This window comes from Sphingomonas arabinosi (genome assembly GCF_036663715.1).
In the GTDB taxonomy this organism is placed as follows: Bacteria; Pseudomonadota; Alphaproteobacteria; order Sphingomonadales; family Sphingomonadaceae; genus Sphingomonas.
Window position 1 is genome coordinate 1 of the sequence record NZ_JAXOJN010000008.1, and the last position, 57496, is coordinate 57496.

Here is a 57496-nt window from a genome sequence, read left to right on the forward strand (position 1 = left end):
TGTCCCTTCATCTTAACCTACAATGTCAAAGAGCCGACAAAAATACCGACACTCGCATAACCCCTCCCTAGGAAGAAGCTTGCAGCATCCAGTTTTTTGCGACCGCGGTAGAGGCCAGTGAGGCACTCCGCTGCGGTTCGACGTATCTAGGGGAGCGCTCTCGAGACGTCAATGGCTGAATTTGTCTAATTAGTGAAATTTCAAAGCGGCCGATGCCTCTGGCACGTTCAAGCGTCCAATACCTCTCTCCCCTTCCGTCTTACGGGTGCTTGTAACCATCCACCTCCGCTTCGGGACGACGTTCGATCTCCAGGTCCAACGACCGTGGTGATCGAACCTCGCGCCTGAACTACAGTTCACGCTGAATCGGATAGACGGCATACACCGCCTCACGACCGGGCAGGCGATCGGCGAGCCAGTCCAGCCGCGCGTCGCCGTCAGCCGCAAAGCTGGGCTCGGCTGCCACCTTAGCCTGGAATTGCGCATTCACCTTTGCGTCAGTTGCCAGCAGAGCGTCCGCCAAAGGTGCCATGACGAAATCCTCGGCCCCGGGCGGTGCAGACAGCATTTCCGGAAAGAAACCCCAGGCGAGGAACGAGTCCGGCGACTCGGGCTCGAACAATGCTGCCGCGAGAAGGCCCAAGGGCTGGTCCGAAGGCACACGGATCGTTCCGGCAGGTAGCGTCTGGGAGACCGCCTCATGCAGGAAGGACGCCTTGAGCGGCAACCGGCCGTCCTGGGCGCGCTGAACGGTCGCTTCGCGCAACCGGATCCGGTCTAGCACCAGCGTACGCGGCGTTTCGATCGTCTCGAACCGGATGCCGTGCAGCCGTAGCCGATCGAGTATCTCGACCTGTTCCTTCGGTACCCACCACGCCTTGGGCAGCGTCACCGTCTCGACCGGCTCCTGCCCGATGATCGGCATGCGCACCGTCACCCGCTGGCCCGTCCATCTCTGTTCCATTCGGCCGGTCGCCGGCGAACGATAGGTGTCGAACGCGACGCCCCTGAACTGCTCGATCCAGCCGATCGGTCGAGCCGCCGGTTTCCAGCGCGCCAGCATCATGGTGGGGCGGCTGGCGCGGTCGGTCGCCTTGGCCTCGGCGATCCGGTCCCGCTCCTGCGCCGCCAACCCCAGCGCCGCCTCCAGCAGGACATAAGTGCCGAGCACCCGTTGGCGATAGGGTTTCAGCATATGGTTCTCAACCAACACCGTTGGTACGCCGATGAAGTCGCCATAGCCGGTGGAATAGCGCGGCCCTTCCGGTGCTTGCCGGATACCCTTGGCAGGATCGCGCGTGTCGATCGGACTGGGATAGAGCGTTGGGATGTGCCCTGCCCGGGTCAGCGCACGGGTCACGTGCGGGCCGAAACGGTTCGTCAGCCAGTCGGCGGTTGCGCGGTGATAGGCGTAGCGTCCCCAGCCCGCATAGGTGAAGGTGACGTCATACTGCATGTCGAAACCGTCGCTGACATGACAGTCGACATAGAGGACCGGGTCGAGCCGGCGCAGCAGCGCGATCATCGCCCGCGTTTCGGGAGCGTCGGCCTTTGCATAGTCGCGGTTCAGATTGATGCCCCGCGCGTTGGCGACATAGCCCTTCTCCAACGGTCCGCGCAGCGCCGGGAAGTTCCAGCGGCTCATCCGCTCATGTCCGTCGATGTTGTAGATCGGTACGAACATGAGATCGATATGGTCGAGCAGCGTATCCTTGCCCCGCAACGCGATGTCGCGGAGTAGCATCAGGCCAGCATCCTTGCCGTCGATCTCACCGGCATGGATACCCGCCTGGATTAAGACCACGGGCTTTTTCGTGCCGCCCTTGCTGGCGCGAACCAGCAACAGGTCGCGGCCTTGCGCGGTCTGCCCGAACGTCTCGATCGTGATCAGCGGGGAAGCGGCATCCAGACGCTCGAGCCAGGCGCGTGTCTCGTCATAGCGCGGCGTGGTCACGAAATCGGCGCGTTCCGCGGGTGTGATCCACGAATCGTCCTTCGCCGCGATCAGCCGTTCGCTCGCCCCGGTCCAAGGCAATGCGGGCGGCAATACCGACTGAGGCAGTCCCGACTGGGCCGCTGCCAGGGACGAGGCGAGCACCATACCCAGGAATGGCATAATAAGGGTGATACGCATGACGGGCCTCGATTAGAAATGGGCGCGGAGGCCGACCGTGGCGGTGCGCGGCGTACCGGGCTGTACCCAGACCGGCGAATAGCTGTTCGCATACCAGTGTTTGTCGAACAGGTTGGTAACGGACCCGAACAGTTCGACGTCCTTCATGACGTCGATCTGGCCGAACGCGCGGACCAGCGTATGCGACGGCAGCGTGAAACCGGTGCCCGTCTCGCCGTTCCGTTTCCCCAGATACTGAACGCCCGCACCCAGCAGCGCCTTGAGTGCGCCGAGCGTGAAATGCTTCGTCGCCTGAATATTGAAATTATGGTCGGGAATGTTGATCAGCGGATCGCCCGGTTCGATCTGGAAAGAGAAATTTGGGTCCAATACGCGTGAGCGCGCCTCGGCATCGGTGTATGCGTAGCTCAGCAGCAGGTCGATTCCACCCGGCAGACTACCGTTAACGTCGAGTTCGACGCCGCGGCTGCGTGCCTTGCCGATCGCGATCGAGAAACCGGGGTTCAGCGTATCGGTAGCGAGTACGTTGGACTTTTGGAGCTGATACACGGCCAGCGTACCGGTCAGCCGACCGCCCAGCGCCGTCATCTTGACCCCGGCCTCGACCGACTTGCTGGTCTCGGGTTCGAACACGTTGCCGTTTGCATCGGCACCGATGTTGGCACGAAAGCCTTCGCCGTACGCAGCGTAGAGCGAAAGCGGCTTGCTCAGTTCATAGACTATGCCGGCCTGCGGGCTGAAGCGGCTGCGCTTGCGCCGTCCCAATACGCCCGTCAGGCGGTTGTCCACGCGCAGCAGGAAATCGTCGTAACGTCCGCCGACGCGGACCTGGAGCCGGTCGGTCAGGCTGATCTGGTCCTGCACATAGGCGCCAACGGTCCGCTGCACGTCGAGCCGGTCGGTGAGTGGCGCCGTGGCTGGAACCGGATACCGACCATAAACCGGGTTCCGGATATCCAGCACATAGCCCGCTTGTTCGGTCGTGGTGGGCGTCACCACCGGACCGCGATATCGCGTAAACATCTGGTCGGTATCGAAATGGTCGAAGTCCGCACCGCCCAGGACGCGGTGGCGCAGCGCACCCGTCGCGAACTCGCCTGAAATCTCGGCGCGAAGAACGCTGTGTTCCGAGGTGTAGCGCCGCGTTCTGCGCTGGCGCGACAACGATCGTCCATCGACGTAGAGCTTCTGGCGCGAGCGCACTGTTTCCGCATCGGACGAGGCGCCGGTCAGCAACGTGTCACGGTGACTGGCGCCGACGAGCAGGCTCCACCGATCGCTGAAATCATGCTGGAGCCGCAATTGATGTCCCGTGGCTCGGGCGACCGTATCGCCGTCGCTGGGCTCGCCGAGGAAGCGCGAACGCGGGACCGTGTCGAAGTTGCCGTCGAGCACGACGATTCCGCGGTCGAACGGCACCTCCACCCGGGTCCATTCGAAATCATAGGTCAGCCGCGTGGCATCCCCCAGCCCTACCCCGATCGACGGCAGGAAGCCCCATCGTTTCTGCTCTACCGTGTCGCGGAACGTGTCGCCGGACTCGGCATAGCCGATTAACCGCGCCGTCACGGTACCGGTCAGCGCCAGGTTCGCGTCGCCTTCCGCACGAACGGTATCGAAGCTGCGATACTGCAATGACGCCGTGCCGAAGCTACGGCCGAGTTCCGCCTGTTTGGTGACGAGATTGATCGACCCGCCCGGCTCGCCCCGCCCCAGCACCGCGGCGGCCGGCCCCTTGAGCACCTCGACCCGCTCGATCCCCGCCACGTCGCGCTGGCCGCTAAAGCCGCGCCCGGCGTTGAAGCCGTTGACCAGATAACCGCTCGGCAGATTCTCGTCTCCCGTGAACCCGCGCACGGCGAAGCTGTCCCACAGGCCGCCCAGCGTATTCTGCCGAACGACGGAGGCGTTGAGATCCAGCGCGTCGGTGAGCCGCAGGATGGCGTTCTCTTCGATGACCGCTTTGTCGATCGTCGCGATCGATTGAGGAATCTCCCCCAAGGTGAAGTTGCCGCGATAGGGTTGGCGGACTCCCGTGACGGTAATCTCTTCGCGTTCGACCCGCGTTTCGGGAAGCGATTGGGCGGTGGCGGGGCTGGACGGAAGTAGAATGGCAAGCGGGAGGGCGCCGGCCGTCGCGGCGGCGCGGATGGATGGACGCAATGGATATCCCCTTGGCAGTATGACGGCCCCGCTTCGGCGGGTCTCGATCGACGGCCTCTATGCTGTGATGATGTATCATCGTCAATGATATCTTGTTACATTTGTTGCGATGCGGCATGTGGCCCGCATGGCCATAGTCGAGGTACCGATGACAAAGACCGATCCGATCCTGATCGACGCGCTGACGCTCGCTTACGGCGAACACGTCGTACTGAACCGCCTGTCCCTGGCCGTCCCCGCAGGCAGCATCACCGCATTGCTGGGCGGGAACGGCGCGGGCAAGTCGACGACGCTATCCGCACTGCTCGGCTTCACCCGCGCCCAGTCGGGAACCATCAGGGTCTGCGGAATCGATCCCGCCACGAACCCGGACGAGACGCGTCGCCGGGTCGCGTACCTGCCCGAGAACGTCGCGCTCTACGAGCATCTCTCCGCCGTCGAGAACGCCGACTATCTGCTAGCGCTGTCCGGCCAGCGACAGACACCGGACGCGATCACCGAGGCCTTGTCCGCGGCCGGGTTGCAGGAACGCGCCTGGAACCAGCGGCTCGGCGGCTTTTCGAAAGGGATGCGACAGAAGGTGGCGATCGCGGTCGCGCTGCTGCGGGAAGTCCCGGTGCTGCTGCTCGACGAACCGACGTCCGGTCTCGATCCCCGTGCCACCGCGGACTTCAACGCGCTGCTGGTCGCGGTGCGCGCGCGCGGGACCGCGGTCCTGATGGTGACGCACGACCTGCTGTCCGCCGCCGACATCGCCGATCGCATCGCCTTCCTGGAGGCAGGCCGCGTCGCGCATGAAGTTATCGCGAGCGGACCCGAGCGGTTCGACGTGCGAGCACTTCACGCACGGTTCCAGACCGGCGGGGAACAGGTGGCGGCATGACGATCGCAAGCCTGATCGCGCGCGACGAATTGCGGATGATGGTCCGCAACCGCGTCGCGATGATCGCCCTCGTGCTGCTCGCGCTGCTGACGATCGTGGCGGTGGCGAGTTCATGGGCGCACCAGAGCCGCACCGCCGAACTGCGCGACCGACATGCCCATGCGGCCGAGCACGCCTTCGATGCCCAGCCCGACCGCCATCCCCACAGGATGGTGCATTACGGCACCTTCATCTTCCGGCCGCTGGGTCCGCTCGCGGCGTTCGATCCGGGTGTCGACGCGTTCACCGGAAGCAGCATGTTCCTGGAGGGACATCGTCAGAACACCGCCAATTTCGGCGACGTCCGGCAAGGTTCGCTGCTGGTCCGCTTCGGCCAACTGACGCCGGCCTTCGTCTTGCAGGCGGTGGCGCCGCTGCTGCTGATCTTCCTCGGGTACGGCGCGCTCGCCCGCGAAACCGAAAGCGGCACGTTGCGCCTGCTGGTGCTCCAGGGCGCGAGCCGCCGGCAGGTGGTGCGGGGCAAGGTGCTCGCATTGGGCGCGGTAGCGTTGATCGCGGGCGCACCGGCGATGATCGGCCTCCTGTTGATTGCGGGGCAACCGGGTGCACTGGCATGGCCGATGCTGGTAATCGCGCTCGGCTATGCCGCGTATCTCGCCTTATGGGCCGTTCTGATCGTGCTCGTGTCCGCATTGGTCCACCGCCGCCGCGACGCATTGCTGGCGTTGGTGGCGCTGTGGGCGGTCGCGCTGATCGTGTTGCCGCGGGTCGCCCCCGATCTGGCGAGCGCCGCCGTGCCGCTCGAAAACCGGCTGCAGACCGATGTCGCGATCGCGCGCGACCTGCGGAAGATGGGCGACAGCCATAATCCGGACGACCCCCACTTCGCGGCGTTCAAGCAATCGGTGCTCGATCGCTACGGCGTCGCGAAGGTCGAGGACCTGCCGGTGAACTACAAGGGCGTCGTCGCGGTCGAAGGCGAACGCATGACCGCATCGCTGTTCAATCGCTATGCCACCGACAGTTTCGTCGCGCAGGCGAGGCAGAACGGGATCGTAGAGACGATCGGCCTGCTCAGTCCGGCGATCGCACTGCGCTCGCTGTCGATGGCAGCGGCCGGGACCGATCTCGACGGCCACCGCCGGTTCCTCGAACAGGCGGAGGCGTATCGCTATGCGCTGGTGCAGCGACTGAACCGGATGCAGGCAGAGGCCGTCAGCTATGCCGACGATTCCGCCGTCGATGCCGGCGCCGATCGCCGCAAGCGGGTGTCGGGCAGCAACTGGCAGGCCATGCCCGACTTCCGGTTCACGGCCCCCAGCGGCGCAACGCTGGCACTGGCCGCCCTGCCCGGCCTGGCGATCCTGGCCGGCTGGTTGGTGGCCGCCCTCGTCCTGCTTGGGTTTGCCACCCGCCGATTGGGAGCACGCCGATGACCCTCTTCCTGCACGAACTTCGGCTGTTGACCCGCCAGCGCCTGACCGTGATCGCGCTGATACTCCTTGCGCTGCTGACCAGTACGGCACTCGTCGCGGGCATCGTCGAGGTGACGCGTCAGCGTGCCGCCATCGCCGCGATCCCGGCCGCGCAGGCCGAGGACATCGGCGCGATCGCCGACTATGTCGATCATACCAAGGACGCCGGAAGCGCCGCCTATTACAGCTTCCATCCGACATGGGACTCCCCCGCGCCGCTCGCCTTCGCCGCGCTCGGGATGCGCGACGTGTCGCCCTTCATCCTGCGGGTTCGTGCGCTGGGACTGGAGGCGCAGATCTATGACGGCGACACCTTCAATCCCGAGCTCGCGCTGCCCGGGCGGTTCGACTTCGCGTTCGTGCTGGTGTTCCTGGCGCCGCTGTTCGTGATCGCGCTGTTCCACGATCTCGTTTCGGGGGAGCGCGAAGCGGGCCGGCACCGGATGCTGGACGCGCTGCCGAGCGGCGGAAAGGCCTTGTGGCGTCGGCGGACATTGCTTCGCCTGCTGGTGCTGTGGGCGGTACTGGGCGTTCCGTTCACGATCGCAGCGACGATCGAAGGCGTGGCGATCGGTGCGATCGCGGTCGTGGTGGTCCTGACGCTCGGCTATCTGCTGTTCTGGGTCGGGCTCGCCACGCTGATCGGCCGGCTGCGGTGGAGTTCGGTAACGAACGCCGCGACGCTGGTGGCGACGTGGCTGGTGCTCGTGCTGATCGCGCCGACGCTGGCGAACGTCGCGATCAACGCCGCGATCCCCGTCGATCAGGGTGCGGAGATCGCACTGGCGCAGCGGGAGGCGGTGAACCATGCATGGGACATTCCCCGCGAGGATACGATGCGGCGCTTCTATGCGCGTCATCCCGAATGGGCGGATTCGGCTCCGCTGGGTCCTGCGTTCCATTACAAATGGTATCTCGCCTTCCATCAGAACGGCGACGAAAGCGTCCGTGATCGCGTGCACGCCTACCGGTCCGGGCTGGAATCGAGAGACGCGGCGGGCCGTGCGCTGGGCTGGGTCCTGCCCTCGGTCGGGGTGCAGGCGTTGCTGACCCGGCTTGCCCGGACCGACCTCACCGCGCAGTTCGTCTATCAGGACCGTATTCGCGCATTCCATCAGCGGCTGCGCACCTTCTATTACGGCTATCTCTTTCACGATCGTCCGTTCGGGAGGGCCGATTTCGACGCCGCACCCCGCTTTCAACAGGCCCCACGCGGCTGACGACGATCTACCGGCAGTTGTCGGGCAACTGCCGGTCGATAGTGGGCGCGAGTCAGAACGAAACCTGGACGCGCCCTATGATCCTGTCGCCGGCGTTGCGCCGATCGGCAAACCTGTCGACGGTGGCGGTACCGGTACGGGAAATGTCGGTCCCGACATAATCGACGCCGATCGTCAGGCGGTCGCGGCGATGTTCGAGGCCGAGCCGCCAGTTGGTGTAACTGCCGCCCGGACGAAGACGCTCCGCCCGGACGGGGTCGCTGACGCTGCCGGACGAATGGCCGAGTTCGGTGAGTATTGTGAACGGCGTACCGGGAATACCGGCATTGGCGTTCGCATAGACATGCACGTTGCTGCCGCCGATCGCGCGCTGCGACGGGGCACCGATCACGCCGACCGTGGCGTAAAGCGGACCATAGGCGTAACTTGCCGATACGCCGGCCTCGACATAGTTCATGCGTCCTTGCGCGCCCGCGAATGCGTGGCCGGTGGCGTCGGTGCGTATCCGCACCGCACCCAGATCCCAGCCGGTTCCCACCGACAGGTCGACGACCGCATCGGCGCCCCCATGTCGCACGCTGTTCCGAAGCGTCACCGCGCGCGCCGATGCATCGAGCCGGCCGTGCGATACCCGCAGATCGCCTCCCAGCGCGGCACGTCCCTCACTCCAGCTCAGCCCGCGGCGTTCCTCCTCGCGCATCACCTCCAAGGTTACCGACCCGGCATCCTGCGCAAACGCGGGCGTGATCAGGCCGCAGCTCACGGCGCCGAGCACGCCCGCCAATTGAACGCGGCGGATCATCCAGCGCGCTGCGGACTGTGGATCCGGTCGAGCTCGACGCGCAGCATCTGCTCGTCTTCCTGCGCCAGCATCAGCAGATGCTGCTGCATGTCCGCGGCCTTTGCGGCGACTTCCTTCTTGATGGCGCCATGGCTGGCGACGCACCAGCCAGGCCGGGTGCCCGAGACCACGGGTTCGCTGTCGATGCTGCGCACCAGCCTGGTACCCGACGCCGCGACCGCGTGGCGTGCGACCGACATGCTCGCCGCCCAGTCGCAGCGCAGCGACGACGCTCTTCCGCCGGGGGCGACCGCGCCCACCTGTTTGTGCGTGATGACGACGTCGCCGCGATATTTGACGGCGACCGGACCGCTGCGATGATCCACCTCGTTCTGGTGATCCACGGTCATGCCGAGGGCAGCACCGGTGGCGGCAAGCACCAGACCGGCGGTTAGAAAATAGGCCATATTCGTTCTCCTGTTGCCATTCCGATCCATTCTGATCGGTAAAGCTGATCCTTGCGGACGATGATTCTACAACGACGCTGCGGCGCGCCGGTTCAGTTCAATTGCAGCCGTAAGGCGCGGGCGCGCAGTCGATGCTTCACGTCAAGGCGCAGACGATTCAGCCGATACAGGCGCAAGCTATTGGGGATGCGCCGCTTTATCTCGGCGCGAATCTGCTCGTCCAGCCGCGCGTGCAACTGGGTCAGTTTGTAGGAAAATATAAGCAAAGCCGCTCTCCAACCAACGATTGAACGATCGGATCGGTCGCGATGACAGCAGGCAAACAGGCCAGGCCTAAGCATCGAGATAACCCGATGCGGTCCGACATCACGGTCGTCCTGAGACGACCGCCAGAGGGGCCCGGCCCGCTCCCCCAAACTAGGGTTTCGCCGGTCGACGTCAATATGGTTGCGATCAAATTTCGCGTGCGTTGACATTAGGTCGCGGGAGCCCGATGTTATTCGCATGTACGCTCCTGCGACACATAAGCGTTTTCGCGACCACGCCGGCCAACTCGCCGCACGGGATTAGCCCGAGCTCGCGGCCACGGCCGTTCGAGTTCGGGCATTATTCGATCTGACCTTTGGGACGCGTTCTGCGCGCCCATGATCTCGAGTAAGCGGAAACCGCATCGTGGCAAACCATAGCTTAAAATCCGACGCCCCGTCTTCGGACGACTCCGAACAGCAAGGCAAAACCCTACCGCCCCCTCCTTTCCTCAGGGCAAAGCCGAAGCATTTCTTCTCGAACGATTTCGAGCTGGATATAGTCGAGGACTATTCGAAGGCCGATGCCGAGATGGAGAGCAAGACCAGCCCGAAGTGGTTGAGTGTGTTGATGGAACTCAATCTTCTGTTGCTGATATTGGTAGTCGGGGTTCCGGTGCTCTTATATTGCATATGGAGCTCGGGCACCTAACCGGAAGGGCGGCAGTCTCGCCGACGTGATACCGATGGCGAGCTCTGGGGGTGGTTGCGCCCAGCCTGCCTGACGGTCATGGCCTACCGGGACCGCCGTCTTTTTTGCTAACTATTCTCATTAGCCTTGATCTGCCTGTCGCGAGCCGATAGGCGGTTGGGCGTGAACTCGTCCCAAACTTCCGTGTCGCCTGAGACCAACACCAAGCGCAAACGCAAGTGGCGGGGGTGGTGGCTGAAGCAATTGCACAGCTGGCACTGGATTAGTGCGGCGCTGTCGCTGACTGCGATGCTGTTGTTCGCGATCACTGGGATCACGCTCAACCATGCCGCGTCGATCGGTGCGAAACCGGTCGTCGTGGAGAAGAGCGGGACATTGCCGCAGCCGCTGCTCCACATGCTGAGCGCACCGCATAGTGCCGACGCGCCGCTTCCCGTTCCCGTCGCCAAGGCGGTCATGGCCGCGGTCGGGCTCGATCCCGCGGGCAAGCCGGTCGAATGGTCTGATAGCGACGCCTATGTCGCGCTGCCCCGGCCGGGCGGCGACGGTTGGGTGAGCATCGCGCGCGCGACCGGGGCGATCACCGCGGAAACGACCGATCGCGGCTGGATCTCGTATCTGAACGACCTGCACAAGGGGCGCAACGCGGGCGCCGCGTGGTTCTGGTTCATCGACGTCTTCGCGGGCGCGTGCATCCTGTTCACGCTGACCGGGCTGCTGTTGCTGCAGCTTCATGCGCGGCACCGGCCGTCGACCTGGCCGATCGTCGCCGCGGGGCTCGCGCTGCCCGTTCTGCTCGCCATCCTGTTCGTTCATTGAGGGGTTTCGCCATGCGTCCTACCGCGTTCCTGTTGCTCGGCGGGGCGATCACCGCGCCCGCCCTGGTGTCGCCGGCCGTAGCAGCGCCGCCCGGTGCGGTGACGATCACGATCCCGCGGCTCGACGTCGCCGAATATCATCGCCCCTATGTCGCGGTGTGGCTGGAGCCGGTCGGTGGCGGTACGCCGCGGACGCTGGCGGTGTGGTACGACCTGAAGAAGCGCGGCAACGATCCCGGCACCAAGTGGCTGGCCGACCTGCGCGCGTGGTGGCGCAAGGGCGGCCGCAGCCTGACGATGCCGGCCAACGGCGTCAGCGGCGCGACGCGGACGCCGGGCCAGTACACCATCCCCCTGCCCGCCGACCTCAAGCCCGGCCAATATGTCCTCAACGTCGAGGCTGCACGCGAGACCGGCGGGCGCGAACTCGTCTCCATACCGCTTGCCGCCGGGGGCCGTGCCTCGGGCAAGACCGAACTCGGCGCCGTCGCCATTTCCGCTCGCTAAGGATCGCATCATGAAGCCTTTAGTTGCACGCCTGATGGCCGCCGCCGCGCTGTTGTCGATCCCTGCCGCGCTGTCGGCGCACCGCATGTGGATGCTGCCGTCCGCCACCGTGTTCTCGGGCACCGACGGCTGGGTGACGGTCGACGCGGCGGTCTCGAACGACCTGTTCTTCTTCGATCACCAGCCGCTCCGCCTCGACGTCATGAAGGTGTGGCAGCCCGACGGCAGCGAAGGAGCGCTCCAGAACGGCGCGACCGGGCGTTATCGCTCAGTGTTCGACGTGAAGCTCGACAAGCCCGGCACGTGGAAGATCGGCACGCAGATGTCCGCGGTCATGGGCAGCTTCAAGGTCGATGGTGTCGAGAAGCGCCTAGGCGGTCGTCGCGGTCCGCCCCAGCCGAACGCCCCCGCCCCGCTGACGGTCGCCGACATTCCCGCCAACGCAACCGACGTGAAGGTCACCGAGGTGTCGGGCCGCAACGAGATCTTCGTGACAGCAGGGGCACCGACCACGACGGTGTTCAAGACGACCGGCAAGGGCCTAGAGTTCGCACCGATCACCCACCCCGACGAACTGGTCGCGGGCGAGACCGCGAAGTTCCGCTTCCTGGTCGACGGCAAGCCCGCCGCCGGCCTGAAAGTCACGGTGATCCCGGGCGGCAAGCGCTATCGCAACGACGAGGGTGCGCGCGAGCTGACGACGGGTGCGGACGGCGTACTAAGCGTCGATTGGCCGGCCGCGGGGATGTACTGGCTGAACGCCGCGCTGACCGACGCGAAGGCGACCACCCCGCGCGCGACGGAGCGGCGGATGAGCTACGTCACGACGCTCGAAGTGCTGACGCCGTGAGATACGACACTTGAGGATCGCGTTGCCGCCCGCGATCGATGCCGCGGCGTTCGCAGCGCGCGATCCGGCGGCGGCGGTGTTCGATCTTCGGGGCGAAACGATGGGGACAACGTGGCGCGCGAGCTTCGCCGCCCCCGTCGGAACCGATCCGTCGCCCGTCCGCACCGTCATCGTGGGGCGGCTCGCGGGCCTTGTCGCGGAAATGAGCCACTGGGCACCGGACTCGCTGCTCTCGCGCTTCAACCGGTCGGCGAGCGGAACCTGGACCACGCTCCCGCCGGACTTCGCGCATGTCATGGCGCGCGGTCTCGCGATCGCACGGACGACGCGGGGCGCGTTCGATCCGGCGATCGGGAGGTTGGTCGATGCGTGGGGGTTTGGGCCGATCGCCGTGGCCTCACCGCCCGATGCGTCGGATATCCAAGCCGCGCGCGCCAAATCGGGCTGGTCTCGGCTGACGTTCGCCCCCGTCGGCGCGCATCTTCGCCAGCCCGGCGGCGTCGCACTCGACCTGTCGGGGATCGCCAAGGGCCATGCGGTCGACGCGGTCGCGGACCTGTTGCGCGATGCCGGTATCGCCAATGCGCTGGTCGAGATCGGCGGCGAGTTCGTCGGACGCGGGATCAGGCCGGACGGCGACCCCTGGTGGGTCGACCTCGAAAGCCCACCCGGCCTGGCGCTACCGCCGCTCCGCATCGCGCTGCATGGCCTGGCGGTCGCGACGTCGGGCGATTATCGCCGCGGCGCGCATACGCTCGACCCGCGCACCGGTTGGCCGATCGAAACGCAGGTCGTCTCCGCCAGCGTGGTCCAGCAGAGTGCGCTGGACGCCGACGCCTGGGCGACTGCGCTTACCGTGCTGGGGCCGGTAGAGGGCTTGGCGCTGGCTCGGGACCACCGAATCGCTGCACGGATCGTCACGCTGATCGACGGGGACGCGCGCGAATATCTCTCCCCCGCACTCACGGCGATGCTGGTCGACTAGAACGGCGCTACCCGATCGCCACGTCACGCGTTACCCCGAGCTATGGACGACGCGCTTCCCCTGACCCCGGCGATACCCGCCGCGACGCTCGTGATCTTTCGCGATACGGACGGCGGCCCGCCGGAACTGCTGATGGTCGAGCGCGCCAAGGCGATGGCGTTCGCGGGCGGGGCTCTCGTGTTTCCCGGCGGTCGGGTCGATCCGGGCGATCATGCGCTGGCGGCGTTGCTCGGTTCATCCGACGACGAAACAGCGGCGCGCATCGCCGCAATCCGCGAGACGATCGAGGAGGCGGGCCTTCCCATCGGCCTGTCGCCAATGCCTTCGCCCCCCGCATTCGAGCGTCTGCGCGCTGCGCTTCACGCCGGTTCGGCGTTCGGAGAAGCGCTGGCCGCAGCCGATACGCACCTCAACCTCGACGCGTTGGAGTATTTCGCACGCTGGCGTCCGGCGCACGCGCACGCGCGGATTTTCGACACGCGGTTCTATCTCGCGCAACTGCCAGCGGACGCGCCCGCAGCCCGGGTCGATGCTACCGAGAACGTCCGACTGTTCTGGGCGACGGCGGCACAGGTGCTGGCGGAGGCGGATGCGGGCCGCGCGACGATCATCTTTCCGACACGGCGCAACCTCGAGCGGTTGGCAAGGTTCGCCGATTTCGATGCGGCGGTCGCGGACGCGCGCGCGCATCCGGTGCGGACCGTGACGCCGTGGAGTGAAACGCGCGGCGGGATCGAGCATCTCTGCATCCCCGACGATCTCGGCTATCCGGTCACGTCGGAGCCGATGTCAGACGCGGTACGCGGCTGATGCGGGCGGTGCGGCTGACCCTCGGCTGGCTGGTGGGACTGGCGATCGTCGCGACGATCGCGCTGATGCTCTGGTCGATGGCGCGCGGACGACCGCAGGATTTGCCCTGGACGCCGCTCGATCTCGGCCAGCCTATCGGCATGTTCACGGGACGCAAACTCACCGCGCTGACCGAGGATTTCCCGCAATGCCGCGCGCTGCTCGACCGCGCTGGCGTCCGCTACACGGTGTTGCCGCCACGCAAAGGCGAGGGGCAATGCGGCTATGCCGACGGCGTGCGGCTGACCGGTGGCGCGCGGAAGATCACCTTTGCGCCTGCCGGGCTGGGCATCGCCTGCCCCGTCGCAGCGGCACTGTCGATGTGGGAATGGAACGTGGTCCAGCCCGCCGCGGTCAAGCATTTCGGCGCGCGTGTTGCGAGTATCGATCATTTCGGCAGCTATAGTTGCCGGCGGATCTACGGGCGGGACGCAGGAAACTGGAGCGAACACTCCACCGCCGACGCGGTCGATATCGCCGGCTTCCGCCTGACCGACGGTACGCGCATTACGGTGGTTCGTGATTGGAAGGGTGGCGACGCCAAAGCGGCGTTCCTCCGCGAGGTGCGTGACGGCGCGTGCACGGTGTTCGCGACGACCTTGTCTCCCGATTATAATGCGGCACACGCCGATCACCTGCATCTGGATCAGGCGAACCGTGGGTCGATGGGGTGGCGGGCTTGCCGTTGATTGGGGTGTCTGCGTAATCGAGTATCCGCTCGCCACCCTTACGCTACCACCCCGGCGAAGGCCGGGGCCAATTGGTGAGGTTGCGGTAACGACGCGCTACCCCCGTCATAAGCCTTCCCCAGTTGGGCCCCGGCCTTCGCCGGGGTGGTGAGGATAGGCTGTTTCGACTCCCAAAACTTATGCCCGAGGAGTGGACGTTCGCCCCTCCTTGCGGACGAGGGTTAGCTAAAGCCCGGACTCAGCTCGCCAGCGTCGTCCCCGAATCCACCTTCTCCACCCAATACGGGAAGAACGCCGGCTGGCGGTTCGACCAGCCCGACGCGGTCGCCGCAGCTTCGCTGATCGACTGGAGCAGTTTCCGCCGCAGTTCGGGGTGTAGATGCGGGAGTGCCGCCGCCGCGCAGAACGCCGACGGTAGCCACGGGCGGACTTCCGCCCCGAGCAACCGTTCGTACAGGAAGCGCAGAGCCGAGAAACTCGTCAGGCGCCCCTGGCCCAGGTCGAACGCCACCAACGTCATAAGGGGCGCGAGGAACGGCTCGATCGCGCTCAGCCCGCTGTCGTCCGGCACCATCGCGCGCAGATCGGGGAGGTTGTTATAGAGCCGCGCCTGCGCCCGGATGCTCGCCGCCTCGACCACGTCGCGGGACCAGCGCTGCATCGCGTCCTCGCGGTCGAGGCCGACGTCGAGCGACCGGCGGATGTACCGCTGCGTCGAACTCGGAAAAGCCGCGAATTCCTTCATTTCGGCGAGGGTCATCGATCCCTGTGCCGGTTTCATTCTGGAAGCCATGTCGTCACCCCGCTCTCGTCAAGGACCGGCAGACTAGGCGCTCGGATGGTTACAACGACCCGTTGCGCGTCATCTTTCCGTAACACCAAGCGACCATGAAAGCTGTTGCGCTGCAACAAGGCTGCGACGAACCGAACGAAACTAAGCGATTTGATCGTCTTGCGAGGCGTTTGGGCAACAAAAAAGCGCCGGTTGTTGCCGACCGACGCTCATTCGTTAAGCAGAGGCGAGAATTACGCCTGCTTTTCGCGCAGCGCGCGCTCGGCGTCCTCGTCGTAACCGGACGACTTCGCCGGCTCACGATTTGAACCCGGCTGCGTCGCGGAAAGCGGATCGCTGCCGTCCATCGACTCGTCGAGCCCGTTGTCGAGACGCGCGTCCGCGCTGTCGGGGTTCTTCTGCAGGCGCTTGGCGATCGACTTGTCCTGCCCCGCTTCCTGTCGCGGATCGCGACCCGAGCTCTTGCCCTCCGCATCCTTGTCGTCGGGCGCCACCGAAAGGCTATCCAGCGCGCTCTTGTCTATGTCGGTCATTGCGACGTCCCTATTTAATCTTGGCGAAGACCAACGGTCGAAGGGGCGGAGCGTTCCCCTGTTTGACCCTGCCTGGATGGGGGGAAGAGGGTTCGGGAACCATATCGATCGACGTGACGCTCACCATCCGCTCTTTTCCTGCCCCCCTCCCTGGAAGGGAGGGGTTGGGGGTGGGTCGGCCGGCTTTAGCCACGACCGTGCGAGCACGCGGAACCCGACCCACCCCCTGCCCCTCCCTTCCAGGGAGGGGAGCAGGCCTCAATCCAGCGGTGTGACCTTCACCGTTTGCTCCCACAGATACGCCTGCCCAAACACCGTCATGAACGCGATGTCTGTCGCGTCACGCGCGACGCAGACGCGACCGATGTCTCCGCATGTCGCCACCTCGGTCGCGTCGATCAGCGCGACAAACGTCGAAGGGGCGGAGCGTCCCCCTGTCTGCCCCCCTCCCTGGAAGGGAGGGGTCGGGGGTGGGTCGGCCGGTTTTAGCCGCGACCGTGCGAGCATGCGGAACCCGAAGCATCCCCTGCCCCCCCTTCCAGGGAGAAGAGCAGCGCCTCAATCCAACGGCGTGACCTTCACCGTCTGCTCCCAGAGATACGCCTGCCCAAACACCGTCATGAACGCGATATCCGTCGCATCGCGGCCCACACACACCCGCGCGATGTCGCTGCATGTCGCCATCTTCGTCGCGTCGATCAGCCGCCAGTCTCCCGCCAGCCACAGCTCCGCAACCGCATGGAAGTCGGGGGGATCGACGCCGGGAGCATACGCCGACACGCACCGCGCGGGGATGCCGCCTGCGCGCGCCAGCGACACCAGCAGATGCGAATAATCGCGGCACACCCCGGACCTGGAGGCGAACGTATCGAGTGCGGTCGTCTCGCCGCTGCTCGATCCGCAGCGATAGTCGAGCGACTGGTACACCCACTCGGTCAGCGCCGCCGCCAAAGGTCCGCCTTCCAACCCGCCGAACTCGCGCGCAACGAAGCCTTCGAAGCGGTCGGACGGGCAATAGCGGCTCGGCATGAGATACGGCGTCAGCTCCCCGTCGAGCATCCGCGGCGGCGTCGCCGGATAGAGTTCGAGCTGCACCCGCTCGCGCTTTACCGCGACGATCGCCTTATACTCGGCGGTGAAGCGGCCGTGCCCGCGCGACCAGCAGCGCTGGCCGATCCCGTCCTCGCCGCGCACCGCCCGGATCGGACTGTCGGACCACAAAGTGAGGGACTCGGACTCGATCTTCTGGTCGGCCATCGCCGCCGCTTCGATCTGGAGGAGCACGTCGGCGTCCCCCGTGATCCCGTAATCCAGACGCACGTCGATCGAGAGCCGCATTGCGCGTCCCATTCCTGTTCAATGACCAAAAGAAAAGGGCCCGGCGGTGTCCCGCCGAGCCCTGCGTTCGTCACACCCTTAGCGGGAGTTAGTTGCGGCTGCTACCAAACAGACGCAGCACGAACATGAACATGTTGATGAAGTCGAGGTACAGGCTCAGGGCCGACATGATGACGACCTTGCCGACCAGGTCCGTACCGGCGACCTGCGCGTACAGGCTCTTGGTCCGCTGCGTATCGTAGGCGGTGAGGCCAGCGAACAGCAGCACGCCGATGCCGCTGATGACCAGCTGCATCACGCCCGACTGCAGGAACATGTTGATCAGGCTCGCGACCAGCAGGCCGACGACGCCGATGATCAGGAACGTCCCGAACGCCGACAGGTCGCGCTTCGTGGTATAGCCATACAGGCTCAGCGCCGCGAAACCGGCAGCAGTGGCGAAGAACGCGCCGGCGATCGACGTGCCGCTATAGACCAAGAAGATCGTCGACATCGACAGACCCATCAGGACCGCGAAGCCCCAGAAGAGCAACTGCATCGTACCCGTCGACATCTTGTTCTGGCCAAAGCTCATGCCGAACACGATCGCGAGCGGTGAGAACATGATGACGTACTTCAGCGGGCCGCCGTTCATGAACACCTGCGCGGCGGGCGACGTGTTGCCACCCATCGCGAACAGCATCGCGACGATGCCGGTGAGCAGGACTGCCGAGCCCATGTAGTTGTAGACGGACAGCATGTACGACCGGAGGCCAGCGTCATAGGCCTCGGTACGCTGGCCCGTGGCCGTCGTTCCGAACGGCGCGGCACGGGGCCGGGGGTCAGACCAATTAGCCATTGTGAAATCAGCTCCTTTGTCCGGCATAATGCCGGTTACGGTGAATATCGTCTTTTACAGGACGTTTTTCAAGCAGAGTGGTTGCATCGGCGCCGCGGTTCGCGGTTACCTGCCGCGAATCATGATACGCCTTTTCGTCGCCCTTCGCCCGCCGCCGGCCATCCGTCAGAACTTGCTCGACATAATGGAGGGCGTGCCGTCCGCGCGCTGGCAGGACGATGACGACCTCCACGTGACGCTGAGGTTCGTTGGCGAGGTCGAACGGCCCGTCGCCGAGGATATCGCGGTCGCGCTGAGCCAGGTCGTCGCCCCTACACCAAGCGTGTCGCTGAGCGAAGTCGGGAAGTTCGAGAAGCGCGGGCGGACCGATACCCTGTGGGCCGGCGTGACGCCGCACGACGCGCTCGCCGCGCTCCACCGCAAGGTCGACCAGGCGTGCATTCGTGCCGGCCTTCCGCCCGAACATCGCGCGTATCTGCCGCATATCACGGTCGCACGGCTGGCGCGGTCGGCGGGCGTCGGGTTCGCGATCGACGAATGGCTGGCGACGCATGCCGCGCTGTCGAGCGCGCCCTTCCCGCTGCCCCATCTCGTGCTGTACCAGAGCCACCTCGGCCGCGACGGCGCGACCTACGAACCGGTCGCGCGCTGGGCGCTCGATACCGGGGACGGAACCTGAGCGACGGCGGAGGGTTCGCAAAAGAGATCAACAGGGAGAGACACTATGCGGATTGCGACACTGGCACTGCTCGGCGCGGCGACGATCGGGCTGACCGCCTGCGACAAGACTGGAATGGAGACCGGCGCACCCGTCGCAGGCGGCCAGCGTGCGACGGCAATGCTCCAGACCGCGACCGGCACCGAAGTCGGCCGCGCGACGGCGACCGAAGTCGCGGGCGGCCTCCGCTTCACGCTAGACGCGAAGGCGATGCCCCCCGGCACGCATGGCGCGCACATCCACATGGTCGGCCGCTGCGACGCGCCCGACTTCACGACCGCGGGCGGCCACTGGAACCCGACCGGGATGAAGCATGGCAGCATGAACCCGCAGGGGCCGCATGAAGGCGACCTGCCCAATCTGATCATCGGCACGGATGGTCGCGGCACGATCGGCATCACGATCCCCGGCGCGACGATGGCGGGCCTGATGGATGCGGACGGCTCGGCCTTCGTGGTGCATGCGGGTCCGGACGATCTCATGACCGACCCGGCCGGCAACAGCGGCGGGCGGATCGCCTGCGGGGTGTTCCAGGCTGGGTAACACCCCTCCCGTTCGTGCTGAGTAGCGACCAAGTAGCTTCGGAGAAGCGTATCGAGGGCGCGTATCGAAGCACAGGTCCCGCGCACCAACCTGTCCCCTCCCCGTTCGCCCTGAGCGAAGTCGAAGGGTCAGCCCCGCGCGCAGGTGCTTCGACTTCGCTCAGCACGAACGGAAAGCCACGCGCCGCCAAACCGATCGATCCTCCCCCGCAAGGGGGAGGTGGCTGGCCCTTGCCCGACGGAGGGGGAGGAAAGGGAAACCTCTGTTGCGTGTCCTCCCCCTCCGTCACCTGCGGCGCCACCTCCCCCGGGCGGGGTAGGATAGCAAAGCTCAGACCGCCTCCCCAGCCGCCCGCGCACGCGCCTCCCGCGTAGCCTCGGCCCCGGGCGCCAGCCGGTACGCCGCAATCGCGCACGCCAAAGTAATCGGCGTCACCACCAGCAGCGACAGCATGCCGATCGACAGGCTTTCGGTCAGCGTCGACACCCGCCCCGCCATATACGGCCCGAGCGCCAGCCCGATCAGCGTCGTGCCGATGAAGAACGTAGCGGTCGCCGTCCCCCGCATCCGCGGCAAGACCATGTCCTGCGTGGTCGCCGCCGCTGCGCCCAGCGCGCACGACGCGGTCAACTGTGCGAGGAATATGCCGGTGTAGAACGCGGTCGGCGACGACGCGGTGAAGGCGAGGATCAGGAACGGCACCGGCACCACAGCGCCGAAGATCACCACCCACAGCCGCCCTGCCGGATTGCCGCGCCGCAACCGATCCGACACCACCCCGCCTATCGTCAGGCCGAGAAAGCCCGCGGTCGCGCCGAGGCTGCCGATCATGAAACCCGCCGATGCCGGCGTCGCCCCGAGTTCGCGCAACGCATAGGGCGCCGCCCAGAAGCTCGCGGCATAGCTGAGGAATGCGTTCAGCCCATAGGCGACCACCGTGCAGAGGAACGCCGGCGTGCCCACGATCAGCGCGAAGGTCGGCGGATCGCGCCGCTTCAGCGCCGACGCCCACGAAAACACCGCATACACGCCGATCCCGATCGCCACCCATTGCGGCCAAGGCTCACCCGCCGCGACCAGCCCCGACACCGCCGCGACTACGACCGCCAATGCGACGAGATTGTACCCGAGTGCCCGCGCGCCACCCATCGCCGCACCGATCAACGTCAGCGGCGGCACGATCGTCACCAGCTCGGCACCGAACGCGCGGAACGGCGCCGGATGCTTCTCCGGTTCGGGCAGTCCCTCGACCAATCCGCGGATCGGTTCCTTCAGCGTCGCGATCCAGACGGCGAGTAGCAGCCCCGGCAGGCCGACCGCCATGAACGCCGCCTGCCAGCCGACCAGCCCCAGCGGCCCGCCCCCCGGATAGGCGCGATTCCAGCCCTGCACGATCAGCCCGCCGATGAACAACGAACAGCCGCCACCGACATACAGGCCCGCGGAATAGATCGACAGTGCCGTCGCGCGCAGCCGCTTCGGGAAATAATCGGAGATGATCGAATAGGCGGACGGACTCGCGGTCGCCTCGCCGATGCCGACGCCGATCCGCGCGGCGGCGAGATGCCCGCCGGTCTTGGAGAACCCCGACAGCGCGGTCATCACCGACCACAGCGACAACCCGATCGTCATCAGCCTCACCCGGTGCCAATTGTCCGCCAGCCGACCGAGCGGGATACCGAACAACGAATAGAACACGCCGAACGCGGTACCGTACAGGAAGCCCAGATCCTGGTCCTTGAGCCCCAGGTCGCGCTTGATATCCTCCGCAAGGATCGAAATGATCTGCCGGTCGACGAAGTTCAGGACATAGACGAGGAACAGGATCGACAGCACGTACCACGCATAGCGCGACGCACCTTTCTCCGGCTCGCCCATGATGGTTTCGGCGTTCGCCATGATCCCTCCCCCGATGCTTTTCGAGCTATGGGTATCAGAGGGACGAAGAGAGAAACAGCGCTTTCGAGGCGATTGGGTACGCCACAGCAAGCTCAATCCTTCCCCCCTCCCTGGAAGGGAGGGGTTGGGGGTGGGTCGGCTTCCGCGTACTCGCTGGTCAATGGCTCAAGCGGCCTACCCACCCCCAGCCCCTCCCTTTCAGGGAAGGGAGCAGCAGGGGCCAGCCCCCCCATCTTGGAGGGAGCAGTTTGGGTCCGCCCCTTGGAAAGCGGTGCGCTTCTACCTCAGTGCGACCCGATGCGCCCGCGACGTCGGGCACCCTGTTCGAGCCGCTGCAACAGCGTCTCGATCGTCGCCGGCGTGCTCGGTTCGGCAGGAGCACGCGGCGGACGGGGGATCGGTGTCGGTGCACTCACGTCCGGCTCCGGCTCCGGTGCCACGACGCCCCGCTGCTCGACCGGTTCCACCAGCCGAGCCGTCACGAACGTCTCGGGCTCCGCGGTCGGCGAAGCGTCGATGACCGGCGCCAGTATCGTCGCCTGGGCCAGCGGCGTGACTGGGCGCACCGGTTCCATCGGCACCGGCCGGATCGCGTTCGGATCGAACGCGGCGAGCGGCTGGTCGAGATCGGCCGGGATCGTACGCTCGTCGCGCGCGGCGCGCCTGCCGCCGACCCCGACCTCCATCATCGGCGTCCCCAGATCGGCGGCCGACATCGGCTTGCGCGGCGGGGCGTCGGGATGCGCATCGGCGCGGCGGACCACGGGAACGCCGTCCTCGCGCCGCGGACGCTTCGCAAACGGACCACCCGGTCCGAACAGCAGGTACAGCGACGACCAGAGCACCGCGCCGACCAGCACGCCGCTTCCCAGTGCCAGCAAGACACGCGCCGTCATCCCCAGCGGTGGCGCCGCCATCGGAATCAGCACGGCGACACCCGTGGTCCAGACCAATGCTTCCAGGGCCGCCGTGGATATCAGCAGGACGACGACCACCGCGATCAGGCCACCAGCCACCGCGCCGTAGAGCGGCAGTGAGCGCAGCATTTGCTGCCGACTGGAACGGTGAACGAACGCGACCATCAATCTTCCCGTGTCGAGGCCGAGATCAGCCGCTGGTAGACCGGTCCATACCGCAGAATGTTCGACGACCAGCTACGCTCTTCCTGCACGAAAGCACGCCCCCGCGCACGCTGTTCGTCCCAACCCGAGCGGTCCGCGAACATTGCGGCCAACGCGGTCGCGATCGCCGGTGGATCGTCGGGCGGAAACAGCGTGCCGGTATCGCCGTCGCGGATCAGTTCGCGGTGCCCGCCGACGTCCGACGCCGCGACCAGCCGCCCCTGCGCCATCGCCTCCAGCGGCGTGACAAGGTCGGTCAGACGCATGCGTTTGCGCGTATAGGCGAGGATGTCGACCGGCCCGTAATAGCGCTCGACCTCCTGACACGGTAGTGCATCGAGGTTGCCGTCCCCGTCCCGTTGCCGACCGCCGCATCCTCCCAGAACGCGCGGATCTCGTACACCAGCGGCAGCTTCCGTTTGCGCGCCTCGATCAGCGCGGCGAGCGCGGCGATCAACGGCGAATGCGCGTGGAGAATGTCGGGCTTGAAGGCATCGACCGCGGCTTCGATCCGCTTGGCGAACGCCGCGATACCGACGACCTCGCCGACCGGCCCCGGCTTCACGCCCGCTACCGTCCGGTGGAAGGTCAAGCCGTCGACCGATTCGATCGAGGCAGGCGCAACGCCGTGCCGCGGGCCGGTGACCGCCGCGACGGTCCAGCCTAGCCCCTCCTGCGCCTTGAGGATCGCCCGCGTACGGAATGTGTAGCCACTTTGCAGCGGCAGGCCGTGATCGAGGACATGAAGGATACGCATCCTGCACGCCGTCTGCCACAAATCGCTTAACGGCGCGTCAACCGACATTGCCTAGAGACATTCCACCTGGAAGGAGGCCGTACCTATGATAGACAATCTTGCGCTCGGCCTCAGCCACGGGCTGATGATGCTCGCCGCGTTCCTGCTGCTGAAGCGCCCCGACCTCGACCGCGAGCCGAGCCCGCACGATACGCCTCAAAAGGCGCACACGTCCGAAAAGAAAACTCGCCCGCGTGCGTGATCTCGCGTTCATCGCCTTCCTGCTCGCGTTCTTCGGGATGGGTTTCAAGCGGCCGTTCCTGCTGGTGCTCGTTATGTCTACATCGACATCGTCTCGCCGCAGCGGCTGACGTACCTCCTGCTGAACAGCGTGCCGATCTCGCTGATCGCGGTGGCGCTGGCGGTCGGCGGCTGGATTCTCGCCGACGACAAGCGCGATACGCGGGTCGGCGGCCGGCAGGTGCTGATCATCGTGCTGACGCTGTATTGCTGGGGTACGACGATCGCCGCCGATTTCCCCGCCGAGGCCAAGGAGAAATGGGACTGGGTGTGGAAGGCGCTCATCTTCGCCGCGTTCCTGCCGCTAACGCTGCGGCCCCGGTTGCGGATCGAGGCGCTGCTGCTGTTCATGATACTTGCCGCGTCGTCGATCATCGTCGTCGGCGGGATCAAGACGATCGCCAGCGGCGGCGGCTACGGCCAGTTGAACCTGATGGTCGATAATAATTCGGGCCTGTACGAGGGCAACACGATCAGCGCGGTGGCGATCGCGATCATCCCGATCATCATCTGGTTCATGCACCATGGCACGATCTTCCGGCCGGACTGGCGCGTGAAGGCGTATTGCCTCGCGCTGGTGTTCGCGTGCTTGCTGATCCCGGTTGGCACGTCGACGCGGACCGGGCTGCTCTGCATCGGCCTGCTCGCGCTGCTGTCGATCCGCAACGTGAAGCGCAAGGTGGCGTATCTGGCGATGCTTGGCGTGCTGGGAGTGGCGGCGATCCCGTTCCTGCCGTCGACCTTCACCAACCGCATGAACACGATCAAGACCTATGACGCGGACGAGTCCGCCTCGACGCGGCTCGCGGTGTGGAAATGGACGATCGAATACGCGAAGGCTAACCCCCTGGGTGGCGGCTTCAACGCGTATCTGGGGAACCACATCCGTTATGATTTGAAGACCATACCGGGTGTTGCTGCGGCGCCCAAGGTCGAGGTCGACAAGGCCCGCGCCTATCACAGCGCGTATTTCGAGATGCTCGGCGAGCAGGGCTATCCCGGCCTCGCCCTGTGTTGGCGATCAACCTGATCGGCATCGTCCGCATCGAGATTCTCCGCCGCCGCTACAGGGATCCGGAGGGCGAATACGCCTGGGCGGGGCCGCTCGCCGCCGCGCTGCAAAGCGGGCACATCGTCTATCTGCTCGGCGCGGCATTCATCGCGATCGCGTTCCAGCCGTTCATCTACATGCTGATTGGCGCGCAGATCGGCTCGATAGGTATCTGGCGCGCAAGCGGAGCGAGCAGTCGTTCCGGCCGATGCGCCGCAGTGCCGCGCCGTCCTCCGCGTGACGGATCGCGCGCCGGTCCATGAACTCCGCGCGTTGACGGGCGTGCGCGGGATCGCCGCGTGGTTCGTGGTGTTCTACCACATCCGCCTGTCGATCGCAGGATTGCCGACCGGCGTGCGCGACGTCTTCGCAAAGGGTTACCTCGCGGTTGATTTCTTCTTCCTGCTGTCGGGCTTCGTCATCTGGCTGACGTGGAGCGAGCGCATCCGCAGCGGCGGCTTGGCGTCCGTGCCACGCTTCCTGCAAAAGCGCATCGCCCGGATCTGGCCGCTGCACCTTGTAACGCTTGGGGGCGCCGTCGTACTCGCGCTGGTGCTGCGCGCGACCGGACGTAGCGATCCCCAATTCGTGTTTCCCGAACTGCCGCTGCACATCCTGCTGCTCCAGAACTGGGGCTTCACCCGGCATCTGGCATGGAACGACCCAGCCTGGTCGATCAGTGCGGAGCTGGGTGCGTACCTGCTGTTTCCGTTGCTGGTCATAGCGGTAGACTGGCGGCGTTGGCCGAGCGTGGCGTTGCTGGCGACTGCGGGCGCGCTGTTGCTCGGGTTGCATCTGGTGATGAGCGCGCCGACGCTCGGCACCGACATTCCACGGTATGGCCTTCTTCGCTGCCTGGTTGAGTTTACGATCGGCCGCACCGTCTGCGCTCTGTGGCTGCGCTGGCGAGATCTGGATTGGGCGCCAGTATGCGCAGCAATGGCAGCCATGCTGCTTGCGCGGTTTGGGTCGCAGGCGCACCGGAGACGATTGTCGCTCCCGCGGTGTTCGCTGCCATCCTCCTGCTGCTCGCGCTTACTGCCGGCAGGCGCGGCAATCCGTTCGAACTGCAATGGCCGCACTATCTCGGCGAGATCAGCTACGCGGCCTATCTCAGCCATTTCATCTTGTGGAAGGCGTTCAAGCTCGCTTTCGTCAGCTATGCGAGCGCCGTGTCACCGGCCATGATCGCACTGTACCTCGGCTTGGTCCTGCTAGCCTCGATCGCCCTCTATCACCTGATAGAACGCCCCGCTCAACGCTGGCTCAACAGACTCCCCTCCCGCTTCCGGGAGGGGTTGGGGGAGGGGCGGCAATAGATGCCAGCGTCCGCTCCCCCCCCAGCCCCTCCCGCAAGCGGAAGGGGACAGATCAATCGACCGGTTCGTCTGCCAGTTCTTCTTCCAGCGCCTGGATGATCGCCTTGTTGAACGCGGGGATGTCGTCCGGCTTGCGGCTGGTGATCAAATTACCGTCGACCACGACCTCCTCGTCCACCACATCCGCGCCCGCATTCTCCAGGTCCGTCCGGATCGACGGGAAGCTCGTCACGCGGCGCCCATCGATCACGTCGGCCTCGGCCAGCAGCCACGGCGCATGGCAGATCGCGGCGATGATCTTGCCGTCCTCCATGAACTCGGTGATGATCTCGATCGCGCGCTCCTGCTGGCGCATCGTGTCGGGGTTGGCGACGCCGCCGGGCAGGATCAGCGCGTCGTAATCGTCGGTATCGACCTCGTCGAGCGTGAGGTCGGGCGTCGCCGTCTCGGCCTTGTTGATGTCGCCCTTCATGCCCTGGATCGGATCCATCTTGATCGAGGCAAGCTGCACCTTCGCACCCGCCGCCTCCAGCGCCTTCCTCGGTTCGAACAGTTCGACGGTCTCGAAACCGTCGGCAGCGAGCATCAGTACGCGAGCTTGGGAAAGATCGGTCATGTCATGTCTCCAGTGAAATCCCGTGCCCCCTCAACCCCGCGTCGCGCGGGTCGTTCCGGAACGATGCGTGCCCCCGAACATTTCGAGACCGGAAGGACCACCGCATTGCCCACCAAGATCGTGTATTCCGACGATTCCAAGCCCGGCATCACCCGCAAGAAGATGCGGAACGGCTGGGGCTATTGGGATCCGAAGGGTGAGAGGATCACCGACCGAGACGAGATCGACCGGCTGAACGCGATCGGCCTGCCCCCCGCCTACCGCGACGCCTGGTTCTGCCCCAAGCCCAATGGCCATATCCAGGCGGTCGGCTGGGACGAGAAGGGCCGCAAGCAGTATCGCTATCACCTGGGTTTTCGCGAAGCACAGGAAGCCGCCAAATATGAGCGCTGCGCCGATTTCGGCCACGCCCTCCCCAAGATCCGCAAGGCGGTCGAGGCCGACCTCCGTAAACGTTCGCTGACCCGCGAACGCGCGGTCGCGGCGGTTATCCGCCTGCTCGACGGCGGCCACATCCGCATCGGCAACGAAGCCTATGCCGAAGCGAACGAGAGCTTCGGCGCGACCACTCTCCGCAAACGCCACGGCGAGGTGAAAGGCGCGACGCTCAAGCTCCAGTACAAGGGCAAGTCCGGCAAGATGCGGACGCTCAAGATCACCGACCGATCGCTCAGCAGCTTCGTCAAGAAATGCCAGGACCTCGACGAGCAGCATCTGTTCGCGTGGCTCGACGACGCGGGCGTCGCGCATCCGGTCACCTCCACCGACGTGAACTGCTATATCCGAGACGTCACCGGCACCGATTTCACCGCCAAGAACTTCCGCACCTGGGCCGCCAGCGTCGCCGCTTTCGAGGCGCTTGCGTCGGCCGAACGCGACCTCAGCCTCAAGTCGATGTTGGAACCCGTCGTCGCGCGGCTCGGCAACACGCACGCGATCGCGCGCAAAAGCTATGTCCACCCGGCGCTCATCGCGCTGGTGAAGACGGGTCAGTCGACCTTCCGCCAGGCGCTCCGCCTTCCGCGCTCCAAGCGCTATCTCAGCCGTGCGGAATGCGGCCTGATCGCGTTCCTCGAAGCCGGTGCCTGCCCGACCGCGATCATCGCACCCCCTCGCGCCAAAGCGGCCTGACGAGTATTCTCATGACCAACACTACCGCCGCCGCCAAACAACCGATCTTCGACGCGAGCGACGTCGGCGATCACGCCCAGGGCTTCGTCACCGCCAGCATCGCCTGGGTCCAGGCATACTGGCTCCAGATCCTGATCGCGTTCGGGATCGGCGCGGTCATCGTCATCGTCCTCCACACCGCGCGCCGCTTCGGCAGCAAGCTGTGCGAGCGCCCGCGTGCGCTCAACGGCTGGGGAATCGTGGTCGGCAAGGCGATCGCGCGGACCGGCAATTTCTTCATCGTGATGCTCGCGGCCAAGCTGGTCGCGGGCTACTCCGCCGCGCCCGGCGAAGTCGCGACGACGATCAACTTCCTCTTCACCGTCGCCGCCGTGATGCAGGCGGCGGTGTGGGTCCGCGAGATCATCCTCGGCGCGATCGAGCACCGTACACAGTCCGAACATTATTCGGGTGAGGCTTTGCTCTCGGCGATGGGGTTGATCCGGCTGCTCGTCACGTTCGTGGTGTTCGCGGTCGCACTGGTGGTGGTGCTCGACAATCTCGGAGTCAACGTCACCGGCCTGGTGGCGGGTCTCGGCGTCGGCGGCATCGCGATCGGCCTCGCCGCGCAAGGCATCTTCGCCGACCTGTTCGCCGCGCTCGCGATCATCTTCGACCGCCCGTTCCGCCGCGGGGACTCGATCAGCTACGACACCGCCTCGGGCAGCGTCGAGGCGATCGGCCTCAAATCAACGCGCATCCGCGGCATCGACGGCGAGGAGCGCGTAATCTCGAACAAGAACCTCCTCAACAAGGAGATCCTCAACAACACGCAGCGCAACCACCGCCGCGCGAAATTCCTCATCGGCGTCACCTATTCGACGCCCCCCGAAGTCTGCTCGCGCATCCCCGCGATGCTGAAGGAGATCGTCGAAGCCAACGACAAGATCTTCATCCGGGCGGGCTTCACGGGGTTCGGCGCTTCGAGCCTCGACTTCGAGGTCCAGTTCGACAGCAAGGGCCCGGATTATGCGAGCTTCTACGACGGCCGCACGGCGGTGGGGATCGCGATCCTGAAGCGCTTCAACGACGAAAAAATCGAGATCGCCTTCCCGACCCAGGTCAACATGATGGCTGCCCCGGACGGGTCTATGGTGATGCCATATCCGGAAGGGCGACGGTCGGACGCGGAAGCAACGCCCGCCTGATCGTTCCCCTGCGAAAGCAGGGGCCCACGGTCACAAACACAGTCCCTCGGAACCCTGGACTCCCGCGTTCGCGGGAGAACAGCGTGCAAGCCCTTCCATATGTCCATTCCCGTCGTCATCCCCGCGGAGGCGGGGACCCATATACTCAAGGCGTCGCGATTAGCCTCACGGCCAGCCAGTATGGGTTCCCGCCTTCGCGGGAATGACAGGAAAGGAAAGAAGTGCCCGAGTAATGAACCCTAAATCCCGCCCTCATCCAACGACAACAACGTCGCATTCCCCCCAGCAGACGTCGTATCCACCGAAACCGCCCGCTCCGCACAGAACCGGTACAGATACCGCGGCCCACCAGCCTTCGGCCCGGTCCCCGAAAGCCCCTCGCCCCCAAAAGGCTGAGACCCCACGACCGCGCCGATCATCGACCGGTTGATATACAGATTCCCCACCGCAGCCTCGGCCTCGATCACTTCCGCCGCCCGCGCGATGCGGCTGTGCAGCCCCATCGTCAGGCCATAGCCCTTGGCGTTGACCCGGGCGATCGTCTCGCTCAGCTTCCCCGCCTCCCACGTCGCGACATGCAGGATCGGCCCGAACCACTCCTGGTTCAGATCCTCGATCGCGCCGATCCGCACCAATGTCGGCGGCACGAACAGCCCATCCGTCGGCACGTCGAGCGTCTTCAGCCACTGCCCGCGCACGCTCTCACGGTACGCCATCAGCTTGTCGTACGCAGCCTGGTCGATCACCGGCCCGACATCGGTCGCGGGATCGCCCGAACGCCCGATCCGCAGGGTCTCCATCGCGCCCGACAGCATCTCGATCACGCCGTCCGCGATATCCTCCTGCACCAGTAGCAGCCGCAACGCCGAACAACGCTGCCCCGCCGAGCGGAACGACGACGCGATCACGTCCGCCACCACCTGCTCGGGCAGCGCGGTGGAATCGACGATCATCGCGTTGATTCCGCCCGTCTCGGCGATCAGCGGCACGATCGGCCGGCTATCGTCGTCGAGCAGAGCCCGCGCGATCTTGCGCGCCGTCGCGGTCGACCCAGTGAATGCGACCCCCTGGATCCGCACGTCCGCGGTCAGCGCGGCACCGACTTCGGTCCCGCCCGTCACGAGGATCAGCACGTCGGCCGGCACCCCCGCCTCATGCGCCAGCGCAACCGCAAGCGCGGCGATCCGCGGCGTCTGCGGCGCGGGCTTGGCGACCACGCTGTTGCCCGTCACGAGCGCCGCCACCGTCTGGCCGAGGAAGATCGCCAACGGGAAGTTCCACGGCGCGATCGTCGCCCAGACACCGCGGCCCTCGATATGCAGCATGTTGCGCTCGCCTGTCGGCCCCGGCAGCTCGATCGCCTGGAGGTTCGCCCGCGCCTGCTGCGCATAATAGCGACAGAAATCGGCCGCCTCGCGCACTTCGCCGATCGCATCGGCGATCGTCTTGAACGCCTCCTGCACGCAGATCGCCATCAGTTCGTCGCGGTGCTTCTCGAGCAAATCGGCGAGGCGCTCCAGACAGGCCGCCCGATCATCCACCGGCGTCCGAGACCAAGCCGGAAACGCCGCATGTGCGCGACCAATGGCAGCCGCAACCTGATCCCCCTCCCGCAAGCGGGAGGGGCTAGGGGTGGGCACGCGCTCACCACTGGACGCAACGCCTGCGGCTGCCCGCTCATCACCAGCCGTAGCCGATGACGATAGCGCGAGCCCACCCCCGGCCCCTCCCGCAAGCGGGAGGGGGGAATTAACGGCCCGCACCGTCGCCTCCAACGTCCCAACATCACTCAAATCCAACCCGGCAGAATTCCGGTGCCCCCCGGCCCCGAACAGATCCACCGGCAACGGAATGCTAGGATGCCGCTTCCCCCCGACCGCAGCGATCTTCGCTACAGGATCCGCCAGAATCTCAGCCTCGGTCAGCCGCTCGTCCGCCAACTGGTGCACGAAGCTGGAATTAGCCCCATTCTCCAACAACCGCCGAACCAGATACGCGAGCAGATCGCGATGCCCCCCAACCGGCGCGTAAACGCGGCAATGATACCCATTCTCCTGCACCAGCCGCTCGTACAGCCCGTCGCCCATCCCGTGCAGCCGCTGAAACTCGAAATCGCGCGAGTTGCCCGCCCACTCCATGATCGTCGCGACCGTCAGCGCATTGTGGCTCGCGAACGCCGGCCGGATATTCTCCGCCGCCAGCATGTCCCTCGCCACCGCCAGGTACGACACGTCGGTCGCCGCCTTGCGCGTGAACAGCGGATAGTCCGCCAGTCCCTCGACCTGCGTACGCTTGATCTCGCTATCCCAATACGCGCCCTTGACCAGCCGCACGTTCATCACGCGGTCCAGCCCGTTCGCCCATGCGATCACCGGCCGCGCGCGCTTGCCATACGCCTGCACCGCCATGCCGAACCCGTCCCAGCCCTTCAGCGACGGCAGTCCCGCGACCGCGCCGATGATGTCCAGGCTCATCTCCAGCCGCTCGGATTCCTCCGCATCGACGGTCAGTGCGATCCCCTTCGACGCCGCCTGCACCGCCAGCGCCTCGAGCATCTCGGTCAGCGCGGGCACGCATTCGCTCCACCGCGCCACCTCGTAACGCGGGTGCAGCGCCGACAGCTTGACCGAGATCGAATGCCCCGCCGCCGGATCGCGCCCGACCGCATCGACCGCACCGGCATACGCCTGGAAATAACGCTGCGCATCGGCATGCGTCCGCGCCGCCTCGCCCAGCATGTCGAAGCTCGCCGTGAAGCCCTTGTTCTCCGGCCGGCGCATCCGCTTCATCGCCTCGTCGATGGTCCGGCCCATTACGAAGATCTCGCCCATCATCTTCATCGCCGCGCCGACCGCCTGCCGCACGAACGGCTCGCCCGCGCGGCTGATCAGACGCCGCAGCGGCCCGGTCGATCCTTCGCCGACCAGCACGCGGCCGACCACCAGTCCCCAGGTCGCCGAATTGACGAGCTTCGAGTTCGATTTCCCCGCGTGCGCCCGCCAGTCCGCATCGCCCAGCTTGTCGGCGATCAGCAGATCCGCCGTCTCCGGATCGGGCACGCGCAGGAACGCCTCCGCCAGCGACAGCAACGCAACGCCTTCCGACGAATTCAGCCGATATTCTTGGAGGAACTGGTTCACCCAGCCCTTACTCTGCGCCGCCCGCAGGTCCGCGAGTAGTCCCAGTGCATGCCCCATCACCCGCTCACGCGAATCCGAATCGAGCGCGGCGCGGTCCAGCAACGGTTTTAGAACATCGGGTTCGCTCGCGCGGTACAGCTTCGCCATGATATCACGGGCATTGGACGTTACGGCAGTCGACATTTTCCAGCTTCCGGTTGGGTGAGGCTTGCGATCCGCTTGCCTGTACGCCTAGAGACAATTCAGCGCTTAGCGCCAAATGAGCTTTGAGGGGAATGCCGTGGCGACGATCACCACCGCGCAGATGCAGCAGCGCATCGGCACCGAGACGGTTTCCGACTGGGTCGAGGTCACGCAAGCCATGATCGACACGTTCGCCGATGCGACCGGCGACCACCAGTTCATCCACATCGATCCGGTCCGCGCGGCGCAGACCCCGTTCGGCGGCACGATCGCGCACGGCTTCCTGACGCTCTCGCTGATGCCGCTGCTGTCGTCGAAGGTGCCAGACGCGCCGCAGATCGAGGGCGCGCTGATGGGCGTGAACTACGGCGGCGAAAAGGTCCGCTTCCTGAGCCCCGTCCGATCCGGCAGCAAGGTCCGAGGGCGGTTCAAGCTATTGAGTTTCAACGAGAAGAAGCCAGGCCAGTGGCAGCAATCGATGGAGTTCACCGTCGAGATCGAGGGTCAGGACAAGCCCGCCCTGATCGCCGAATGGCTCAGCCAGGTCTTCGTCGCGCCTCCTTCCGCCAAATAACCGATCTTGGCCTAACCCGGCCTAATCTTCTTTCCCCATTCGCCAGCTTTTCGAGAGGTTTATCATGCGCTCAGCCGTCATCGTCTCCACCGCCCGCACCCCCATCGGCCGCGCCTATCGCGGCGGCTTCAACAACACCCCCGCGCCGACTTTGGCGTCGCATTCGATCAAGGCCGCGGTCGAGCGTGCCGGCATCGACGGCACCGAAGTCGACGACGTCGTCTTCGGTTGCGCGCTCCAGCAGGGTCATCAGGCCGGCAACATTGCCCGTACGTCCTTGCTGCGCGCCGGGCTCCCGGTGACCGTCTCGGGCATGTCGGTCGACCGCCAGTGCGCGTCGGGCCTGATGGCCATCGCCACCGCTGCCAAGCAGATCATCACCGACAACATGGACATCACGATCGGCGGCGGCGTCGAGAGCATCAGCCTCGTCCAGACCCCGCAGATGCGCGTCGCCCCCGATCCCCAGCTGATCGCGATGCACAAGGACGTGTACATGCCAATGCTGCAGACCGCCGAAGTCGTCGCCAAGCGCTACGGCATCAGCCGCGACGCGATGGACGCCTACGCGCTCCAATCGCAGCAGCGCACCGCCGCCGCGCAGGCCGCAGGCTATTTCGACGCGGAGATCATCCCCGTCGTCGCCAACATGGCCGTGGTGAACAAGGAGACCAAGGAGGTCACCTACAAGGACGTGACGGTCACCAAGGACGAGGGCAACCGCGCCGACACCACGCTGGAGGGCCTCCAGTCGCTGAAACCCGTGATGGGCCCAGACTTCACGATCACCGCCGGCAACGCCTCGCAGCTCTCTGACGGCTCGTCGTCATCGGTACTGATGGAAGAGAAGATCGCCTCACAGCGCGGTCTCCAGCCGCTCGGCCGCTATGTCGGCATGGCGGTCGGTGGCACCGAGCCCGACGAGATGGGCATCGGCCCGGTCGTGGCGATCCCCAAGCTGCTCAAGCGCTTCGGCCTCAAGATGGACGATATCGGCCTGTGGGAACTGAACGAGGCGTTCGCTGTGCAAGTGCTCTACTGCCGCGACAAGCTCGGCATTCCTGACGAGCTGCTCAACGTCAGCGGCGGCGCTATCTCGATCGGCCACCCCTACGGCATGACCGGCGCCCGCGCGACCGGCCACGCGCTGATCGAAGGCAAGCGTCGTGGGGCTAAATATGTCGTGGTCACGATGTGCGTCGGCGGCGGCATGGGTGCAGCCGGGTTGTTCGAGGTACTGTGATCTTGAATTTCTAGCCGGTGTAGCGCATGTACTGTATCGGCGTTGCATACACCGCCTTTCTTGTTTGAGCCCCGGTCGTGTCAGCGGCTGGGGCTCAATACGTTTGGGACTTGGGTGTCAGCCCAAGCCCCTCCCGCGCACCCAGCCTTTGCGTGACACTTCGATGATCTTCACGACTAATGTCGCGAAGGCGAAGAGCATGCCGAGAATGAGGCACAGATCGGCAAGTTGCATACACCTTACCTTTCTTGTTCGGCAGCAGAACTACTGCCGTCGCTATCATGGCGCCCTCCACACGCTTTCACCAAACGGCATCGCGTAACGGTACGCGCAACCAACCTCCGCCCCGCCCGTTCTCAGTGGCAATCCAAGCCAATAGGAGAATGACGATGGCCGACAAGGATACACCGCAGGAGGTCGCAGCGAAGTTCATCGACAAGTTGAAGGCTAGCCCGTTCGTGATGATCGGACTGCATGACGGCCAGCATTCGGAGCCGATGACCGCGCAGATCGACGACGATCAGCCCAACACGCTGTTCTTCTTCGCCGGTCGCGACAACCGCATCGCCAAGGGCGGCGCGGCGATGGCGCAGTTCGTCGGCAAGGGCCATGACTTCTTCGCCTGCATGGCGGGCGACGTCTCGACGTCGAACGACCGCACGCAGATCGACAAGCTCTGGAACAACCAGGTTGAGGCATGGTTTCCGGGCGGCAAGGAAGACCCGAACCTCACGCTGCTGCGCTTCGACATCGACAGCGCCGAGCTGTGGGAAACCGACATCTCGATCGGTGGCCGTCTCAAGATGCTGTTCGGCGGCACGATCCGTTCGGACGAGTCGAGCAGCCACGCCGTGGTAAACTCGATCGCCTAAGCCAATCATGGGCAGCCCGCACGGGGCTGCCCATTTTATCACCCGTTCGCGGTGATGAACTCTTCGACAACCGGTGCGATCTTGTCGCGCCAACGCGAGCCGTTGAAGATGCCGTAATGACCGGCACCTTCCGCCATCAGATAGCGCTTCTTCTCATCCGGTAACGCGGTCGCAAGCGTCAGCGCCGCCTTCGTCTGCCCCAACCCCGAAATATCATCACGCTCGCCTTCGACCGCGAGCAGACCGATGTCGGTGATCGCCGCCGGATCCACCAGCCGTCCGCGATGCGTCATGATCCCCCGCGGCAACGCATGGCTCTGGAACACGACATCGATGGTCTGGAGATAGAATTCCGCGGTCATGTCGCAGACCGAGCGATATTCCTCGTAGAAATCCTGGCTCTGCGAGGCGCTCTCGCCGTCGCCCTGGACGAGATGCTTATACATCTCCCAATGCGAGACCATGTGGTTGCCCAGATTCATCGACATGAACCCTGCGAGTTGCAGGAAGCCGGGATACACTTTCCGCCCCGCGCCGGGGTAATTGCCCGGCACCGTCGCGATTACGTTCTGCTCGAACCATGCGTGGGGCCGTTCGGTCGCCAGCGTGTTCACCGCGGTCGGCGCCTCGCGCGTGTCGACAGGGCCGCCCATCATCGTCAGCGTCTTCGGCCGGCACGGATTCTTGTCCGCGCTCATCAACGCGACGGCGGCGTAGCACGGCACCGATGGCTGGCAGACGGCGAGCATGTGCGTGCCCCCCTGCCCTTCGTTCGCGCCGATCGTTTCCAGATATTCGATCAGATAGTCGATGTAATCGTCGAGATCGAACCGTCCGGCCGACAACGGCACGCTGCGCGCGTCGCGCCAGTCGGTGATGTAGACGTCCGCGAACGGCAGCATACGCTCGACGGTCCCGCGCAACAGCGTCGCGTAATGCCCGGACATCGGCGCGACGATCAGCAGCTTCGGACCATCGTCGATGCCGTCACGGACGAAGCGCTTCAGTTGCCCGAAGTCCTTGCGCAACACGATCTCCTCGCGGACCGCGACCTCGCGGCCGTCGATCGTCGTCGTGTCGAGACCAAAGGCAGGCTTTCCGCGAGTCGCATTCGCGTGTGCGAACACTTCCAGGGCCGACGCGACCACCGTGCCCCCGCCCAAATAGGCGAACGGGTTTGCCGGATTGTTGAGCATGTCCGCGCCGAAACTGGCCATCCTGCTGGCACCGGCCATCATCGAACGCTGGAATTCATAGGCATCGTAGAGCATGCGGTATCCTCTCGCCTCATCGGGCTTTGGACGGTGGTAACGCAATTTTGCCGCAGTGCAACGCGCGATCGACCGGTGCTCCGTCCGGTGCGGTGGCCTGGGGCGGTGGTCGAGCGCGATCGATCGCCGCCCTTCACGCGCCCGGTTCTCGTTGAGCGCCACCCCCGCCACTGCTAGGCACCGCGGATGGCCAAGCCGATACCCGAAGAGAAGACGTCCCGCCGGATCGGCGATCTCGCGATGGTGTGGCGGCACGCCTCGCAATATCCCCGCCAGATCGCCTTCGCGGGCCTCGCGCTGATGATGACCTCGGCGGCGACGATCGGCATTCCCTACGGGTTCAAGCGCGTGATCGACCGCGGCTTCGGCCCCGGCGCGAGCGGTTCGGTCGGCACCTCGTTCCACTATCTTCTGATGATCGTCGTCGTACTCGCGCTCGCGACCGCAGTGCGGTTCTATTACGTCTCGTGGCTGGGCGAGCGCGTCGTCGCGGACATCCGCACGACCGTGCAGCGCCACCTCCTCCGCCTGACGCCGCGCTTCTTCGAGGAGAACCGTCCGTCCGAGATCGCGTCGCGCCTGACCTCCGACACGGCGCTGATCGAACAGGTCGTCGGCAGTACGGTGTCGATCGCGTTGCGCAACACCTTCACCGGGATCGGCGGGCTGATCTATCTGTTCGCAATCTCGCCGAAGCTGGCCGGCATGCTCATGATCGGTATTCCGCTGATCATCCTGCCGATCGCGCTGCTCGGCAAACGCGTCCGCAATTACTCGCGGACCTCGCAGGACCGTGTCGCCGACGTCGGCTCGATCGCGACCGAGACGCTCGGCGCGATGAAGGTCGTGCAGGCGTTCGGGCAGGAAGACCGCGAGGCCGCGCGGTTCGCGGACGCGGTCGGTGCGACGTTTGCCGCGGCGCGCGCGCGGATTATGCTGCGTGCGGTAATGACCGCGATCGTGATCGGGCTTGTGTTCGGGTCGATCACGTTGGTGCTGTGGGAAGGCGCGGTCGACGTTGCGGCCGGTCGTATCAGCGGCGGCGCAATCGCCGCGTTCGTGCTGACCGGCGGGATCGTCGCGGGCGCGTTCGGTGCGCTCACCGAAGTGTATGGCGACCTGTTGCGCGGCGCTGGCGCGGCCGGGCGCCTGTCGGAACTGTTGCGAGAGACGCCGGAGATCGCCGCGCCCGCCAACCCGGTCGCGCTGCCGCAGCCGCCGCGTGGCGCGCTCGCGTTCGAGGGCGTGCAGTTCCATTACCCGACGCGCCGCGACGTCGCCGCGCTCAACGGCTTCTCGCTCGACGTGAAGCCCGGCGAGACGGTCGCCGTCGTTGGGCCGTCCGGTGCGGGCAAGACGACGTTGTTCCAGTTGGTCCAGCGCTTCTACGATCCCGATGCGGGGCGCGTGACGCTCGATGGGATCGACCTGCGCGACGCCGACCCGGCAGAGGTCCGCGCGCGGATCGCAATGGTGCCGCAGGAGACGATCATCTTCGGGGCATCGGCGCGCGACAACCTTCGCTACGGCGATTGGTCCGCGACCGACGACCAGCTATGGGCCGCCGCCGAAGCCGCCAACGCCGCCGAGTTCCTGCGGAAATTGCCCGAGGGACTCGACACGTTCCTGGGCGAAGGCGGTGCGCGGCTGTCCGGTGGCCAGCGTCAGCGCGTGACGATCGCGCGCGCACTGCTCCGCGATGCGCCGATCCTGTTGCTCGACGAGGCAACGAGTGCGCTCGATGCGGAGAGCGAGCGGCTGGTGCAGGAGGCGCTGGAGCGGTTGATGGCGAACCGCACCACTTTGGTCATCGCGCACCGGCTCGCCACCGTGCGCGCGGCCGAGCGGATCATCGTGATGAGCGATGGCCAGATCGTCGAGGAGGGCTCGCATGGGTCGCTGATGACGAACAGCGGGCTGTACGCGCGACTGGCGAGTTTGCAGTTCAACGAGGCGGCTTAGGGCTCTGGTGGGTTCGGCTGTTTCGGGTCGCGGCAGTGCCACAATTTCTCGGTCGCCCTGGACTGGGTCGGTGATCATACCGGACCGACGATCACCTCCCCGGTGGGGCCCGGGGTCCCACCTTTCTTCCCCCCTCCCTGGAAGGGAGGGGTTGGGGGTGGGTCGGCTCGCTTGTGTCGCTAACCTTAGCTGATGCGGAACCCTACCCACCCCCGGCCCCTCCCTTCCAGGGAGGGGGGAAGCAGTCGTACTCTCAGGCTCGCGCGTTGAGCAGATCGCGGCGTGGCGGGGCGTGGCGAAGGGGGCTCGTTCGACCGGGTAAGCGCCGAGGTCTTTCGGAGAGGTTCCGCCAGCACAGTTCCAGAATTTCTCCGTCGCTCCGGATTGGGCCCGTAATCATGCTTAGCGAGCCCCCCGGCGGAGGTCAGGGTCCAGTTGGCAAACGTCGGTGGCGACGGCTGCGCTCCGTTACTACGGCCTTTCCAACTAGACCCCGGCCTCTGTCGGACGGCGTCCCACCTTTCTTCGCCCCTCCCTGGAAGGGAAGGTTGGGGGTGGGGCGGCTTGCTTGTGCCGCTAACGTTACCTGATGCGGAAACCTACCCACCCCCGGCCCCTCCCTTCCAGGGAGGGGGAGCAGTCGTGCTCTCAGGCTCCCGCGTTGAGCAGATCGCGGCGTGGCTGTCGGCAGTTGTGCGGCACTATGCCATTTCTTGTTCTCCCGCGAAGGCGGGAGCCCAGTCTGGATCCCCGCCTTCGCGGGGAAACAAATCTTGGGTGTTCGACCGAGATAGCGGTCGAACCAGTCCGAGATGACGGCGCTATTGGGCTGTCATGACCCGCGACCGCTGAACATCGATCCGCCTAGACCTTCTTTGCCTTGGGCTTTTTCGGTTTCGGCATCGGCAATTCCGCGGTCGAGATGCGGACGAGTTCGACTAGCCAATCTGCGTCGTCCCAACGGTCGGCGTCGACCAGCAGGCACGGTTTCGCCCCTGGATAGGGTGAGGCCTCGTCGATCGCGCCTGCGAATGCGCGGCCGCCCGGGGTCGGCTTCACGAACAACTGGTCGTCGCAGACCATCGCTACCATCCGGCCGTCGCAATAGACACCGTATTCGCCGAACATCGGCTTGGCCGAGACGTCGCCGGCTCCGGCGAGTTGGTCGACGATGAACGCGACGGTCTTGCGATCGGATGCCATCGGCCGATCCTTGCAGATCGGTGCGCGCATGGCGAGCCACACCTTCGATGGCGTTTCACTTGCGACGACGTGCGCAGGCGCGCAAACTCGGCGAAACAGGAGATGGATATGCGCGACTTCGATATCGTCATCTACGGTGCGACCGGGTTCACCGGGCGACTGGTCGCCGAATATCTCGTCCAGACCTATCCGGCGGGCGTTCGGTGGGCGATGGCCGGGCGTTCGCTGGCGAAGTTGCAGGAGGTCCGTGACCTGATCGGTGCGCCCGCCGACACGCCGCTGATTACCGCCGATTCCGATACTCCCGCGAGCCTTAGCGCGATGGCGGAGCGGGCCACCGTCGTGATTTCCACGGTCGGTCCGTACCAGCTCTACGGCTCCGACCTCGTCGCCGCCTGCGCCGCGACCGGGACCGGGTATGTCGACTTGTGCGGGGAGCCGGCATGGATGCGCCACATGATCGACGCGCATGAGGGCGAAGCGACGCGGACCGGCGCGCGGATCGTGTTCTCGTGCGGGTTCGACTCGATCCCGTTCGATCTCGGCGTGCTGACGTTGCAGGACGCCGCGAAGGCCAAATTCGGCGCCCCTGCACCGCGCGTGAAAGGCCGTGTGCGGAAGATGCAGGGCACGTTCTCGGGCGGCACCGCGGCGAGCCTGAAGGCGACGCTGGCCGCGGCGGCGCGCGATCCGGGTATCGTCAAGCTGCTGACCAGCCCGTTCGCGCTGACGCCCGGTTTCAGCGGACCGCACCAGCCCACCGGGCTGATCCCCGAATACGACACCACCATCTCGGCCTGGGTCGCGCCGTTCGTGATGGCGCCGATCAACACCAAGAACGTCCACCGCACGAACTTCCTGCTCGGCGAGGCGTATGGCGCGGACTTCGTCTATGACGAGATGATGGTCGCCGGATTGGGCGATCTCGGCAAGGTGGCGGCGGAGGCGATCGCGAAGTTCAATCCGTTCGCCGGCGACAAGGGGCCGAAGCCCGGCGAAGGGCCGTCGAAGGCGCAGCGCGATGCCGGCCATTACGACCTGTTGTTCGTCGGCATCATGCCGGGCGGCGAACGGATCGACGCGGTGGTGACGGGCGACCGCGACCCCGGCTATGGCTCGACCAGCAAGATGATCGCGGAGGCCGCGCTGTGCCTCGTGCAGGACGTCGACGGCGATGGCGGGATCTGGACGCCGGGGGCGCTGATGGGCGCGAAACTGCGCGATCGGTTGGTGGCGAAGGCGGGGCTGAGCTTTACGGTCGGGTGATAGGCTGGGATCTTGGTCCAGCGACTGCACCCGCCGCCTTGTTCTCCCGTGGAGGCGGGAGCCCAGCTTCAGTCCGCCAGCGCGAACACCGTCGCTGCGGCGGCTGCACCGGCGACGACTCCCGACGTCGCTGCAATAGCTGCAGCCCGACGCCGCGACCGGCCCAGGATAAGTCCCCGCATTGCATTTCCCCCCGCGCCGATCTCGCATAGCGCGGGGGGTTTTCGCAATTCCTAGCGCCGCTTTCCCTGATGGCGGATGTTCGCCGGGCGACCGCGCCGCTTGATCTCGCGCACCGGTTTGCGGCTGCCACGGGGAGGCTGTGCGGCGCCCTTCCCCTCCGGCATTTCGAAGCGCAGCGCGCCCGATACCGGGTTCGCTTCCGCCAGTCGCAGCTCCAGCGTCTGGCCTTGCGCGAAGACGTCACCGCTATGCTCGCCGGTCAGCGTCCGCGCGCCTTCGTCGAAGCGGAAATATTCGCCGCCCAGGTCGCGTACCGGCATCAGGCCGTCGCCGCCGATCCCCTCGACCGTCGCGAAGAAGCCGAAATTGGTGACGCCGGTGATCCGCACGTCCATCACCTGGCCGACGCGCTCCGAGAGGAACGCCGCAACGTAGCGGTCGGTGGTGTCGCGCTCGGCCTCCATCGCGCGGCGTTCGAGCCGGCTGATGATCTCGCCGACCGACTCCATGTTGGCGGCATCGTCGGCGGGCAACCCGCCCTCGCCGAGCCCGTAAGCGGAGACGAGCGAGCGGTGGACGAGCAGATCGGCATAGCGCCGGATCGGCGACGTGAAATGCGCGTAACTGCCGAGACTGAGGCCGAAATGCCCGTGATTGCCGGGCGCGTAATAGGCCTGGGTCTGGGTGCGGAGGATCTGCTCCATCACCTGAGGACGGAAATCCGCGTCGCCGATCCGCTCGATGATGTGGTTGAAGGTGGCCGGGCGGACGACCTGCCCGAGCGCGAACGGCACGTCGAACGTCTCGAGATATTCTTTAAGCGCCGCCAGCTTCTCGCGGCTTGGTGGCTCGTGGATGCGGTACATCACGGGAGCCTTCTTCGCCTCGAGCGCCTTGGCGGCGGCGACGTTGGCGGCGATCATATAGTCCTCGATCAGCCGGTGTGCGTCGAGGCGTTCGCGCGGCGACACCGACATGATGCGCCCCTTCTCGTCGAGTACGACGCGGCGTTCGGGGAGGTCGAGATCGAGCGGTGCGCGTGCGTCTCGAGCCTTGGCCAGCGCGTGCCAACAGGCCCAGAGGGGCTGGAGGACCGCCAACATATCTCCCCTCCCGTCTACGGGAGGGGTCGGGGGAGGGGCTTCCTGACTCTGGGCAGCATCCAGTGGCGCGCCGCCCTCCCCCGCCCCCTCCCGCAAGACGGGAGGGGAGGAGGAATCGATGATCGCCTGCGCTTCCTCGTAGGCAAGGTTCGCCGCGATCCGCACTACGGCGCGCGTGAAGCGCCAGGACTTGAGCGAGCCGTCCTTGCCAATACGGAGATGACACGCGAGCGCCGCACGGTCCGCGCCCTCCTTCAGCGAGCACACCTCGGCCGACAGGATTTCGGGCAGCATCGGCACGACGCGGTCGGGGAAGTAGACCGAGTTCCCGCGGCGGCGCGCCTCGCGGTCGACCTCCGACTTCGGCCGCACGTAGAAGCTGACGTCGGCGATCGCGACGATCGCCTTCCACCCGCCGGCATTGGCGGGATCGTCGTCCGCCTCCGCCCAGACCGCATCGTCGTGATCGCGCGCATCCTCTGGATCGATCGCGACGATCGGCAAGTCGCGCAGATCCTCGCGGCCCTCCCCAAGCGGCAATTTCGCCACGCGTTCGGCCTCGTCGAGCGCCTCCTGCGAGAACACGTCCGGAATGCCGAGCTTGTGGATTGCGATCAGCGAGAAGCTGCGGGCCGCGAACGGATCGCCCAGTTTCGACACCACGCGCGCCGCGATCTTAGGCGGCTTGCCCGCGAGTTCCGCCAGCACGAGGTCGCCCGGTGCCGCGCCACCCGCATCCGCCACCGCGAACTCGCGACGCTCGCGCTTGTCGACGCCGGTCAGCCAGAGCCGCCCTGCCTCCTCGCGCAACACGCCAAGGACTTGCTCGCACGCCGGCGCGAGCACTTTCATCGGATGCGCGATCCAGCCGTTCCCGGCTTCCTCGGTCCGCGCGAGGATCCGCTCGCCGACGCCGAGCGCACCGCGCTTCCGCTCGCGGACGCGCAAGCGTGGCGGCGGCACGCCCTCCGCTTCCCAGCGCTCGGGGACCGCCCAGACGTTGCCGCCATCGTCGACGTCCGCGATCCGCAGCACCGTGACCTTCGGAATGCCGCCCATCTTGTGAAACGCGCGACCGGGCGCGCTGTCGATCAGCCCCTCGTCGGCCATGTCCTTGAGCAGGGCCTTGAGCCCGATCTTGTCCTGCGCGCTGAGCCCGAAGCCCTTGGCGATCTCGCGCTTGCCCGCGGGCACGTCGGAGTTGGCGATGAAGTCGAGGATCTGCTCGCGCGTCGGAAGACCGGCTTTTGGTTTGTACATTGCTTAGAGATAAGCACGCCGACCCGTTCCGTCACCCCGCAACCGGTCGCCTTTCGGGTGCCGGTTCGTTCCGCCTCGTCACGGACGAGATCGATGCCAATGACGTTGGAGCGGCGAGCGATACCCAATCCGGTACGTCCGAGTTCTACCGAATGCTTCTTGCGATTGACATAGTCTATACAGTTTTGAGCAACCGGTATGTTTTTGCGTATTAAGGGTTGCAACCCACGCCGATAGGCATACTCTGTCGGAAACGCCGAAGGAGAGAGATCATGGCAACGTCCCTGAAACTCGAAGCGGATCCCGAGGACAAGAACCTCGTCATCCTGCAGAGCCTGATATGCTTGCTACGCGAGAAGAACATTCTGTCGCGCGCGGACATCGAGGAGTTGTGTGACAAGGTCCAGGCGCGGGTCGCCAATCACGACAATGATCCACTGCCCTGCCAGATGGACGGAGCGCGCGCAGCAGCCACCGAAGTCGCGCAGATCGGCGACTATATCGGGCGTAAGTACGGCGGGAAGCATCGTCGTACGGTTTAGGTCGTATATGACAGGATCGGTTATGGACATCTTGCGCCGATAGCGCTGGGGAAGCGCTTGGCCTCAAGAATGGCCTGCTTGGTCGGCGAGGGTCGGATCACAACTCGCGCTACACGGTCCTCTGATAGCAGGCTGGCCTCTGATAGCAGACTGGCCTCTGATAGCAGACGGGCCTCTGATATTAGCGTGGCCTTTGAAAGCGGATTGGCCGCGAAACCCCTAACGGGTTGGGTGGTGTCACGATGCGAATAAAGGAAGCTGCGGACGTTCTCCGAACTGGGACGTAGGCGGTCGCGACGACCTTCTCGCCAGTGTGACCGTCCCAAACGCTATTGCGATCTTTTGTGGCGGAAGTTGACCACGGCTTTCCGGCTTCGGCAGCAAACTGTTTTGCGAGGGCGTTCAGCGCTTGCCGCCGTCCATGTGCATCCCGGATCTCCATTGTTCTCCCGCGAAAGCGGGAGCCCAGGACCACATGGGCTGCGCTTGGCACCCTGGGCTCCCGCTTTCGCGGGAGAACGAGTTTCGCGGGAGAACGAGACCGTCAGGCGGAAGCCTGCACGATGATCAGCGGTGAGATGGTCGGCGGTGAACAGGATCGATGGCGATTGAGGCGCGGTTGTAGCCGGAGCCTTGCACCGATCACGCAGACCAATGTCGCCCCCCGGTGCTTCAGGACATCGCCTTTCTCAGCGTGTCCTCGCCCGCAAGCAAAGCCTGGATCCCCGCCTTCGCGGAGAAACAGGGTTTGCCTGCTTCTCAAAGGTAAATGGCGAACCGATCCGGCGTAACACGCGCATTCCAGCATCGGGGCCAAAATCACCGAACGTCTATCCTCGTCGGCTAGCTCACCCTCACCCCGACCGGACGGCTCCCGCCCGGTCAGCCGTCACGCTCAGCTTGCGACGAAGCAGGTTTCGCCGGCGACACGCAACCGACCGCAGATATCCGCTGCCTGGTTCGCGCTGCCCGCGTTCACGCGCAGGCGATACAGGGTACGGCCGCCGGTTGCGACCGGCTGGACCGACTTGCCGAGTGCGCCGACATACGCGAACCGCTTCGAGAAATTGGCCCACGCCGCATTGGCAACGGCTTCGCTGGGATACGCGCCCAACTGGACCAGCGACCCACCGGTGGCCGTGCCGACGCCGTTGGGCTTCGATGGCGCCAGCGGGGCCGCCGCGACCAGCCGGCCACCCGATGCCGGCACTTGCGCGACCGCGTTGCGACCCGCCGCATCGTCCGCCTTGGGAGCGACCGCGCGCGTGCCTGCGACCGGTGCCTCGGGCACGCCCCGTAGGTCGATCGCGCCGTTGCCCGACTTGCCCGCGCTGGTCGCGATCGCCGACTCGCCCTCGCCCTTGACCTTCAGGCCACCGGCGTCGTCGGGCTTGACCTTATACTCGCCCGACGGCGCGGCGATCAGCTGGCCATCGCCCGTGGGCGTGCGCTCTTGCAGCGCGTAGATGCCGAAGATGATGACCGCGAGCACCGCGAGGCCGAGCACGACAAACGCGATCACGCGGCCGATGCCGACGGTGTCCTGCTCGTCCGGCTCGACGGTTTCGAGCCAGGGAAGCCGGTCTTCCTCGCGCAGATCCATATGGTCGGCCATCACTTCATCTCCGAAACCGCCTCGACGCCCATGATCGCGAGGCCGTTGCGGATAATCTGCCCTATCGCGGATGCCAAGAAAAGCCGTGCGGCCGTCGCCTGCGGATCCTCGATCACCAGGAACCGGCGATCGGGACGGTCGTTGCCGACGTTCCACAGCGCATGGAACGCCGCCGCCAAGTCGTAGAGATAGAATGCAATTCTATGCGGCTCGCGCGCCGTCGATGCGATCTCGACAAGCCGCGGGAACTGCGCCGCGAGCTGAACGAGTGCCAGTTCGTCCGTATCAAGCCGGGACAGGTCGGCCGAGATCGGTGTAATTCCCGCCTCTTCCGCACGCCGGTGCAGCGATGCGATGCGGGCATGCGCGTATTGGACGTAAAAGACCGGATTGTCCTTCGACGCCTCGACCACCTTCGCGAAATCGAAGTCCATCTGCGCATCCGACCGCCGCGTCAGCATGGTGAAGCGCACGACGTCCTTGCCGACCTCACGCACGACGTCGGCCAGCGTGACGAAATTCCCCGACCGCTTCGACATCTTGACCGGCTCGCCGTTGCGCAACAGCCGGACCATCTGGACGAGCTTGACGTCGAACCGCGTCTTGCCGCCGGTCAGCGCCGCCACCGCCGCGACGATCCGCTTGACCGTACCGCCATGATCCGCGCCCCAGATGTCGATCAGCTGGTCGGCGCTCTGGCTCTTCTGGAAATGATAGGCGAGATCGGCGCCGAAATAGGTCCACGACCCGTTCGACTTCTTGATCGGGCGATCCTGGTCGTCGCCGAACTGCGTCGAGCGGAACAGCGGCAGCTCGACCGGCTCCCAATCGTCGGGCGTCTCACCCTTCGGTGCTTCGAGCACACCGTCGTAGACGAGATCGCGCGAGCGCAGTTCCGCTTCGGCCGCTTCCGGCTTCTTCGCGGCCTGAAGCTCGGCTTCCGAGGCGAACACCTCGTGCTCGATCCCGAGCAGCGCGAGATCGGCGCGGATCATCACCATCATAGCGGCGACTGCCTGCGTGCGGAAGACGACCAGCCATTCGCTCTCGGGCGCGCCGACGTAGCGGTCGCCGAATTCCTTCGCGAGCGACTGGCCGACGGGGACGAGATAGTCGCCGGGATACAGGCCCTCGGGGATCTCGACGGTCTCGCCGAGTGCCTCGCGGTAGCGGAGGTGAACCGAGCGTGCGAGCACGTCGACCTGGCCGCCGGCATCGTTGACGTAATATTCGCGGATGACCTTGTGGCCTGCGAATTCGAGGAGGCTGGCGAGCGCATCGCCGACCACCGCACCGCGGCAATGGCCCATGTGCATCGGGCCGGTCGGGTTGGCCGAGACATACTCGATGTTGACGGTAATGCCGTCGCCTTGCTTCGAGCGGCCGTAATCGGCGCCCGCCGCCGGGATCGCGGCGAGTTCCGCGCGCCAGGCGTCATCGGTCAGCTTCATGTTGATGAAGCCCGGGCCGGCGACGCTGGCCGAGGCGACGTCTTCGAGCTTCGACAGTTCGGCGACCAGCGCATCGGCCAGCACACGCGGGTTGGTCCTGGCGGGCTTGGCGAGGACCATCGCGGCGTTGGTCGCGAGATCGCCGTGGCTGGTGTCGCGCGGCGGCTCGACCGTGACGTTCTTTCGGTCGAGCCCCGCCGGCAGCGTGCCCGCCGCGGTCAGGGTGTCGAGCGCCGCGTCGATATGCGCGGCAAAACGAGTGTAGAGCGTCATGGCAGTCCCGGTACGTCGAGGAAACGGGCGCTCTAGACCATAGCAGCGCGGCGCTCAATTTTAATCCAGTTGCGTGACGTCCGTCATGGGCGCCGAGGATATTTGGGGCAATTGGTGCCGGTACGGACCATCATTGCAGTACGCGCAATCGCGATCGATAGGTTTGCAATTGCAACTCATGCTGCACCGCAATATTTCGGCGACTTGAGAGTTGGGTGAAGACCGGCTCGAAGCACCACGCGGGAGACACGATCATGCGCAACACCGTCAAGATCATCGCAGCAGCCGCCGCCGCCCTCACGTCGACGATCGGCATGGCAGCAGAGGCCAAGCAGAGCTTCGTCCACGAGGGCAGCACGTACGTCTATACATCGACGCAGGATCATGGCCGGCAGATCATCGACGGTCGCCGCTATCCCTCGGGTCAGAAGTTCCACCTGGTAGTCCGTGGCGATCGCGTATCGGGTGAGTCGGCCGGCGTTCCGGTCGCGTTCAAGACTGCCGAAGCCAATGGTGCAGCCGGCGGTATCGCTTCGGTTACGCGCTGAGCTAACCTGCTTTGGTACTAGCAGCGGCGGTCGGACCTCGGTCCGGCCGCCGTTTTGCGTTTGGGGTCTCGCGCTTGCGTAAACCCGCGGCCCTTTGACTCCCTTCCCTGAAAGGGAGGGGTTGGGGTGGGTCGGTTCCGGTATCGTGGAACAGTAGCGGCACAAGCCAGCCCACCCACCCCCAGCCCCTCCCTTCCGGGGAGGGGAGCAGAAGTCAGAATCCCTCGGGCAGGTCGATGGGGCCGACCAACTCGCGGTAACGGGATACGGCGTACCGGTCCGTCATCCCCGCGATGAAATCCGCGATATGCCGGCTACGGTCGGGATCGTCGGTCGGCAAGCGCTCGCGCCACTCTTCAGGAATCGTCGCCGGATCGTCGCGGTACACCGCGAACAGGCCGGACACGATGCCGTGCGCCGCATCCGCCGCCGCCAATTGCCGTGGGTGGTGATAGAGATTGGCGTACATGAAGCGCTTCAGGTCGCGCTCCGCCTCGCGCATTTCGGGAGAGAAGCCGACCAGGCACTGTCCCGCGGCGCGGACGTCGTCGACGCTCGTGACCCCGCTCGCCGCGATCCGCTGCCGTGTCTCGGCGATCAGGTCGTTGACCATCGTCCCGATCTGCGTGCGGACGAGTTCGCCGACCAGACGCTTCGGCGCGACGTCGGGAAAACGGCGGCGCACGTCATCCCAGCCGCGCGCGACCAACGGTACCGCGAGCATCTGGTCGAGCGTCAGCAGCCCGGCCCGCAGGCCGTCGTCGATGTCGTGATTGTCGTAGGCGATATCGTCGGCGATCGCCGCGACCTGTGCCTCGAGCGACGAGAAACTGGTCAGCGCCAGGGGAAACTCGGCATCCGCCGCCGCCAGCGCCCAGCCCGGATTTCGCACCGGACCATTATGCTTGGCGAGCCCTTCGAGCGTTTCCCAGGTGAGGTTGAGCCCGTTCCACATCGGATAGGGCCGCTCGATCGTGATCAGCGTGCGCAGCGTATGACCGTTGTGATCGAACCCGCCCTGCCCGCCGTCCTCGACCGACGGCATCAGCGCGGCCTTAAGCGCGTCCTCGCCGGCATGGCCGAACGGCGGGTGGCCGATGTCGTGCGCGAGGCACAGCGCTTCGGTGAGGTCCTCGTTCAGCGCCAGCGTCCGCGCGATCGTTCGGCCGATCTGCGCGACCTCCAGGCTGTGCGTCAGGCGGACGCGGAAATGATCGCCGTCGGGGGCCATGAAGACTTGCGTCTTGTGGCGCAGGCGACGGAAGCTGATCGAGTGGATGATCCGGTCGCGGTCGCGCTGGAAGGCATCGCGCGGGCCACGGACGGACCCGTTCTGTTCCTCGTGAAGCCGTCCTTTGCTGCGCGCCGGGTCCGATGCCCAGGGCGCGCGGTAACTCACTTCGCGGGCAACTTGGTGATGATCTCACCGGGATCGCTGGTGAAGGTGAACGTCGGGACGCCTTCCTTGGCGAGTTGATTGACGAACGTGCGCGCTTCGGCATCGGTCTTGAACGGGCCGGCGAGCACGCGGTTGGTCGCCTTCCACGGCGCGGTCCAGCCGGCGCGGGTGCCGAACACGGTTGGGGCCTTGGCCTTGGCGTTCTTCCACGCCTTGGGCAGATCGCCCTTGAGGGGGCCGGTCGATACCTGGACCCAGGTCCGCGCGGGATTGGCACGCGCGATCCGCTTTTCCTCGGCTACGGCCTTGTCGGCGGCGAGCTTTTCGGCGGCGGCGGCCTTCTTCTCCGCGAGCGCCTTCTTGTCGGCGATGGCTTTTTTCGCTGCGGCCTTCTTGTCGGCCGCGGCTTTCTTGTCGGCTGCGAGCTTTTCGGCGGCGAGCGTCTTTGCCGCGATCGCCTTGGCGGCGGCGTCGCGCTCGGTCTTGGCCTTCGCCTCCGCGAGCACACGCTCGGCATCGTCCGAAACCGGGATGGCGGCGGGTGTCACGACGGGCGCGGGACGCATCGGCGCGACGTCGAGTTCGGACGCGGGGATCGACAGGCCAGCGACGATCCGCGCGAGGATCGAGTCCTCGCTCGCCGCGACCGCGTGGGTGCGCGGCGGTGTTGTCGCCGCTACTTCGGTCGTGGCTGGAGTGGGCGAACTGGTAAAGGCGGGCGTCGGCGTAGCGGCGCTGGCGCTCTGGACTGGGACGGTCTGCTGAACGAGTGCCGGCTGGATGGGCGCCGGTTGCGCGGAAACCGAGGGCGACGCCGCTGCCGACGCGGCTAGCGCGTTGGCCGCGCGGGTCGGATCGGTCGCTGCCTGTCCCACCGGGATCGCCGCCATCTGCGTAGCTACGCTCTGGGGAAGGGTTCCGGCCGTCGAGGGGGCGGGTAGAACGCGCGCGACCGAGGTTGCCGGTACCGACGCTGTGCTCGGCGGAATCGTGGCAGCGACAACCGAGTTCGCTTCCGCGGCTGGGTTGATGCGGGCACCCTGGACCGCGACGGTCGGTGCCGAATAGCTTGGCTGCGGTGCGGGCTGGGCCGTGCGGGTGGGGAGCGGCTGGACCATCTGCATCGGCGCGGCTGCGAGCTGGACCGGTGGGGCGTAGGGGGTTGGGGTCGGCGCGGGAACGATCGTCGTGGTACGGAGCGCGGTTGAGGTTGGCGCGGCGGTGGTTGGCGTGGGCGTGCGAGCTGCCGCGGCCATCTGGACCCGGTCGGGCCTGGCGCGCCGATCACGCCTGTCCTTCTTGCCGGTGGTCGCGGCGACTGTGGGTTGCAGCGTCACCGCGGCCATCATTACCGGAGCGGTCGGGTCGGCGGCGAGCATGCCTAGCGGCGGGGCCATTCGTGCATCCGCGAGGCGCGCGGGCGTTGCGTGGACTTCGCCGAAATGTACCGCGAAGGCGCGGTCGCTCGCCGGGAGGGTCGGCAGGCGTTGGAAGAAGGGTTGCAGGCCCTGCGCGGTCCCGCGCGGCATCATCGTGGTTGCGATCTTCTCGGCGCCAGCGACGTCGCCGTTCATCGCGATGATGAAAGCGCGCGAGCGCCACGCACCACGGTCGCTCTTGAGCAGCAAAGGATTGAGCTGCTGGATCGCGAGGTCGGACTTGCCCGATATGCCGAGCGACAGCGCATATCGCCGGATGGTCTCGTCATCGGGGGCATCGCGGAGTGCTACGCGGTAGTCGCGCTGGGCGCGGTCCTGTTGGCCGATCAGGTCGTAGGCGAGGCCGCGGTCGGCGGCGAAATTGCGTGGGTCGAGGCCGAGGCCTTCCGCCTGCGCGTAGTAGCGGAGCGCTTCGCCCGGACGTTCCGACCGGACGAGGATCGAGGCCATTCCCGCCTTGGCGCGTCCGTCGCGCGGGTTCACCTTTTCGGCGCGCGCGAACAGGGCCGCCGCACCGCTAAGGTCGCCTAGGCCCATCGACAGGTCGCCGGCTTTGATCAGTGCGTCGATGTTGCGGGGGTTGCTCGCGAGCTGGCGCATGACGTCGCCGAGCTTGTCCGCATCGGTCGTGCCCGGGATCGCCTGGACGACGGCCTGCGCGGACGCGGCGCCGGGTACGGCTGCGAGGACGAGTGCCAGCGCGGCGGTCAGGAGATGATGGGACGAGCGGGTCATGAGATCATCTGTCTAGACGCCAGCCCGATCGAACCGGCAACATCTGCGACGCACGGGCGCGGCGAACTGGGCTGGGGCGGCGACGAGTGAAGTGCCGAGGAGCATGCAACGGGCGAGGGTTACGATCTGCGGATTCGACATCTGTGGTCTTGGAAAAGCGTTCACCTTGAAACGCCGCCTCCCCGACGAAGGCCGGGGTCCAGTTGGCAGACGGAAATAACGATGGAAAGCGCTCCGTTACATCGACCTTGCCAACTGGGCCGCAGCCTCCACCGGGGGAGTGAATATGTTGGCGGACGATGCCCCCGAGCAATCCGCTTGCCCCGCCGTTCTCCCGCCAAATCGAGAGAACGGCGCCAGGCTTACTGGTTGTTCTGGCGGTGCAGGAAGCGCGGGATGTCGAGCGGATCCTGGGGAACCGCTTCGCCGTCTTCCTTCGCTGCACCACGTGCCGCGTTGGACATGCGCTCGAACAGCGTGCCGCCGAGCTTCACGCGCGGTGCGGCCGGTACCGCCTCGGGGGCAGCCTCTGCACCCGGAGCGAGCCAGCGGCGACGGGCACCACCTTCGTCGGCGGCGGGAGTCGGCACCGGAACCGCCGGCGCGATGGGTGCACGAGCTGGCGGTACGGACGATGCCGACGCCGGACGCGCGATCGGACCGCGGCCGTAGGGCTCCTCGCCATAAGTGCGCGCCGCGGGCGCTGGCTCAGGTGCGGGCTGCGGCGCCGGTGCGGCGGGAGCAGGTGCGGCCTGCGGCACGATCGTCTCGGCACCGAGCACGAGTTCGCTATCGGACTTCGACGACGACGACTCGACTTCCGACGACGCGTTCAAATCGAGCGGCTCTTCGTCAGCGGACGACGCGGTAGGTGCAGCCGAGGACGCGGCAGGCTCGCTCGGGCGGAACGACGTGTTCTCATCCGTCTTGCGCGACCCGAAGCTGAACGAGCGGGTGGGCTCGGGCGCAACCTCGGGCGGGCGCGCATCGGCGTCGATCCCCGTCGCGACGACCGAGACGCGGATCTTGCCCTCCAGCTCCTGGTTGAACGCCGAACCCCAGATGATGTTCGCATCGGGATCGACCAGGTCGCGGATGTGGTTCGCCGCTTCGTCGACTTCGAGCAGGCGCATGTCGTCGCCGCCGGTGATCGATATGATGACGCCCTTGGCGCCGCGCATGCTGACGCCTTCGAGAAGCGGGTTCGAGATCGCCTTCTGTGCAGCCTCGAGCGCGCGGTTGTCGCCGCTCGCCTCGCCGGTGCCCATCATCGCCTTGCCCATCTCCTGCATCACCGAGCGAACGTCGGCGAAATCGAGGTTGATGAGGCCCGGCATCACCATCAGGTCGGTGATGCTGCGGACGCCCTGCTGGAGCACCTCGTCCGCCATCGTGAACGCTTCCTTGAAGGTCGTGTTCGCGTTGGCGATGAGGAACAGGTTCTGGTTCGGGATGACGATCAGCGTGTCGACGTACTTCTGCAGCTCGTCGATGCCGCCCTCGGCGGACTTCGCGCGACGGTTGCCCTCGAACGCGAACGGCTTGGTCACGACGCCCACCGTCAGGATGCCCATGTCGCGCGCCGCCTTGGCGATGACCGGTGCCGCGCCCGTGCCCGTGCCGCCGCCCATGCCGGCGGTGATGAAGCACATGTGCGCGCCTTCGAGCATCTTGGCGAGCTGGTCGATCGTCTCTTCGGCGGCCGCACGGCCGATCTCGGGACGCGAGCCGGCGCCGAGACCCTGCGTGATCTTGGTACCCAGCTGGATCCGCTGCGGTGCGGTCGACTGCTTCAACGCCTGCGCGTCGGTGTTCGCCACGAGGAAGTCGACGCCCTGGACGTCGGCCCGCATCATGTTGGCGATCGCGTTGCCGCCCGCGCCGCCGACGCCGATCACCGCGATGCGGGGGGCCAGATCGTCCACTTCGGGACTAAGGAATTCGATGCTCATCGCCGTTCTCCGCACAACCCGGTAGATACGCTATGACCGGGCCCCTGATTAACCTGTGTGCACCAACGCCCCGGCCGGTTCCAGCCGAAATGCGCCAGTGCCCTCGAAACTCTTAATAATTCGCGCGCGCCGCCTGAATCAATTTCCGCACCATGCCCATACCCTTTGGCCGATGCACCGTCGTCCGCTGCGGCGCGAGCCCGCGAAGGTCGATCGGGTTGGTCGCCGCATAGAAGGCCAACCCCGCTAGCGTCGCGAAGGCCGGTCCGCCATGCGCTTCCGGCAGCGCGGTCAGCCCGCGCGGTCGACCGATCCGCACCGACCGCCCGAGCGCCTGTTGCGCATAGTCGGCGATGCCCTTCAACTCGGCACCACCGCCGGTCAACACGACCTGACGCCCGACCGGTCCCTCGAACTTCAGCTTGGTGAGTGCATTGCGGACTTCGCCCATCTGATGCTCCAGACGCTGGCGGATCACACCGATCAGCTGCGCCTTGGTGATCTGAGCCCCCTCGCCCGCGCCGTCCTCGGCGGAGATCGGCATGACCGGGATCATGTCGTGATTATCGCGGGGCGATGCGTTGGCCGAGCCGTGGAAGCACTTCATCCGCTCGGCATTCTGCCGCCGCGTGCCGAATGCGCTGGCTATGTCGTCGGTGATGTCCTGCGCGCCGATCGGGATCGAGGTCAGGCCGACGAGCATGCCCCCTGCGAAGAGGGATACGTTGGTGATCCCCGCCCCCATTTCGACCAGCGCGACGCCAAGCTCGCGCTCCTCGTCGCTGAGACAGGCGAGCCCGGTCGCGACCGGCGAAGCGATGATCGACTTCACCTCGAGATGCGCCGACCGCACGCACAGATCGAGATTGCGCACCGGCGAACCGTCCGCCGCGACGACATGGATATGCACGCCGAGCCGATCCGCATGCAGCCCAAGCGGCGTCTTCACCCCCGTCAGCCCGTCTAGCGTATAGAGCGCGGGCTGCGCGTGGAGCACCATCCGTCCCTGCGGATCGATCGAATTGCGCCCGGCGGCGAGCAGCGCATCGATATCCTGCTGCTCGACGCGGTGGCCGCCCAGCTCGAACTCGACCTCGGCGACGTCGGACACGAGCCCGCCGGCCGAGAATCCGACCCAGACATTCTCGATGTTGATCCCGGCGATGCGCTCGGCCTGCTCGACCGCCTCGCGTACTGCCGCCTCGGTCGTCGCCATGTCGGCGATATAGCCGCGCTTGACGCCGCGGCTCTCGCGCTGGCCGGTGCCGAGCACGATCAGCTCGCCCCCGTCCCCCTTCTGCGCGATCATCGCCGAAACCTTCGACGACCCGATATCGAGCGCCGTGATCAGCCCTTCCGGTGCCACCTTTGCCATGTCATCCCTCCCCGCCCGTTACGTTCGCGCCCGCCGTTTGCGACGGGGTATTCGTAGTCTCGCCCGTTTCCGGCACGCTCGCTGGCGCCGGCACGTCGACGCTGTGCGCCAGGCTCGCGCCCGGTTTGCGCGCGACCAGCTTGGTCGGATCGCGCATGTCGAACCGGATCCATCCGCGCCCAAGCAACGGCCGCGCGCCGTCCAGTTCGGCGAACTTCACAAGCGCTCGGGGCGCACCGTCTTCGGGTAGTGCCAAGGTCTCGCCGCTCTCGAAGGTAAGGTCCCAGCGCCGGTTGCCGACCCAGGTCGCTGCCTTCACGCGCGGCTTCAGCGCGGGGGCGGCGGCGAGGAGCGTCTGGTACGATGCCTCCTGTCGATCCGCGCCCGGCCCGATCATCAACGGGAGATTCGGGATCGCATCGGGCTGGACCGGTTCGAGCAGCACGCCCGACGAATCGATCAGCGTGAGTTGGCCATTGTCCTGCCACACTGCCGCGGGCGTCCGCTCGACGATATCGACGAGCAACGTGTTGGGCAGCCGCCGCGACACGTGCGCGTCCGCGATCCAGCCATAGCGCAGCAATTTCTGGCGCACCGCCTCCAGGTCGACCGACAGCATCGACGTCTGGTTCTGCTTGTCCTCCAACGCGACCGCATAGACCGACATCCGGTCCATCCGCTTGAGGCCAGTCACCTCGATCTGCTCGACCTTGAAGCCCGCGCGCCCGGCGCCTTCGGCCAGAGCGGCACCGATCATGCCGGGGATGCCGACCCACGTCGCCGCCGCGATCGCCACCGCCCCACCAGCGCCGAGGATCGACCAGGTCGCAATTTTCTTGAGCGTCTCCTCGCTGACCGGGAGCATCCCGACCAGCCGGTCCATCACCGACACCTTCTTGACCGCGACCTTCCGCCGCGGGGCGGGCCGCTTGGGGGGTGGACCGCGCTTGATCGTGCGGCTCATGGCGCCCCGCTTTGCGCAAGCGGATGATCCGCCAGCGCCTCGTCGACGATCGCCTGCACCAGTTCGGCATAACTCATGCCGATATGCCGCGCCTGCTCCGGTACGAGGCTCAAGGGCGTCATCCCCGGCTGCGTGTTCACCTCCAGCAGGAACAGACCGTCGACACCACGCTCGTCATCCCAGCGGAAATCCGACCGCGACGCGCCCTTGCAGCCGAGCAACCGATGCGCTTCGAGCGCAAGGCTCTTGCAGGCGTCGGTGATCTCGTCGGGAATCTCCGCGGGGCAGACGTGCACCGTCATCCCATCGGTGTATTTCGCGTCGTAATCATACCAGCCGCTCTTGGGCTTCAACTCGGTCACGCCGAGCGCCTTGCCGCCGAGTACCGCGGTCGTCAGCTCCCGCCCACGGATATACGGCTCGGCGAGCAGTTCCTCGAACTCGCCCCAAGGCCCGACGCTGTCGCGAGCGATCGGATTGCCATAATTGCCGCTGTCGGTGACGATCGCTACGCCGACCGACGAGCCTTCGTTGACCGGCTTCAGCACATAGGGCCGCGCCATCGGATCGCCCTCGAACAGGTCCGCCGACTTGACGATCCGCCCGCCCGGCATGGGTACGCCCGCGGGGACGAGGAGCAGCTTGGTGAGAACCTTGTCGATCGCGATCACCGACGTCGCGAGCCCGGAATGCGTGTAGCGCAACCCCATCAGGTCGAGCAGGCCCTGCACAGAACCGTCCTCCCCCGGCGTCCCATGCAGCGCGTTGAACACAAGATCCGGCTTCGCTTCCGCCAACTTGGCAGCAACATCCCGCCCCATATCGATCCGCGTGACCCGGTGCCCGAGCGACTCCAGCGCGTCGGCACAGCCATTACCCGACATCAGCGAGACTTCACGCTCCGCCGACCAGCCGCCCATGAGGACCGCGATGTGAAGAGGCACCGTCATGCCTCCCCTCCCGCATGCGGGAGGGGACCGAGGGGTGGGCGCTCGCCCTCACCGGCCGCATCGCTGGTGGAGAGCGCGGGCGATGCACTGCTTGGCTGCCCCTCACCCCGACCCTCTCCCCGCAGGGGAGAGGGAGCAGCGACCCCAACCCGCTGGATTTCCCATTCCAACGTCACCCCCGAATGCGCCTTCACTCTGTCCCGTACCACTTCACCCAGCGCCTCGATCTCCGCGCTCGACGCGGACCCGAGGTTCAGCAGGAAATTGCAATGCTTCTCGCTGACCTGCGCATCGCCGCGAGTAAGCCCGCGACACCCCGCCGCGTCGATCAAAGCCCAAGCCTTGTGACCGTCGGGGTTCTTGAACGTCGACCCACCGGTCCGCGAGCGGAGCGGTTGCGAAGCCTCCCGCTCCGCCGCGATCCGATCCATCTCCGCACCAATCACCGCCGGCTCTCCGGGCGTGCCGGAGAACACGGCCTCGACCACCACGGCACCCGCCGGCAGGTCCGAATGCCGATAGGTGAACCCGAGATTATCGGCGGACCATGTCTCGACCGCCCCCTCGCGCGTGACGACGGTAGCCTCGACCAGAATGTCGCTGACGTCGCGGCCATAAGCGCCTGCGTTCATTCGAACCGCGCCACCAACAGTCCCCGGGATTCCGCGCAAAAACTCGAGCCCGGCAATCCCTGCGTCACGCGCGGCACTGGCAACGGTAATCCCCATCGCCCCCGCCCCCGCGCGAACGCGGCCATCCTGCACCGACACCTTCGCCATGACCTTGGGCAGTCGCACCACGACCCCCGGCACACCACCGTCGCGCACGATCAGGTTGGACCCGACCCCGACTGGCAGCACCGGTGTCGAAGGATCGAGGGTTTTCAGCAGGTCAGCCAAATCCTCGACATCCGCAGGTCGCACCAACCACTCCGCCGCACCACCAGTCCGAAACCATATGAAGTCCGCCAGACTGCCATTAGCCGTCAGAGACCCACGCAAATCCTCCCCGGCACGGGGAGGGGGACCGCCGAAGGTGGTGGAGGGGGGGTTGCCAGAAGCGTCACGCTCGCGGACACCCCCCTCCACCATG

The 57496-nt window shown here is 66.1% G+C and carries 48 protein-coding genes and 3 pseudogenes (1 of these 51 cut by a window edge); 25 read left to right on the plus strand and 26 right to left on the minus strand.

What is annotated here, in order from left to right:
- Nucleotides 1-349: 349 nt before the first annotated feature.
- A complete protein-coding gene (locus U1708_RS13805) occupies nt 350-2134 on the minus strand; it encodes a M14 family metallopeptidase (RefSeq protein ID WP_443030052.1) in 1785 nt (594 codons plus the stop codon).
- A 12-nt stretch (nt 2135-2146) separates the two neighbouring features.
- The gene (locus U1708_RS13810; protein ID WP_332746428.1) at nt 2147-4297 is read right to left on the minus strand and encodes a TonB-dependent siderophore receptor; all 2151 of its coding nucleotides are present in this window, start codon (nt 4295-4297) and stop codon (nt 2147-2149) included.
- Nucleotides 4298-4424: 127 nt separating this feature from the next.
- On the opposite strand from U1708_RS13810, the gene U1708_RS13815 reads away from it, so the two are divergent.
- From U1708_RS13815 to U1708_RS13825, 3 genes are read left to right on the plus strand one after another with little or no spacing between them, the layout of a single operon-like run.
- The gene (locus U1708_RS13815; protein ID WP_332746429.1) at nt 4425-5180 is read left to right on the plus strand and encodes an ABC transporter ATP-binding protein; all 756 of its coding nucleotides are present in this window, start codon (nt 4425-4427) and stop codon (nt 5178-5180) included.
- On the plus strand, nt 5177-6616 hold the full coding sequence (locus U1708_RS13820) for an ABC transporter permease (RefSeq protein WP_332746430.1): 1440 nt from the start codon (nt 5177-5179) through the stop codon (nt 6614-6616). The genes U1708_RS13815 and U1708_RS13820 overlap by 4 nt, the downstream gene beginning before the upstream one ends.
- Complete coding sequence (locus U1708_RS13825; protein WP_332746431.1) at nt 6613-7875, plus strand: DUF3526 domain-containing protein; 1263 nt, start codon at nt 6613-6615, stop codon at nt 7873-7875. Before U1708_RS13820 ends, U1708_RS13825 begins: the two co-directional genes overlap by 4 nt.
- 52 nt (nt 7876-7927) lie before the next feature.
- Here the strand turns inward: U1708_RS13825 and U1708_RS13830 are convergent, their stop codons facing one another.
- A complete protein-coding gene (locus U1708_RS13830; RefSeq protein ID WP_332746432.1) occupies nt 7928-8677 on the minus strand; it encodes a TorF family putative porin in 750 nt (249 codons plus the stop codon).
- The gene (locus tag U1708_RS13835; RefSeq protein ID WP_332746433.1) at nt 8674-9123 is read right to left on the minus strand and encodes a hypothetical protein; all 450 of its coding nucleotides are present in this window, start codon (nt 9121-9123) and stop codon (nt 8674-8676) included. Before U1708_RS13835 ends, U1708_RS13830 begins: the two co-directional genes overlap by 4 nt.
- A 131-nt stretch (nt 9124-9254) precedes the next feature.
- Between U1708_RS13835 and U1708_RS13840 the strand changes: the two genes are divergently transcribed.
- From U1708_RS13840 to U1708_RS13875, 8 genes are all read left to right on the plus strand, one after another.
- Nucleotides 9255-9413 carry a hypothetical protein gene (locus U1708_RS13840; RefSeq protein ID WP_332746434.1) on the plus strand — a complete coding sequence of 53 codons (159 nt, stop codon included), beginning with the start codon at nt 9255-9257 and terminating at the stop codon, nt 9411-9413.
- Nucleotides 9414-9795: 382 nt separating this feature from the next.
- The gene (locus U1708_RS13845; protein ID WP_332746435.1) at nt 9796-10080 is read left to right on the plus strand and encodes a hypothetical protein; all 285 of its coding nucleotides are present in this window, start codon (nt 9796-9798) and stop codon (nt 10078-10080) included.
- Between the two features lie 162 nt (nt 10081-10242).
- Complete coding sequence (locus U1708_RS13850; RefSeq protein WP_332746436.1) at nt 10243-10899, plus strand: PepSY-associated TM helix domain-containing protein; 657 nt, start codon at nt 10243-10245, stop codon at nt 10897-10899.
- Between the two features lie 11 nt (nt 10900-10910).
- On the plus strand, nt 10911-11405 hold the full coding sequence (locus U1708_RS13855; RefSeq protein ID WP_332746437.1) for a DUF2271 domain-containing protein: 495 nt from the start codon (nt 10911-10913) through the stop codon (nt 11403-11405).
- Nucleotides 11406-11415: 10 nt separating this feature from the next.
- The gene (locus U1708_RS13860; RefSeq protein ID WP_332746438.1) at nt 11416-12255 is read left to right on the plus strand and encodes a DUF4198 domain-containing protein; all 840 of its coding nucleotides are present in this window, start codon (nt 11416-11418) and stop codon (nt 12253-12255) included.
- Nucleotides 12256-12265: 10 nt separating this feature from the next.
- Nucleotides 12266-13240: an FAD:protein FMN transferase gene (locus U1708_RS13865; RefSeq protein ID WP_332746439.1), complete on the plus strand. Its 975-nt coding sequence runs from the start codon at nt 12266-12268 to the stop codon at nt 13238-13240.
- A 42-nt stretch (nt 13241-13282) separates the two neighbouring features.
- The gene (locus U1708_RS13870) at nt 13283-14050 is read left to right on the plus strand and encodes an NUDIX hydrolase (RefSeq protein ID WP_332746440.1); all 768 of its coding nucleotides are present in this window, start codon (nt 13283-13285) and stop codon (nt 14048-14050) included.
- Complete coding sequence (locus U1708_RS13875; protein WP_332746441.1) at nt 14050-14778, plus strand: extensin-like domain-containing protein; 729 nt, start codon at nt 14050-14052, stop codon at nt 14776-14778. The genes U1708_RS13870 and U1708_RS13875 overlap by 1 nt, the downstream gene beginning before the upstream one ends.
- A 238-nt stretch (nt 14779-15016) precedes the next feature.
- Here the strand turns inward: U1708_RS13875 and U1708_RS13880 are convergent, their stop codons facing one another.
- The 5 genes from U1708_RS13880 to U1708_RS13900 form a co-directional block, all read right to left on the minus strand.
- Nucleotides 15017-15571 (minus strand): hypothetical protein, encoded by a 555-nt coding sequence (locus U1708_RS13880; RefSeq protein WP_307083739.1) that lies wholly within the window; start codon nt 15569-15571, stop codon nt 15017-15019.
- Nucleotides 15572-15804: 233 nt separating this feature from the next.
- Nucleotides 15805-16104 (minus strand): hypothetical protein, encoded by a 300-nt coding sequence (locus U1708_RS13885; protein ID WP_307083737.1) that lies wholly within the window; start codon nt 16102-16104, stop codon nt 15805-15807.
- Between the two features lie 258 nt (nt 16105-16362).
- On the minus strand, nt 16363-16488 hold the full coding sequence (locus tag U1708_RS13890; protein WP_332746442.1) for a hypothetical protein: 126 nt from the start codon (nt 16486-16488) through the stop codon (nt 16363-16365).
- A 174-nt stretch (nt 16489-16662) separates the two neighbouring features.
- Nucleotides 16663-17442 (minus strand): transglutaminase-like domain-containing protein, encoded by a 780-nt coding sequence (locus U1708_RS13895; RefSeq protein ID WP_307083733.1) that lies wholly within the window; start codon nt 17440-17442, stop codon nt 16663-16665.
- Nucleotides 17443-17530: 88 nt separating this feature from the next.
- On the minus strand, nt 17531-18280 hold the full coding sequence (locus tag U1708_RS13900) for a Bax inhibitor-1/YccA family protein (protein ID WP_332746443.1): 750 nt from the start codon (nt 18278-18280) through the stop codon (nt 17531-17533).
- Between the two features lie 121 nt (nt 18281-18401).
- Here U1708_RS13900 and thpR point away from each other — a divergent pair, with 121 nt between their 5' ends.
- Both thpR and U1708_RS13910 read left to right on the plus strand, forming a co-directional pair.
- The gene (gene thpR, locus U1708_RS13905) at nt 18402-18959 is read left to right on the plus strand and encodes an RNA 2',3'-cyclic phosphodiesterase (RefSeq protein WP_332746444.1); all 558 of its coding nucleotides are present in this window, start codon (nt 18402-18404) and stop codon (nt 18957-18959) included.
- A 45-nt stretch (nt 18960-19004) separates the two neighbouring features.
- Nucleotides 19005-19541 carry a superoxide dismutase family protein gene (locus U1708_RS13910; protein ID WP_332746445.1) on the plus strand — a complete coding sequence of 179 codons (537 nt, stop codon included), beginning with the start codon at nt 19005-19007 and terminating at the stop codon, nt 19539-19541.
- A gap of 330 nt (nt 19542-19871) precedes the next feature.
- Here the strand turns inward: U1708_RS13910 and U1708_RS13915 are convergent, their stop codons facing one another.
- The 3 genes and pseudogenes from U1708_RS13915 to U1708_RS13925 all read right to left on the minus strand — a co-directional run bounded on the left by U1708_RS13915 (nt 19872) and on the right by U1708_RS13925 (nt 23318).
- Nucleotides 19872-21440 (minus strand): spinster family MFS transporter, encoded by a 1569-nt coding sequence (locus U1708_RS13915; RefSeq protein WP_332746446.1) that lies wholly within the window; start codon nt 21438-21440, stop codon nt 19872-19874.
- Between the two features lie 284 nt (nt 21441-21724).
- A complete protein-coding gene (locus tag U1708_RS13920) occupies nt 21725-22486 on the minus strand; it encodes a hypothetical protein (RefSeq protein WP_332746447.1) in 762 nt (253 codons plus the stop codon).
- 35 nt (nt 22487-22521) lie between these two features.
- A pseudogene (locus tag U1708_RS13925) lies at nt 22522-23318 on the minus strand (glycosyltransferase).
- 85 nt (nt 23319-23403) lie between these two features.
- Between U1708_RS13925 and U1708_RS13930 the strand changes: the two are divergent.
- The 3 genes and pseudogenes from U1708_RS13930 (at nt 23404) to U1708_RS13940 (ending at nt 25836) form a co-directional block, all read left to right on the plus strand.
- The gene (locus tag U1708_RS13930) at nt 23404-23559 is read left to right on the plus strand and encodes a hypothetical protein (RefSeq protein WP_332746448.1); all 156 of its coding nucleotides are present in this window, start codon (nt 23404-23406) and stop codon (nt 23557-23559) included.
- Nucleotides 23552-24889 (plus strand): annotated as a pseudogene (locus U1708_RS13935) (putative O-glycosylation ligase, exosortase A system-associated). Before U1708_RS13930 ends, U1708_RS13935 begins: the two are co-directional and overlap by 8 nt.
- On the plus strand, nt 24886-25836 hold the full coding sequence (locus tag U1708_RS13940) for an acyltransferase family protein (RefSeq protein ID WP_332746449.1): 951 nt from the start codon (nt 24886-24888) through the stop codon (nt 25834-25836). The pseudogene U1708_RS13935 and the gene U1708_RS13940 overlap by 4 nt, the downstream one beginning before the upstream one ends.
- Before the next feature lie 183 nt (nt 25837-26019).
- Here the strand turns inward: U1708_RS13940 and U1708_RS13945 are convergent, their stop codons facing one another.
- Nucleotides 26020-26583 (minus strand): type 1 glutamine amidotransferase domain-containing protein, encoded by a 564-nt coding sequence (locus U1708_RS13945; RefSeq protein WP_332746450.1) that lies wholly within the window; start codon nt 26581-26583, stop codon nt 26020-26022.
- Between the two features lie 63 nt (nt 26584-26646).
- On the opposite strand from U1708_RS13945, the gene U1708_RS13950 reads away from it, so the two are divergent.
- The gene (locus U1708_RS13950; RefSeq protein ID WP_503676848.1) at nt 26647-27714 is read left to right on the plus strand and encodes a DNA topoisomerase IB; all 1068 of its coding nucleotides are present in this window, start codon (nt 26647-26649) and stop codon (nt 27712-27714) included.
- An 11-nt stretch (nt 27715-27725) separates the two neighbouring features.
- A complete protein-coding gene (locus tag U1708_RS13955; RefSeq protein WP_332746451.1) occupies nt 27726-28901 on the plus strand; it encodes a mechanosensitive ion channel family protein in 1176 nt (391 codons plus the stop codon).
- 239 nt (nt 28902-29140) lie between these two features.
- Here U1708_RS13955 and putA read toward each other — a convergent pair whose 3' ends face one another.
- On the minus strand, nt 29141-32188 hold the full coding sequence (gene putA / locus U1708_RS13960; protein ID WP_443030055.1) for a bifunctional proline dehydrogenase/L-glutamate gamma-semialdehyde dehydrogenase PutA: 3048 nt from the start codon (nt 32186-32188) through the stop codon (nt 29141-29143).
- Nucleotides 32189-32345: 157 nt separating this feature from the next.
- On the opposite strand from putA, the gene U1708_RS13965 reads away from it, so the two are divergent.
- The 3 genes from U1708_RS13965 to U1708_RS13975 all read left to right on the plus strand — a co-directional run bounded on the left by U1708_RS13965 (nt 32346) and on the right by U1708_RS13975 (nt 34913).
- Nucleotides 32346-32798, plus strand: coding sequence for a MaoC family dehydratase (locus tag U1708_RS13965; RefSeq protein ID WP_443030056.1), 453 nt, complete (start codon nt 32346-32348; stop codon nt 32796-32798).
- Nucleotides 32799-32862: 64 nt separating this feature from the next.
- On the plus strand, nt 32863-34041 hold the full coding sequence (locus tag U1708_RS13970) for an acetyl-CoA C-acyltransferase (RefSeq protein WP_332746454.1): 1179 nt from the start codon (nt 32863-32865) through the stop codon (nt 34039-34041).
- A 389-nt stretch (nt 34042-34430) separates the two neighbouring features.
- Complete coding sequence (locus tag U1708_RS13975) at nt 34431-34913, plus strand: pyridoxamine 5'-phosphate oxidase family protein (RefSeq protein WP_056052905.1); 483 nt, start codon at nt 34431-34433, stop codon at nt 34911-34913.
- 38 nt (nt 34914-34951) lie between these two features.
- On the opposite strand, the gene U1708_RS13980 is transcribed toward U1708_RS13975, so the two are convergent.
- Nucleotides 34952-36184, minus strand: coding sequence for a polyhydroxyalkanoate depolymerase (locus U1708_RS13980; protein ID WP_332746455.1), 1233 nt, complete (start codon nt 36182-36184; stop codon nt 34952-34954).
- Nucleotides 36185-36370: 186 nt separating this feature from the next.
- On the opposite strand from U1708_RS13980, the gene U1708_RS13985 reads away from it, so the two are divergent.
- A complete protein-coding gene (locus U1708_RS13985; RefSeq protein WP_307083707.1) occupies nt 36371-38146 on the plus strand; it encodes an ABC transporter transmembrane domain-containing protein in 1776 nt (591 codons plus the stop codon).
- 864 nt (nt 38147-39010) lie between these two features.
- Here U1708_RS13985 and U1708_RS13990 read toward each other — a convergent pair.
- Nucleotides 39011-39349 carry a TfoX/Sxy family protein gene (locus U1708_RS13990; protein WP_332746456.1) on the minus strand — a complete coding sequence of 113 codons (339 nt, stop codon included), beginning with the start codon at nt 39347-39349 and terminating at the stop codon, nt 39011-39013.
- Nucleotides 39350-39457: 108 nt separating this feature from the next.
- Between U1708_RS13990 and U1708_RS13995 the strand changes: the two genes are divergently transcribed.
- On the plus strand, nt 39458-40615 hold the full coding sequence (locus U1708_RS13995; RefSeq protein WP_332746457.1) for a saccharopine dehydrogenase family protein: 1158 nt from the start codon (nt 39458-39460) through the stop codon (nt 40613-40615).
- A gap of 233 nt (nt 40616-40848) precedes the next feature.
- Here the strand turns inward: U1708_RS13995 and U1708_RS14000 are convergent, their stop codons facing one another.
- Nucleotides 40849-43161 carry a ribonuclease R family protein gene (locus U1708_RS14000; RefSeq protein ID WP_332746458.1) on the minus strand — a complete coding sequence of 771 codons (2313 nt, stop codon included), beginning with the start codon at nt 43159-43161 and terminating at the stop codon, nt 40849-40851.
- A gap of 272 nt (nt 43162-43433) precedes the next feature.
- Between U1708_RS14000 and U1708_RS14005 the strand changes: the two genes are divergently transcribed.
- Nucleotides 43434-43703: a hypothetical protein gene (locus U1708_RS14005; RefSeq protein WP_307083698.1), complete on the plus strand. Its 270-nt coding sequence runs from the start codon at nt 43434-43436 to the stop codon at nt 43701-43703.
- 895 nt (nt 43704-44598) lie between these two features.
- Here U1708_RS14005 and U1708_RS14010 read toward each other — a convergent pair.
- Together U1708_RS14010 and argS are read right to left on the minus strand one after the other, a co-directional pair.
- A complete protein-coding gene (locus U1708_RS14010) occupies nt 44599-45318 on the minus strand; it encodes an SPOR domain-containing protein (RefSeq protein WP_332746459.1) in 720 nt (239 codons plus the stop codon).
- Nucleotides 45318-47042 carry an arginine--tRNA ligase gene (gene argS / locus U1708_RS14015; protein WP_332746460.1) on the minus strand — a complete coding sequence of 575 codons (1725 nt, stop codon included), beginning with the start codon at nt 47040-47042 and terminating at the stop codon, nt 45318-45320. Before argS ends, U1708_RS14010 begins: the two co-directional genes overlap by 1 nt.
- A gap of 254 nt (nt 47043-47296) precedes the next feature.
- On the opposite strand from argS, the gene U1708_RS14020 reads away from it, so the two are divergent.
- Nucleotides 47297-47590: a hypothetical protein gene (locus U1708_RS14020; protein WP_332746461.1), complete on the plus strand. Its 294-nt coding sequence runs from the start codon at nt 47297-47299 to the stop codon at nt 47588-47590.
- Nucleotides 47591-47804: 214 nt separating this feature from the next.
- On the opposite strand, the gene U1708_RS14025 is transcribed toward U1708_RS14020, so the two are convergent.
- The 7 genes and pseudogenes from U1708_RS14025 to murB all read right to left on the minus strand — a co-directional run.
- Nucleotides 47805-48989: a deoxyguanosinetriphosphate triphosphohydrolase gene (locus U1708_RS14025; protein ID WP_332746462.1), complete on the minus strand. Its 1185-nt coding sequence runs from the start codon at nt 48987-48989 to the stop codon at nt 47805-47807.
- On the minus strand, nt 48986-51163 hold the full coding sequence (locus U1708_RS14030; RefSeq protein ID WP_332746463.1) for a tetratricopeptide repeat protein: 2178 nt from the start codon (nt 51161-51163) through the stop codon (nt 48986-48988). Before U1708_RS14030 ends, U1708_RS14025 begins: the two co-directional genes overlap by 4 nt.
- Before the next feature lie 362 nt (nt 51164-51525).
- Nucleotides 51526-53115: a cell division protein FtsZ gene (ftsZ, locus tag U1708_RS14035; RefSeq protein ID WP_332746464.1), complete on the minus strand. Its 1590-nt coding sequence runs from the start codon at nt 53113-53115 to the stop codon at nt 51526-51528.
- Nucleotides 53116-53227: 112 nt separating this feature from the next.
- The gene (gene ftsA, locus U1708_RS14040) at nt 53228-54490 is read right to left on the minus strand and encodes a cell division protein FtsA (RefSeq protein WP_307083686.1); all 1263 of its coding nucleotides are present in this window, start codon (nt 54488-54490) and stop codon (nt 53228-53230) included.
- Between the two features lies 1 nt (nt 54491).
- The gene (locus U1708_RS14045; RefSeq protein WP_332746465.1) at nt 54492-55454 is read right to left on the minus strand and encodes a cell division protein FtsQ/DivIB; all 963 of its coding nucleotides are present in this window, start codon (nt 55452-55454) and stop codon (nt 54492-54494) included.
- On the minus strand, nt 55451-56404 hold the full coding sequence (locus tag U1708_RS14050) for a D-alanine--D-alanine ligase (protein WP_332746466.1): 954 nt from the start codon (nt 56402-56404) through the stop codon (nt 55451-55453). Before U1708_RS14050 ends, U1708_RS14045 begins: the two co-directional genes overlap by 4 nt.
- A 134-nt stretch (nt 56405-56538) precedes the next feature.
- Nucleotides 56539-57496, minus strand: a pseudogene (murB, locus tag U1708_RS14055) (UDP-N-acetylmuramate dehydrogenase); its annotated part runs 8 nt beyond the window's last position; the annotation flags it as partial.

Bases quoted from the DNA above. Each gene is read 5' to 3' on its own strand.
- argS (WP_332746460.1), bottom strand. From the start codon at position 47,042: ATGACGCTCTACACTCGTTTTGCCGCGCATATCGACGCGGCGCTCGAC.
- U1708_RS14005 (WP_307083698.1), top strand. From the start codon at position 43,434: ATGGCAACGTCCCTGAAACTCGAAGCGGATCCCGAGGACAAGAACCTC.
- U1708_RS13815 (WP_332746429.1), top strand. From the start codon at position 4,425: ATGGCCATAGTCGAGGTACCGATGACAAAGACCGATCCGATCCTGATC.
- ftsA (WP_307083686.1), bottom strand. From the start codon at position 54,490: ATGGCAAAGGTGGCACCGGAAGGGCTGATCACGGCGCTCGATATCGGG.
- U1708_RS13855 (WP_332746437.1), top strand. From the start codon at position 10,911: ATGCGTCCTACCGCGTTCCTGTTGCTCGGCGGGGCGATCACCGCGCCC.
- U1708_RS13995 (WP_332746457.1), top strand. From the start codon at position 39,458: ATGCGCGACTTCGATATCGTCATCTACGGTGCGACCGGGTTCACCGGG.
- U1708_RS13930 (WP_332746448.1), top strand. From the start codon at position 23,404: ATGATAGACAATCTTGCGCTCGGCCTCAGCCACGGGCTGATGATGCTC.
- U1708_RS14050 (WP_332746466.1), bottom strand. From the start codon at position 56,404: ATGACGGTGCCTCTTCACATCGCGGTCCTCATGGGCGGCTGGTCGGCG.
- U1708_RS13875 (WP_332746441.1), top strand. From the start codon at position 14,050: ATGCGGGCGGTGCGGCTGACCCTCGGCTGGCTGGTGGGACTGGCGATC.
- U1708_RS13885 (WP_307083737.1), bottom strand. From the start codon at position 16,104: ATGACCGACATAGACAAGAGCGCGCTGGATAGCCTTTCGGTGGCGCCC.
- U1708_RS14020 (WP_332746461.1), top strand. From the start codon at position 47,297: ATGCGCAACACCGTCAAGATCATCGCAGCAGCCGCCGCCGCCCTCACG.
- U1708_RS13830 (WP_332746432.1), bottom strand. From the start codon at position 8,677: ATGATCCGCCGCGTTCAATTGGCGGGCGTGCTCGGCGCCGTGAGCTGC.
- U1708_RS14030 (WP_332746463.1), bottom strand. From the start codon at position 51,163: ATGACCCGCTCGTCCCATCATCTCCTGACCGCCGCGCTGGCACTCGTC.
- U1708_RS13980 (WP_332746455.1), bottom strand. From the start codon at position 36,184: ATGCTCTACGATGCCTATGAATTCCAGCGTTCGATGATGGCCGGTGCC.
- U1708_RS14010 (WP_332746459.1), bottom strand. From the start codon at position 45,318: ATGGCCGACCATATGGATCTGCGCGAGGAAGACCGGCTTCCCTGGCTC.
- U1708_RS13985 (WP_307083707.1), top strand. From the start codon at position 36,371: ATGGCCAAGCCGATACCCGAAGAGAAGACGTCCCGCCGGATCGGCGAT.
- U1708_RS14000 (WP_332746458.1), bottom strand. From the start codon at position 43,161: ATGTACAAACCAAAAGCCGGTCTTCCGACGCGCGAGCAGATCCTCGAC.
- U1708_RS14045 (WP_332746465.1), bottom strand. From the start codon at position 55,454: ATGAGCCGCACGATCAAGCGCGGTCCACCCCCCAAGCGGCCCGCCCCG.
- U1708_RS13895 (WP_307083733.1), bottom strand. From the start codon at position 17,442: ATGCGGCTCTCGATCGACGTGCGTCTGGATTACGGGATCACGGGGGAC.
- U1708_RS13945 (WP_332746450.1), bottom strand. From the start codon at position 26,583: ATGACCGATCTTTCCCAAGCTCGCGTACTGATGCTCGCTGCCGACGGT.
- U1708_RS13840 (WP_332746434.1), top strand. From the start codon at position 9,255: ATGCTTCACGTCAAGGCGCAGACGATTCAGCCGATACAGGCGCAAGCT.
- U1708_RS13965 (WP_443030056.1), top strand. From the start codon at position 32,346: ATGCAGCAGCGCATCGGCACCGAGACGGTTTCCGACTGGGTCGAGGTC.
- U1708_RS13970 (WP_332746454.1), top strand. From the start codon at position 32,863: ATGCGCTCAGCCGTCATCGTCTCCACCGCCCGCACCCCCATCGGCCGC.
- U1708_RS13835 (WP_332746433.1), bottom strand. From the start codon at position 9,123: ATGGCCTATTTTCTAACCGCCGGTCTGGTGCTTGCCGCCACCGGTGCT.
- thpR (WP_332746444.1), top strand. From the start codon at position 18,402: ATGATACGCCTTTTCGTCGCCCTTCGCCCGCCGCCGGCCATCCGTCAG.
- U1708_RS13975 (WP_056052905.1), top strand. From the start codon at position 34,431: ATGGCCGACAAGGATACACCGCAGGAGGTCGCAGCGAAGTTCATCGAC.
- U1708_RS13825 (WP_332746431.1), top strand. From the start codon at position 6,613: ATGACCCTCTTCCTGCACGAACTTCGGCTGTTGACCCGCCAGCGCCTG.
- U1708_RS13955 (WP_332746451.1), top strand. From the start codon at position 27,726: ATGACCAACACTACCGCCGCCGCCAAACAACCGATCTTCGACGCGAGC.
- U1708_RS13920 (WP_332746447.1), bottom strand. From the start codon at position 22,486: ATGCTGCGCTCACTGCCGCTCTACGGCGCGGTGGCTGGTGGCCTGATC.
- U1708_RS13910 (WP_332746445.1), top strand. From the start codon at position 19,005: ATGCGGATTGCGACACTGGCACTGCTCGGCGCGGCGACGATCGGGCTG.
- U1708_RS13950 (WP_503676848.1), top strand. From the start codon at position 26,647: ATGCGTGCCCCCGAACATTTCGAGACCGGAAGGACCACCGCATTGCCC.
- U1708_RS13900 (WP_332746443.1), bottom strand. From the start codon at position 18,280: ATGGCTAATTGGTCTGACCCCCGGCCCCGTGCCGCGCCGTTCGGAACG.
- U1708_RS13915 (WP_332746446.1), bottom strand. From the start codon at position 21,440: ATGGCGAACGCCGAAACCATCATGGGCGAGCCGGAGAAAGGTGCGTCG.
- U1708_RS13805 (WP_443030052.1), bottom strand. From the start codon at position 2,134: ATGCGTATCACCCTTATTATGCCATTCCTGGGTATGGTGCTCGCCTCG.
- U1708_RS13870 (WP_332746440.1), top strand. From the start codon at position 13,283: ATGGACGACGCGCTTCCCCTGACCCCGGCGATACCCGCCGCGACGCTC.
- ftsZ (WP_332746464.1), bottom strand. From the start codon at position 53,115: ATGAGCATCGAATTCCTTAGTCCCGAAGTGGACGATCTGGCCCCCCGC.
- U1708_RS13990 (WP_332746456.1), bottom strand. From the start codon at position 39,349: ATGGCATCCGATCGCAAGACCGTCGCGTTCATCGTCGACCAACTCGCC.
- putA (WP_443030055.1), bottom strand. From the start codon at position 32,188: ATGGCGAAGCTGTACCGCGCGAGCGAACCCGATGTTCTAAAACCGTTG.
- U1708_RS13820 (WP_332746430.1), top strand. From the start codon at position 5,177: ATGACGATCGCAAGCCTGATCGCGCGCGACGAATTGCGGATGATGGTC.
- U1708_RS13880 (WP_307083739.1), bottom strand. From the start codon at position 15,571: ATGGCTTCCAGAATGAAACCGGCACAGGGATCGATGACCCTCGCCGAA.
- U1708_RS13860 (WP_332746438.1), top strand. From the start codon at position 11,416: ATGAAGCCTTTAGTTGCACGCCTGATGGCCGCCGCCGCGCTGTTGTCG.